Origin of the sequence: Polyangium jinanense (genome assembly GCF_028435265.1) — a bacterium.
Classification (GTDB): domain Bacteria; phylum Myxococcota_A; class Polyangia; order Polyangiales; family Polyangiaceae; genus Polyangium; species Polyangium jinanense.
The window spans coordinates 1-57,671 of sequence record NZ_JAGTJK010000033.1 but is presented as its reverse complement, the minus strand read 5'-3'; the positions used below and the strand labels follow the sequence as shown (position 1 = coordinate 57,671).

The 57,671-nt window shown below is 69.1% G+C and carries 39 protein-coding genes (1 of these 39 running past the window's edge); 25 read left to right on the top strand and 14 right to left on the bottom strand.

Annotation, left to right across the window (positions count from 1 at the left end):
• The 6 genes from KEG38_RS55780 to KEG38_RS37905 all read right to left on the bottom strand — a co-directional run.
• A protein-coding gene (locus KEG38_RS55780) for an ATP-binding protein (protein WP_272425318.1) crosses the window boundary here: on the bottom strand, positions 1 to 1,763 show its 5' portion. The gene continues 376 nt to the left of window position 1, outside the view; only the first 1,763 of its 2,139 coding nucleotides appear in the window; it begins with the start codon at positions 1,761 to 1,763; its stop codon lies off the left edge, out of view.
• A 223-nt stretch (positions 1,764 to 1,986) separates the two neighbouring features.
• Entirely contained in the window at positions 1,987 to 2,340 is a 354-nt protein-coding gene (locus KEG38_RS37925) for a hypothetical protein (RefSeq protein WP_272425317.1), read from the bottom strand.
• Positions 2,337 to 5,906, bottom strand: a complete 3,570-nt coding sequence (locus KEG38_RS55775; RefSeq protein ID WP_272425316.1) for a sigma 54-interacting transcriptional regulator — start codon at positions 5,904 to 5,906, stop codon at positions 2,337 to 2,339. Before KEG38_RS55775 ends, KEG38_RS37925 begins: the two co-directional genes overlap by 4 nt.
• A gap of 180 nt (positions 5,907 to 6,086) precedes the next feature.
• Positions 6,087 to 6,926: a DUF2520 domain-containing protein gene (locus KEG38_RS37915; RefSeq protein WP_272425315.1), complete on the bottom strand. Its 840-nt coding sequence runs from the start codon at positions 6,924 to 6,926 to the stop codon at positions 6,087 to 6,089.
• A complete protein-coding gene (gene nadD / locus KEG38_RS37910; protein WP_272425314.1) occupies positions 6,926 to 7,528 on the bottom strand; it encodes a nicotinate (nicotinamide) nucleotide adenylyltransferase in 603 nt (200 codons plus the stop codon). The genes KEG38_RS37915 and nadD overlap by 1 nt, the downstream gene beginning before the upstream one ends.
• Positions 7,509 to 8,147, bottom strand: coding sequence for a hypothetical protein (locus tag KEG38_RS37905; protein ID WP_272425313.1), 639 nt, complete (start codon positions 8,145 to 8,147; stop codon positions 7,509 to 7,511). Before KEG38_RS37905 ends, nadD begins: the two co-directional genes overlap by 20 nt.
• A gap of 91 nt (positions 8,148 to 8,238) precedes the next feature.
• Here KEG38_RS37905 and KEG38_RS37900 point away from each other — a divergent pair, with 91 nt between their 5' ends.
• On the top strand, positions 8,239 to 9,480 hold the full coding sequence (locus tag KEG38_RS37900) for a 2Fe-2S iron-sulfur cluster-binding protein (protein WP_272425312.1): 1,242 nt from the start codon (positions 8,239 to 8,241) through the stop codon (positions 9,478 to 9,480).
• On the opposite strand, the gene KEG38_RS37895 is transcribed toward KEG38_RS37900, so the two are convergent.
• On the bottom strand, positions 9,467 to 10,147 hold the full coding sequence (locus KEG38_RS37895; RefSeq protein ID WP_272425311.1) for a heme exporter protein CcmB: 681 nt from the start codon (positions 10,145 to 10,147) through the stop codon (positions 9,467 to 9,469). The genes KEG38_RS37900 and KEG38_RS37895 overlap by 14 nt on opposite strands.
• Positions 10,148 to 10,242: 95 nt before the next feature.
• Here KEG38_RS37895 and gltX point away from each other — a divergent pair, with 95 nt between their 5' ends.
• The 4 genes from gltX (at position 10,243) to KEG38_RS37875 (ending at position 15,055) form a co-directional block, all read left to right on the top strand.
• Entirely contained in the window at positions 10,243 to 11,703 is a 1,461-nt protein-coding gene (gene gltX / locus KEG38_RS37890) for a glutamate--tRNA ligase (RefSeq protein ID WP_272425310.1), read from the top strand.
• Between the two features lie 6 nt (positions 11,704 to 11,709).
• On the top strand, positions 11,710 to 12,666 hold the full coding sequence (locus tag KEG38_RS37885; RefSeq protein WP_272425309.1) for a CPBP family glutamic-type intramembrane protease: 957 nt from the start codon (positions 11,710 to 11,712) through the stop codon (positions 12,664 to 12,666).
• A 93-nt stretch (positions 12,667 to 12,759) separates the two neighbouring features.
• Positions 12,760 to 13,446 (top strand): lytic transglycosylase domain-containing protein, encoded by a 687-nt coding sequence (locus KEG38_RS37880; protein ID WP_272425308.1) that lies wholly within the window; start codon positions 12,760 to 12,762, stop codon positions 13,444 to 13,446.
• Between the two features lie 226 nt (positions 13,447 to 13,672).
• Positions 13,673 to 15,055: a KamA family radical SAM protein gene (locus tag KEG38_RS37875; RefSeq protein WP_272425307.1), complete on the top strand. Its 1,383-nt coding sequence runs from the start codon at positions 13,673 to 13,675 to the stop codon at positions 15,053 to 15,055.
• A 325-nt stretch (positions 15,056 to 15,380) separates the two neighbouring features.
• On the opposite strand, the gene KEG38_RS37870 is transcribed toward KEG38_RS37875, so the two are convergent.
• The gene (locus KEG38_RS37870) at positions 15,381 to 16,595 is read right to left on the bottom strand and encodes a helix-turn-helix transcriptional regulator (RefSeq protein ID WP_272425306.1); all 1,215 of its coding nucleotides are present in this window, start codon (positions 16,593 to 16,595) and stop codon (positions 15,381 to 15,383) included.
• Positions 16,596 to 16,940: 345 nt separating this feature from the next.
• Here KEG38_RS37870 and KEG38_RS37865 point away from each other — a divergent pair, with 345 nt between their 5' ends.
• The 3 genes from KEG38_RS37865 (at position 16,941) to KEG38_RS37855 (ending at position 28,186) form a co-directional block, all read left to right on the top strand.
• A complete protein-coding gene (locus KEG38_RS37865; protein WP_272425305.1) occupies positions 16,941 to 20,876 on the top strand; it encodes a MopE-related protein in 3,936 nt (1,311 codons plus the stop codon).
• A gap of 528 nt (positions 20,877 to 21,404) precedes the next feature.
• Positions 21,405 to 25,400, top strand: a complete 3,996-nt coding sequence (locus KEG38_RS37860) for a MopE-related protein (RefSeq protein ID WP_272425304.1) — start codon at positions 21,405 to 21,407, stop codon at positions 25,398 to 25,400.
• On the top strand, positions 25,400 to 28,186 hold the full coding sequence (locus tag KEG38_RS37855; protein WP_272425303.1) for a MopE-related protein: 2,787 nt from the start codon (positions 25,400 to 25,402) through the stop codon (positions 28,184 to 28,186). The genes KEG38_RS37860 and KEG38_RS37855 overlap by 1 nt, the downstream gene beginning before the upstream one ends.
• Positions 28,187 to 28,279: 93 nt before the next feature.
• On the opposite strand, the gene KEG38_RS37850 is transcribed toward KEG38_RS37855, so the two are convergent.
• Positions 28,280 to 28,882 carry a hypothetical protein gene (locus KEG38_RS37850; protein WP_272425302.1) on the bottom strand — a complete coding sequence of 201 codons (603 nt, stop codon included), beginning with the start codon at positions 28,880 to 28,882 and terminating at the stop codon, positions 28,280 to 28,282.
• Between the two features lie 353 nt (positions 28,883 to 29,235).
• Here KEG38_RS37850 and KEG38_RS37845 point away from each other — a divergent pair, with 353 nt between their 5' ends.
• Positions 29,236 to 30,873 (top strand): hypothetical protein, encoded by a 1,638-nt coding sequence (locus KEG38_RS37845; protein WP_272425301.1) that lies wholly within the window; start codon positions 29,236 to 29,238, stop codon positions 30,871 to 30,873.
• Here the strand turns inward: KEG38_RS37845 and KEG38_RS37840 are convergent.
• Complete coding sequence (locus KEG38_RS37840; RefSeq protein WP_272425300.1) at positions 30,841 to 32,148, bottom strand: thymidine phosphorylase; 1,308 nt, start codon at positions 32,146 to 32,148, stop codon at positions 30,841 to 30,843. The two genes, KEG38_RS37845 and KEG38_RS37840, sit on opposite strands and share 33 nt — an antisense overlap.
• 91 nt (positions 32,149 to 32,239) lie before the next feature.
• Between KEG38_RS37840 and KEG38_RS37835 the strand changes: the two genes are divergently transcribed.
• Entirely contained in the window at positions 32,240 to 33,199 is a 960-nt protein-coding gene (locus tag KEG38_RS37835; RefSeq protein WP_272425299.1) for a sensor histidine kinase, read from the top strand.
• 47 nt (positions 33,200 to 33,246) lie between these two features.
• Complete coding sequence (locus tag KEG38_RS37830) at positions 33,247 to 33,957, top strand: response regulator transcription factor (RefSeq protein ID WP_272425298.1); 711 nt, start codon at positions 33,247 to 33,249, stop codon at positions 33,955 to 33,957.
• A gap of 51 nt (positions 33,958 to 34,008) precedes the next feature.
• On the opposite strand, the gene KEG38_RS37825 is transcribed toward KEG38_RS37830, so the two are convergent.
• Entirely contained in the window at positions 34,009 to 34,449 is a 441-nt protein-coding gene (locus tag KEG38_RS37825) for a hypothetical protein (protein ID WP_272425297.1), read from the bottom strand.
• Between the two features lie 71 nt (positions 34,450 to 34,520).
• Positions 34,521 to 34,991: a DUF3293 domain-containing protein gene (locus KEG38_RS37820; RefSeq protein ID WP_272425296.1), complete on the bottom strand. Its 471-nt coding sequence runs from the start codon at positions 34,989 to 34,991 to the stop codon at positions 34,521 to 34,523.
• Between the two features lie 139 nt (positions 34,992 to 35,130).
• Here KEG38_RS37820 and KEG38_RS37815 point away from each other — a divergent pair, with 139 nt between their 5' ends.
• The 14 genes from KEG38_RS37815 (at position 35,131) to KEG38_RS37750 (ending at position 51,464) form a co-directional block, all read left to right on the top strand.
• Positions 35,131 to 36,102: an ABC transporter ATP-binding protein gene (locus tag KEG38_RS37815; protein ID WP_272425295.1), complete on the top strand. Its 972-nt coding sequence runs from the start codon at positions 35,131 to 35,133 to the stop codon at positions 36,100 to 36,102.
• The gene (locus KEG38_RS37810) at positions 36,099 to 36,848 is read left to right on the top strand and encodes an ABC transporter permease (protein WP_272425294.1); all 750 of its coding nucleotides are present in this window, start codon (positions 36,099 to 36,101) and stop codon (positions 36,846 to 36,848) included. The genes KEG38_RS37815 and KEG38_RS37810 overlap by 4 nt, the downstream gene beginning before the upstream one ends.
• Positions 36,845 to 38,518 carry a GldG family protein gene (locus KEG38_RS37805; RefSeq protein WP_272425293.1) on the top strand — a complete coding sequence of 558 codons (1,674 nt, stop codon included), beginning with the start codon at positions 36,845 to 36,847 and terminating at the stop codon, positions 38,516 to 38,518. Before KEG38_RS37810 ends, KEG38_RS37805 begins: the two co-directional genes overlap by 4 nt.
• Entirely contained in the window at positions 38,515 to 40,782 is a 2,268-nt protein-coding gene (locus tag KEG38_RS37800) for a DUF4340 domain-containing protein (protein ID WP_272425292.1), read from the top strand. Before KEG38_RS37805 ends, KEG38_RS37800 begins: the two co-directional genes overlap by 4 nt.
• 212 nt (positions 40,783 to 40,994) lie before the next feature.
• A complete protein-coding gene (locus tag KEG38_RS37795) occupies positions 40,995 to 41,873 on the top strand; it encodes a S8 family serine peptidase (protein WP_272425291.1) in 879 nt (292 codons plus the stop codon).
• 170 nt (positions 41,874 to 42,043) lie between these two features.
• Positions 42,044 to 43,384, top strand: a complete 1,341-nt coding sequence (locus tag KEG38_RS37790; RefSeq protein ID WP_272425290.1) for a dihydroorotase — start codon at positions 42,044 to 42,046, stop codon at positions 43,382 to 43,384.
• On the top strand, positions 43,381 to 44,508 hold the full coding sequence (gene carA, locus KEG38_RS37785) for a glutamine-hydrolyzing carbamoyl-phosphate synthase small subunit (RefSeq protein ID WP_272425289.1): 1,128 nt from the start codon (positions 43,381 to 43,383) through the stop codon (positions 44,506 to 44,508). The genes KEG38_RS37790 and carA overlap by 4 nt, the downstream gene beginning before the upstream one ends.
• Positions 44,509 to 44,773: 265 nt before the next feature.
• A complete protein-coding gene (rimO, locus tag KEG38_RS37780) occupies positions 44,774 to 46,207 on the top strand; it encodes a 30S ribosomal protein S12 methylthiotransferase RimO (protein WP_272425288.1) in 1,434 nt (477 codons plus the stop codon).
• Positions 46,208 to 46,278: 71 nt separating this feature from the next.
• The gene (locus KEG38_RS37775) at positions 46,279 to 46,686 is read left to right on the top strand and encodes a hypothetical protein (RefSeq protein ID WP_272425287.1); all 408 of its coding nucleotides are present in this window, start codon (positions 46,279 to 46,281) and stop codon (positions 46,684 to 46,686) included.
• Between the two features lie 144 nt (positions 46,687 to 46,830).
• Positions 46,831 to 48,333, top strand: a complete 1,503-nt coding sequence (locus KEG38_RS37770) for a sigma-54-dependent transcriptional regulator (RefSeq protein WP_276074226.1) — start codon at positions 46,831 to 46,833, stop codon at positions 48,331 to 48,333.
• Between the two features lie 60 nt (positions 48,334 to 48,393).
• Positions 48,394 to 49,083: a type IV pilin protein gene (locus KEG38_RS37765; protein WP_272425285.1), complete on the top strand. Its 690-nt coding sequence runs from the start codon at positions 48,394 to 48,396 to the stop codon at positions 49,081 to 49,083.
• A gap of 150 nt (positions 49,084 to 49,233) precedes the next feature.
• On the top strand, positions 49,234 to 49,860 hold the full coding sequence (locus KEG38_RS37760; protein WP_272425284.1) for a type IV pilin protein: 627 nt from the start codon (positions 49,234 to 49,236) through the stop codon (positions 49,858 to 49,860).
• Between the two features lie 183 nt (positions 49,861 to 50,043).
• Positions 50,044 to 50,538: a hypothetical protein gene (locus tag KEG38_RS37755; protein ID WP_272425283.1), complete on the top strand. Its 495-nt coding sequence runs from the start codon at positions 50,044 to 50,046 to the stop codon at positions 50,536 to 50,538.
• A complete protein-coding gene (locus KEG38_RS37750) occupies positions 50,538 to 51,464 on the top strand; it encodes a hypothetical protein (protein WP_272425282.1) in 927 nt (308 codons plus the stop codon). Before KEG38_RS37755 ends, KEG38_RS37750 begins: the two co-directional genes overlap by 1 nt.
• Before the next feature lie 472 nt (positions 51,465 to 51,936).
• Here KEG38_RS37750 and KEG38_RS37745 read toward each other — a convergent pair whose 3' ends face one another.
• Complete coding sequence (locus KEG38_RS37745; protein ID WP_272425281.1) at positions 51,937 to 54,087, bottom strand: PEGA domain-containing protein; 2,151 nt, start codon at positions 54,085 to 54,087, stop codon at positions 51,937 to 51,939.
• A gap of 316 nt (positions 54,088 to 54,403) precedes the next feature.
• Positions 54,404 to 57,082 carry a hypothetical protein gene (locus KEG38_RS37740; protein WP_272425280.1) on the bottom strand — a complete coding sequence of 893 codons (2,679 nt, stop codon included), beginning with the start codon at positions 57,080 to 57,082 and terminating at the stop codon, positions 54,404 to 54,406.
• Between the last annotated feature and the right edge of the window lie 589 nt (positions 57,083 to 57,671).

Below are 57,671 nucleotides of genomic sequence, written 5' to 3'. Positions count from 1 at the left end.
TAGAGGTTCATGAGCACCTGCCGGAGCTTCTCCGGATCGATCGCGACGCGCGGCAGGCTCGAACCGAGGTTCATCTCCACCGTCAGATCTTGGTTCGCGCGTTCGGTCGAGAGCACCTGCAACGTGCGGCGCACGACGGCGTTCACGTCTGTCGGCACCACCGCGCCTTGGTTCGCGCGCGCGAGATCGAGGACCGAACCGACGACCCGATCGAGCCGCTCGACCTCTTCGAGGATGATGCCGATGAACTCACGCGACTGCGGATCCGGATCGCGGCCATCGGGCCCGGGCTCCGCGAGGAGCTGCGCCGAGCCCTTGATCGCGCCGAGCGGGTTTCGAATTTCGTGCGCGAGCCCCGCCGCCATCTGCCCGAGCACGGCGAGCCGATCCCGCTCCTTCATCTGCTGGTAGACGCGCGAGTTCTCGATGACCACGCCGACCTGCGTCGCGATCGCGTCGAGCAGCGTGATCTCCTCGGGCGAGAACGCGTCTCGCACGCGCTCGTCGACCACCACGAGCAGCCCCACGATCTCGTCGCCCTCGGCCCGGATCCGCAGGACGACCGCGCCGTCCCGCATGCTCCCGAGCACCGCCGCCGCGCTGAGCACCGCCTCCGACGCGTCCGTCCGCGCGCCCCGCGCCTTGCGCTCGCGCACCTCGCGCTTGAGCTCTTCGAGCGAGAGCGGCCCCACCTCGAGCCGGTCGAGCAGCGCGCGCGCCGTCGCCGCCTCGATCCGCGGCGGCGCGCCCTGGCCGAGCGAAGCGAGCTTGTCGAACCCCGTGCCGTCCGCGTCGCGCAGGTAAATCGCCGTCTTCGTCACGCGCCGCGACTGCTCGAGCGCCGTCATCACGATCGACCCGAGATCGTCGAGCTCGAGCACGTGCACGAGCCGCCGCCGCGCGTCGGCCACGGATTGTTCGAGGTCGAAACGATCCCGGAAGAAGAGCTTCTGGATCTGCTCGGCGACGCGCTCGCGCAGCGGATCGAAGAGGACGAGGATCACGATCGCCGCGAGCACGGCGTTCAGGTACATCGTGTTGAAGCCGCCGATGAACGTGATGAGGACGTAGAAGATCCCCGCGATCAGGAACGCGACGGCCGTGGCGACGAGCAGGCGCGCGAGCATCTCGTAGACGTCGAGCAGCCGCTCGTGGCGGAGCGCTTGCGCCAGGATGAACAGGAACACCACGCTGAGCGCCGCGCCGACGGGCGCGGGGTTCACGCCGAGAAACCACGCGAAATCGGCGACGCTCGCGAGGCCGGCGAGGGCGCCGATGACCACGAGGAAACGGACGCGCCGCTGCGTCGCGCGCGAGCCGCTCCGCGCGCCGCGTTGCCCGAGCTCCCAGAGCCCCGCCGTGAGGAACGCGAAGACGTAGAAGAACACCGCGCCGCGCACGAGCCAAAAGCCCTGCTTTGGGCTCAAGACGAGCAGCACCATGGGGATCGCGAGCACGCCCGCGAGGCGCGGGAGTCGGCTCGGCCGATCCCCCTCGTGCGGGATCATCGCCTCGAAGAGGTGGAGGGCGAACTGCGGCAGGAGCACCGCGAGGATCGCGGTGAAGCGCTCCCAGATCGTCTGCTGGAAGAAGCCGAAGAGTGACTGCGACAGGTACCAGAGGCCGATGTCGCCCGCGAACGCCGCGAAGAGCAGGTGCACGGTGCGCACGCGCCCGCGGAGCAGGATCGAAACGGCGATGACGAGCGCGAGCGCGCCGCAGACGAGCGTGGTCCGGGTCCGGAGATCGATCCCTATCGGCACGACGAGAGCGTAACGCGCCGCCCCGGGGACGTCCCTGATCGATCGTCCGCCCGTTATGCGCCTAGAACATCGATCGGTTTGACAACCGATCGATGTTCTAGGCTTCTCTCGTCCCGAGGGGGACGCCTCGCGTCCCCCTCTCGGCCAGGCGGAGCCCGGCCGATTCACCCCCCGAGGCGAAAACCGCTTCGCGATCTCGCAGAGCGCCGAACCGTTCGGCGCTCTAGTCTTGCTTCGTCCCGGTGCCCGGCGAGCTCTGCGTGCCGGCGCCGGGGACCCACGGCAGCGGATCCGGGCCGCTGCGCGTCTCGGGATCACACCCGCCGGGCTTCACCGTGACGATCTCGTTCCACGGCAGCGGATCCGGCATGTCGTCGGTCTGCGGAGGCGGCTCGTCGGGCACGCTGGGGGTGCCGCGATCCGACTGATCTTCCGCGTCGGAAGAGCTCGCCGCGAGCTCCTCGGTGGCCTCGTCGATCGCGGCGCTCTCGTCAGGCGCAACCAGGCACCCCGTGAGCACCGTCGCGACGAGTGCGAAGAGACCTCCGAGCCCGAGCGATTGTCTCCCAACGTTCATGATCCGTCCTCCGACGCACTGCCCAGTCCGTACTGCTTCACGAGCTGCGAGAGCCGTGGCCGCTTCATCCCCAGAAGCACCGCGGCGCGGGTGATGTTCCCGCCGCTCTCCTCGAGCGCGCGCGCGATGCACTCACGCTCGATCTTCCGCTTCATGTCGCTCAGGCTGACGCCCGAGCGGACGTGCGCGTACGTCACCTCGACCGGCGTCGCGTCGCCCTCCCCCTGCGACCTTCGCTCGGCGAGCTGAGAGCCCCCACGCGTGTCCTGCGGCTCCGCGGACGAGGGCGGCGACGAGCCCCTCGTGATCTCGGCAGCCACGCCGCGCATGTACTCGACGTTCGTCGTGAAATCCTCGAGCTCGATGACGTCGCCCTCCGCGAAGAGCGACGCCGCGCGCAGCGCGTTTTCGAGCTCGCGCACGTTGCCGTGCCACGCGTGGCGCATGAGCGCTTCGATCGCTCGATCGGAGAGCCGCTTTTGCGGCTCGCCGCGCTCTTGCGCGATGCGCGCGAGCAAGGCCGACGTGATGAGCGGCATGTCCGCGATGCGCTGGCGCAGCGCGGGCACCTCGAGCACGACCTGCCGTAGCCGGTAGTAGAGGTCCTCGCGGAACTCACCGCGCGCCACCATCGCGCGGAGATCGCGGTGCGTGGCGCAGAGGATTCTCACGTTCGCGCGGATCGGCTGGGCGCCGCCGACGCGTTCGAAGCTCTTGTCCTCGAGCACGCGGAGGAGCGCGACCTGCGTGCGCTGCGAGATGTCGCCGATCTCGTCGAGGAAGATCGTGCCGCCCTCGGCGAGCTCGAAGCGGCCGCGGCGCCGCGCCTGCGCGCCGGTGAACGCGCCCTTCTCGTGGCCGAAGAGCTCGGAGAGCAGGAGCGTCTCGACGAGCGCCGAGCAGTTCACCTTGACGAGCGGGCCCGCGCGGCGCGGGCTCATCTCGTGGATCGCATCGGCGACGAGCTCCTTGCCGGAGCCGCTCTCGCCGTGGATCAGCACCGTCGTGTCGGCCTTCGCGACCTTCTTGATGGCCGTGAGCAGCGCGAGCATGCTCGCGTCGCGCCCGACGATCCGCTCGATCGCCGTCACCGACGAGCGCGACGGCGACGAAGCGCGCAAGGACGGCGGAGGAGCGTTCAACGACGGCGAGGAGCAGCCGGGGCACGACGCCTCGCCGCATCGCTCGCAAGGCCTGAGCCCCGACTCGCTCGCACGCGGCGCGCGCGCTTCGAGCGCCGCGAGCCCACGAAGCTCGGGACGCGCGAGGAAACGCTCGCGGATCCCCTCGGGCAGAGACGACGCCATGCGATCACGCGAGGCGAGGGCCGCTTGCAGGTGCACCTCGGCCTCACGCGCATCGCCCCGCGCAAGCTCCGCGTGGCAGAGCAGCACGCGGGCCTCGCGTTCGAGCTCCGGCGCGTCCGCTTCCCGCGCGAGATCGAGCGCCTCCTCGGCGGCGCCGTCCCACGGATCACCGGCGGCGCGCGCCCGCGTCGCTTCGAGGAGCGCGACTTCCGCGCGCGCCAGCGTCGAGCTCGCGTGCGCCCGCGCGCGCTCGATCGCCTGCGCGGCGCGCGTCACGTTGCCATCGTCGAGCGCGATACGCGCCGCGAGGCAGTGGCACTCGCAGAGCTTCGCGCCGTTGCTCGAGCCGCTCGCACCTGCGATGGCCGATGCGAGCTCGGCCCGCGCTTCGAGCGTCCTGCCACGCGCGAGGTGGATCCGCGCCGCGACGAGCGCGAAGTGCGGCGCGCGTGTCCCCGGGATCGCCGGCCCGCACGCCTGCCGTCCGAACGCGAGCGTCTGCTCCGCCTCGGCCACGAGCCCGAGATCGAGCCGGAGCTCCGCGAGGTTCGGGATCACGGTGGCGAGGAAGAGCCGCTCGCGGATGCGGCGGAAGACCTCGATCGCGCGCTCCGAGAGGTGGAAGGCCTCCGGATAATCGCGCTTCAGGATGGCGATCGTCGCGAGGTTCGTCAGGGCGAACCCGACGGCACGATGCTCGCCGCGCGCCGTACCGTCGTCGAGCACGGAGGCGAGCATCGGCCGCGCCTCGTCGAGCCTGCCGGCCGAGAGCACGGCGATCGCGCGGTTGAGCCGCGCGCGAAGCTCCGTGATCCCCTCGCCGCCGCACGCAGCTTCCCACGCGTCGGCCGCGAAATGCGCCTCCGCCTCGCTCCACGACGCCGCCGCGAGCAGGAGCTTGCCGAGCACGTTGCGCGCCCCGAGCCGCGTCGCGAGATCCGCCGCGCTGCCCTGCGCTTCCTGGGCAAACCTTCGCGCCGCTTCGAGATCACCGGCCGTGTACCGGACCTCGGCGAGCTCCACGGCCGCACGCGCGCGCGCGCCGGAGGCATCCGCGCGGCTCATCGCGCGTTCGAGCACGATCGTCGCCGTCGTGAGATCTCCCTCGGCGCTGAGCGCTTTGCCGAGCGTGATCATCACCTCGGGGGCGTTTCCATCCCGCGCCGCCGCGGCCCGCGCGAACCCCGTCGCTCGCTCCGCATCACCGACACGAAGCGCGAGCTCTGCCGAACGCAGGAGCGCCTTCGTCGTCGACGCATCCGAGAAGAGCGCGAGAGCCGCCTCCCAGCGCCGCCAGAAATCCACCCGCGCCGACGGCTCTGCCACGCCGGCGAGCGCGCGTGTCGCGAGCATCTCCGCCCGTTCCGCGTCGCCCGCGCGCGCCCAGAGCTCGGCCGCGCGGAGCATCGCCCAGGGATCGAGCGGGAAGACCGCTTCGAGCGCGCTCGCCACCGCGACTGCATCGTCGCGATCGGCTTCGAGCTCGATCGGCGCAGCCCCCGTGAGCTTCATCGATCCCGCCGCGTCGATCGTCGCCGCGCCCCGCGCGACGAGCGCCTCCACGTCCGCGCTCGCGCCGAGCCGACTGACCTCCGCGGCAGGCAAGCTCCGCTGCGCCAGCGCGAGCCGCGCGCAGAGACGCCTCTGCGCCGGTTCGAGCGCGATCGGCTCAGTGCGCCCGTCGAGCGGTGCGCGTCGCGCCGCCGACCACCAGCGCTCCAGCGCTTCGAGCCTTCCCTCTTCCGCGCCGAGGCGAAGCTCGGCCGCCTGCGCGATCGCCTCCCAGAAGCGACGTAGATCCTCCGGCGATGCGATCGGATCGATCTGCACGAGGCGCGCGCCCGCCGGCGCCGAGGCCACCTCGCGCAGCACGAGCACGAGCGGCGCTCCTCCTGCGCGGGGAGGGGTGCTCACGAGGCGCGCCATCTCCTCCACGACCGCCTGTCCCCAGTGCGTCGGCGTGCCTTCGGACACGACGATCATCGCGCCGTTCGCCGCAGAGGCGATCCGCGCCGCCACGAGGCGTGGCTCCACCACGTCGACGATCCCCATCTGCGCGGCGATCTCGCGCCAGGGTTCGTCCCACGCGACCTCGGCGACCCGCAGGCACGCGCGCCCGATCACCTGCGCTCGCCGCGCCGCGTGCGCGCCCACGGCCTCCAGCGTCGCGCGCGGCCCGTGCAGCACCACGAGCCCGCTCGCGCCCTTCGCGCAGAGCAGATCGTCGACCGCCGCGAGCCCGCGAAGCGTCACGCGCACCGAAGGCGCTGCTATCACCGCCCCGGAAGGCAGCCCGCCCGCCTCCCCGGAGAAGACACCTTCGGTGCGAACACCCGAAGCTTCTTGAGGTGAAGACCGATCGAGCGGAGAAGTGCGAGGTTCGGCGTCCGCCACGGCTTCACCAGCGTACGGTCGGCGGCTCGCCTACCGCAACGTTTTTCAGGTGCCGCTCGGCGCCTTTTCCAGCACCGTGACGATGGCGTCGAAGCTTTCCGCCGACGCATCACCCAGGGCGCGCGCGAGCGGCACCTGCAGCTTGGAAGCCGCCACGTAGAGCGGCACGAGGTGCGGCGCCGCGCGCGAGAGCATCTCGAGATGCCGGCCCACGCCCGCCGCGTCCCCGCGCCGCACCGGCCCCGTGAGCGCCGCCGGCAAACCCATCGTTTCCACGTTGTCCGCGACGCTTCGAAGGAGCGGGCCCAGCATCGCCGCCGCCGTGTCCGCCGGCACGCCTGCGCGTCCGAGCAGATCCACCCCGCCCGCGGCGAGCGCCGCGGCCCCGTTTGCCACGAGCCCGGCCGCCGCGTGGTAGAGCACGCGATCGAGCCCGGGGATGGTCCGCGGCGTCATCCCGAGCTTCCGCCCGATCGCCGATGCGGCCCGCACGGCGCGCGCGTCTCCGTCCACGTGGAGCTGCCCGCGCGTGAGCGACGGCGTCACCTCCGGCGACGCGAACGAGATCATCGGGTGCATCTGCGCGACCGCGACGTTCTCGCTCCGAAGCGGCGCGAGCGGCTCCGGGCCGAGCGCGCCCGCGCAGTGCACCACCACCGTCTTTTTGTGCCCCAACAATCCCGCGTCCCGGATCCTCTCCGCGAGCGGCTGGAGCTCCCGATCCCGCACCGCGAGGATCACGAACGGCGCGTCGATGCGCCGCGAAGGCAGCCCTCTCCGTTGCGGGCGCAGCGTCACCACGTAGCCCGCGCTGCGCAGCGCCCGCGCGAGGCCCGCGCCGACCTTGCCCGCGCCCAGGATGAACACGTGGTTCTTCTCGGCCATCAGCTCCTCCGGTAGAGCCCGCGCTCGGCCGCGTACGCGAGCACCTCGCGCGGCACGAGTGTCTCCACGCGCTCGATCTCGCCGCAGCCGATCGCGTCGCGCACCTCGGTGCTCGAGATCTTCGGCAGCATCGGCTCCGGCGCGCCTTCCGTCGTCACGCCCGCGCGGCCCACGAAGAGCGGCGGCGCGATCTCCGCGATCCGATCGAAGCGGTGCCACTTCGTGAGGTCCGCGATCACGTCGGCGCCGAGCAAGAGGCGCATCGACCAGTCCGGGTGCTCTGCCGCGAGATGCTCGAGCGTCCGCAACGTGAGGCTCTCGCCGCCGAGCTCGCGCTCCACGGTGGAGACGCGGACGCGCGGGATCCAGGCGAACGCGAGCTCGCACATCGCGAGGCGATCCTCGAACGGCGCGAGCTCCTTGGCGAACGGGTGCCTGTAGACGGGCACCACGAGCACCTCGTCCACGGGCTCCGTCGACAGCACGTACACCGCTGCGAGCACGTGCGCGACGTGCGGCGGGTTGAAGCTCCCTCCGAACACGGCGACCCGATGCCGCGGCGCGGCCGCGGGCGCCTCCGGCTCATCCGCTGCTCTTGCCATCCTGCACCCGCATCTTGATGCCGGGCAGGCTTGGCCCTCCGCCCAGCATGTCCTCTGCGGTGACCGCCCCGCTCGCGTTCCGGATCTCCACGCGCACCCCGCCCGACTCCGCCTCTTCGAGCAGGGCCATGCCTCCGCCCGGCGTCCCGATCGGCCCCGGCGAGAGGAACATTCGCGAGCCGATCCGCTTCATCGTCGGCTCCTGGCTCCGCCCGAACACGAGCAAGCTCGCGGCCGCGATGTCGTCCTGATCGAGGATCGCCTTGTCGTAGACGAACACCGCCACGCGCCCGTCGATGAGCTCGATCGATCGGAGCTGGCGGTTCGGGATGCTCGTCAGCACGCGGAGGCGCGACCGCGCGCGCTCGGCCGCGACGTAGGCGTCGATCGCCTCCGGCGTCGCGCGCGCGCATCGCACGGCGGCGCGGGCGAAGAGGACGTCCTCGCTCGGGTTCGCGTCGACGAGCCGGTACGCCCAGGCCTTCGCCACGAGATCGAGCGCGCCGTCGTCAGACAGGTAGATGATCTTGTCGACCTGGACCTCGTCCAGCAGGAGCTGCGCCGCCCGTGCAAGCGCGGGCAGATCTCTGTTGGCCGGTCCGAGGATGCCTAGGCGCATCGGTTCGAGAGGGTAGATCAGGCGCGCGTTCTCGTGGACGTTTGTTTGCGGGGGCCGCCCCCGAGTTTGCCGTGCTATAGGGCCCTGGCCCATGTTCCGGCGTACGCGGGCCTTCCGAGATCCGATCACGATCCACCTCGACGGCTCGCCGGTGCGGGCCGAGCGGGGCGAGCCGCTCGCTGCCTCGCTCCTCGCCGAGGACAAGTTCATCCTGGCGCGGAGCCCCAAGCTCCACCGCCCGCGCAGCGCGAGCTGCTTCCGGGGCGGGTGCGACGGCTGCCTCATGCGCGTCGACGGCACGCCGAACGTGATGACGTGCCTTCACGCGACTCGGGGAGAAGAAGAGGTCGAGGCCCAGAACGTCATCGGCTCACGCCAGGCCGACCTTCTGCGCGTGACGGACTGGTTCTTCCCGAAGGGCATCGACCATCACCACTTCATGGCCGGCGTCCCTGCGCTCGGAACCATCATGCAGACGATGGCCCGCAAGATCGCGGGCCTCGGACGGATGCCCTCGGAGATCGAGGCGCCGCGTCCCGCGCGCGTGCTCGAAGCCGACGTCGTGGTCGTCGGCGCGGGCCTCGCGGGCCTCGTCGTCGCGCAAAAGCTCGGCGCCGCGGGCGCGCGGGTCGTGGTCGTCGACGATGGCCTCTCGCTCGGCGGCTCGCTCCTCGCCCTCCCTGATCACGCGCCGCTGCTCGAATCGATCCGCGCGACCGGCGAGCTCGTCTTTTCGCGGGCCACGGCGGCCGGCGTCTACCTTGGGGATCTCCTCGTCGCTGCGGAAGAAGGCGCCGTCGTGGTGCGCGCGCCTGCCAAGGTCTTCGCGACGGGCGTGCACGACGGCGTATCGGCGTTCCCGGGCAACGATCTTCCGGGGGTCTTCTCGGCGCGCGCGCTCTGCCTCCTTCATGCGTACGGCATCGAGCCCGACGGCCCCGTCGTCGTCGCGGGCGAAGGATTCTGGGCAGACGAGCTCGCGCGGCGGCTCGGCGATCGTGCGGTGCGCGCGGCGGCTTCGGCGATCGCGGGGGTCGAGGGCACGGGGCAGGTGAAGCGTGTTCTCTTGCGTGAGCGCGCCGAAGAGGAGCGCCGCATCGATGCGGAAATCCTCGCCCTTGCGCTGCCTGGCGCACCTGCGTTCGAGCTCGCGGCGCAGGCGGGAGCCGAGGTTCGTTTCGATCCGGCGCGCGGCTACGCGGTCGCGTGTGAGGAAGACGGCACGGCGGGCGAAGGCATCTGGGCCGTCGGCGAGTGCACTGGCATCGACTTCGATCCCGACGTGATCACGGCTGCCGCCGAGCGCTGCGCCGCCGCGATCACCCGTCGATGATCGTATCGAACAGCCCCACGCCGCCGGCGGTGAACACCGTTCCGAACACGCCCATCAGCGCCAAGTAATCGAAGAGCTCGCTCGTCTCCGCGCCGCCGAAGAGCTCACGTGTGCCGGCCACGGCGGCGAGCAACGTCGGCGCGAGCAACGGAAAAAACACGCTCGCGAGCACGAGATCCCTCGCCCGCGTGCGCACCGTCATCGCGCCGAACAGCGTCCCCACCGCGGCGATCCCCGGCGTCGCGAACAGCGCGATCAAGACGAGCCCCGGCGCCATCCGGATCAGATCGACGGAGAAGAGCAGCGCGCTCACGGGGACCACGATCGCCTCCACGAGCCCCACGAAGATCGCCACGCTCACGGCCTTCCCCGCGAAGATCGCGCCACGCGACACGGGCAACACGAGCAAACCCGCGAGCGCGTTCTCCTCGCGCTCGCGTTGCCACGTCCGCCCGACGGCGAGCACCGACGCGAACGCGACGGAGACCCAGATCACCCCGGGTGCCACGCCTTCCGTTGCTTCCTGTCCTGCGAAGAACGCGAGGGACGCGATGACGGCGACGAGCACGGCGAAGAACCCGCTCGTGGTCACGATCTCGCCCGTGGACAGCTCGATGGCGAGGTCCTTGCCGGCGATGAGCGCTGCTTGCTTCAGGAATCGTTTCACGTGCGAGCTCAGAGGCCGACGGTATACACGCGCTCGCCGAGCGTGAGCACGCCGAGGCCGACAATCGAACCGAAAAATGCTACAGCGCGGGCGCCATGGCACAAGGCAAGCCTCGCGTTCGATTCGCTCCCTCTCCGACGGGCTACCTCCACATCGGCGGGGTCCGGACCGCGCTCTTCAACTGGCTCTGGGCGCGCAAGACCGGCGGCACGTTCGTCCTGCGCATCGAGGACACCGACCAGGAGCGGAGCACACCGGAGAACGAAGCGATCATCCTGCGCGAGCTGCGCTGGCTCGGCCTCGGCTGGGACGAGGGCCCCGAAGTAGGCGGCGAGCACGGCCCGTACCGGCAGATGGAGCGGCTCCCGATCTACCAGGAGTTCGTGGAGAAGCTCATCAAGGCGGGCGCGGCCTATCGTTGTTATTGCACGAAGGAAGAGCTCGACGCCCAGCGCGAGGCGCTTCGAGCCCGCGATCCGAAGGCCCAGTTCCGCTACCCCGGCACCTGCCGCGACCGCACGGGCCCGGCACCCGATCGCCCGTTCGTCATTCGATTCCGCGCGCCGAGCTCGGGCTCCGTCACCTACCGAGATCTCGTCTTCGGCGAGGTCGTCACGCCGAACAACACGCAGCAAGACGCCGTGCTCATGCGTTCGGACGGCGTCCCGCTCTACAACCTCGGCGCGGTCGTCGACGACATCACCATGGGCATCACGCTCGTGGCGCGCGGCCGTGATCACATGATCAATACGCCGCCGCAGATCTTGCTCTATCAGGCGTTCGGCGCGGAGACACCGCAGTTCGCGCACCTGCCGATGATGCTCGCGCCCGACGGCCAGAAGCTCTCGAAGCGGCACGGCGCGGTCTCCGTCGGCGAGTACCGCGAGCGCGGCATCCCCGCGGTCGGCCTGCTCAACTACCTCGTCCGTTTCGGCTGGTCCTTCGGCGACGAGGAGATCTTCACGATGCAGGACCTCGCCCAGAAGTTCAGCTGGGAGAACTGCAGCAAGGCCGACGGCAAGTTCGACGCGAAGAAGCTCGCGGCGATCGCGTTCGAGCACCTCAAGTCCCCCACGCTCACGCCCGACGACGCGTACCTCGACGCCACGCTTCCGTTCCTCGAAAAACGCGGTCTTTCGGGCTTTGATCGCGAAGCCGTCCGCGCGGTCCTCCCGCTCATCCGCGAGCGCGCGCAGACGTACGCCGACGCGGCCGACGCGCTCGACTACTTCTTCCGCGATCTGCCCGTCTACGACGAGAAGGCCGTGAAGAAATTCCTCGTCGCGGACAAGGCGCCGCACCTTCGGGCCGTGCGGGATCTCTTCACGTCGATCGACGATTTCTCCGCGAAGAACCTGGAGGCGCGGTTCGGCGAGCTCCTCGCCGAGAAGAAGCTCGAGATCAAGGACGTGGCGCAGCCCGTTCGTGTCGCGGTCAGCGGCCGGACGGCGACGCCGGGGCTCTTCGACGTCCTCGCGCTCATCGGCAAGCCGCGCGTCCTCGCGCGCCTCGATCACGCGCTCTCCTTGATCGCTGCATCGTCCGGGGCGAGCTGAGCCGCGATGTTCGATCTCGCCTCGACGCTCCTCGCCGCGGCGGCGGGCCCGACGGGCGCGCGCGCCGCGCCGACGCTCTTCGAGACGGCGACCAAGGCCCTCTTCCCCGTCGCCGCGTACCTCGCGCTCGCGCCCGTCCTCTGGTTCTTCTTCCGCGGCACCTGGCGCGAGCTCGACGTCGCGGCGCACGAGCACCAGCGAAAAACCCTCGCTTCGGGCTCGTACGATTATCGCCCCGCGGTGCTCTTCGTGACCACCGCGCTCGTGCTCACGCTCCAGGAATACTATGGCGGCCGTGATTTCTATGAAAATCACCTGAAGCCATTCCTGCGCGAGCTCGAAAAGCAGGGCGGATTCGGCGTCGATCTCCGCAAGTGGAACGAGCTCTACGGCTACGGCTGGTGGGCTTTTACTCGCGTGTTTGGTTACGTCGCGGTCCCGATGATCATCTGGAAGATCTGCTTCCGGAAGGACAGCCTGCTCGACATGGGCTTACGGGTCCGCGGCTTCTTGAAGCACGCGTGGATCTACGGGCTTTGCCTTGCGGTCGTGGTCCCGGCGGTCGTGATCGTCTCGCGGGCCCCCGATTTCGGCACGTATTACCCGTTCTACAAGCAATGCTCCCGCTCGTGGTTCGACCTCGCGATGTGGGAGATGATGTATTTCGCGCAGTTCTTCGCGCTCGAGGTCTTCTTCCGGGGCTTCTGGCTCTCGGGCCTGCGCACGACGCTCGGCTCCGGGGCGATCTTCGCGATGTGCGTGCCATATTGCATGATCCATTATGGCAAGCCTTACCTCGAAGCGGCCGGCGCCGTGGTCGCGGGCATTGCGCTCGGCTCGCTGGCGATGCGCACGAAGAGCATCTACTCGGGCTTCCTCGTGCACGTGACGGTGGCGCTGCTCATGGATTTGCTGGCGCTCTCCCACCGAAACGCGCTGCCCACGTCGCTCTGGGGGCCCTGAGCCCCGGCCCGCACGGTTCGCGGGAAGCTTCTGCCCACCTCGTCGGTTCGGCCCCTGATGCCGCCGCCCGATCGTGTGCTATCCTGGCCTCGCTTGGCCGCTTCTTCGTTCACCTCCGCCCGCTCTGTCCTCGGCCTCCTCGGCCTCGGGGCGGCGCTGCTCGTCGTTCCGGGCCACGCGCGCGCCGATATTTACACCTACACCGACGCGCAAGGAAACGTGCACGTCACGAGTCAGCCCGTCCAAGCTGGAAAATCGGGCGGAAAGATGGATCGGATCTCGAGCGGGGACGGCACGAAATCGCGCAAGAAGGCCGCCCAGCTTTTCACGGTGTCGATGCCGAGCGACCGGTCGCCGGAGCGTTTTGGACGGTACGACTCGTGGATCCGTGAAGGCGCGCGTCTTTATCGCCTCCCCGAGGAGCTGATTCGCGCGGTCATCAAGTGCGAGAGCGACTTCGATCCGCGCGCGGTCTCGCCCACGGGCGCGCAGGGCCTGATGCAGCTCATGCCGGCGACGGCGCTGCGAATGCAGGTGCGTGACGCCTTCGATCCTCGCGAAAACATCCTCGGCGGCTCGCGTTATCTGCGCGTGCTCGCGAACATGTTCAACGGCGATCTCGAGCTTACGGTGGCGGGATACAATGCGGGCGAAAATGCCGTGATGAAGTACCAGGGCATCCCGCCGTACGAAGAGACGCAAGGGTACGTCGGGTGCGTGGTCGGCCATTACCGCAGCTTCAAGGCCCTCAACGGTGAGGGGCTCCGGTCGGCCCGCTAGGCGGGCCTTCCTCTGCCCCCCACACCCCCCGCCTGTTCAAGCGGGGAGCGGATGCAACGCAGCGCAGCAATCGGGAGGCATCACCCGTCCCTGGAGACCCCGGGGCCGCCCCTGTGCTAAGATCGGCCCTTCCTGCGGGTTGCACGGACGCCCGATTGTTCTATATGGCGCTCGTCAGCCGGGCGAGCCCGAGGGCCGCCGTCAATCACCCGCTTGGGGGCGAACCATGACTGCCCAAAGCCTCGTCGAGCTCAGCAAACGCACCTACGAAATCGTCCCGCTCAAGCCCCCCGTCGATCCGGCGAGGCTCGAGTACAAGAACTTCAAGGAAGCGCCGGACTGGCGGAGGATTCCCGCCTATGCCGACGTCACCGAGGAGCAATTCCTCGATCACCGCTGGCAGTCGAAGAAATCGATCACCCGGCCCGACAAGCTGCTCGAAGCCCTGCGTGATCTCGTCTCCGAGGACTTCATCAAGGACGCGACCGAGGGCTTTGCCCGCGCGCCGATGAGCGTGCGCGTCTCGCCGTACCTGCTTTCACTCATCGACTGGAACGACCCCTATCGGGATCCGCTGCGCACCCAGTTCATCCCGCTGAAATCGCGCTTTTTGCCGGATCACCCGAAGCTCGGGCTCGACTCGCTGCACGAGCGCGCGGACGCGCCGGTCCCAGGGCTCACGCACCGCTACGCCGACAAGGCCCTCTTCCTCCCGCTCGATACCTGCCCGGTCTACTGCCGCTTCTGCACGCGCAGTTATGCGGTCGGCATCGACACCGAGGAGGTCGAGAAGACCCACTTCAAGGTCGACGAGGATCGCTGGCGGGCCGCGTACACGTACATCTCCTCGCGGCCCGAGCTCGAAGACATCGTGGTCTCGGGCGGCGACGCGTACAACCTGCGCCCCGAGCAGATTCGCTCGATTGGCGAGACGCTGCTCGGCATGTCGAACATCCGGCGCATCCGTCTCGCCACGAAGGGCCCAGCCGTGATGCCGCAGAAGATCCTGACGGACAACGAGTGGATCGACGCGGTCACGTACATCGCCGACCTCGGCCGGAAGCTGCACAAGGAGGTCGCGGTCCACACGCACTTCAACAACCCGAACGAGATCACGGGCATCACGCGCGACGCGATGCAGAAGCTCTTCGAGCGTGGGATCCGTGTGCGCAACCAGAGCGTGCTCATCCGCGGCGTGAACGACGATCCGGAGACGATGAAGCTCCTCGTCAAGCGCCTCGGCCACCTCAACGTGCAGCCCTATTACGTGTACGTGCACGACCTCGTGAAGGGCGCCGAGGACCTGCGCACGACCGTGGCCACAGGCGAGCTCATCGAGAAGCACGTGCGTGGATCGACCGCAGGCTTCAACACGCCGACCGTCGTCGTCGACGCCCCCGGCGGCGGCGGCAAGCGGGACGTGCACTCGTACGAGTTCTACGATCGCACCACAGGCATCAGCATCTTCGAGGCCCCGAGCGTCAAGCCCGGCCAGAAGTACCTCTACTTCGATCCGATCGATCGCCTCCCGGACGAGGGCCGCGCCCGCTGGGCCGACCCTCGCGAGCATCAGGCGATGATCGACGAGGCGATGCGCGCGATTTCCTGAAGCCGCGTCGCTGGGGCTTCGCCCCAGGCCCGACCAGGGGCTGTCCGCCCCTGGACCCGGACCAGCCAGGGGCTGGACCCAGGGTCGATGAACTGCGCGATGCGCAGTTCATCGAACAGGTCGAGGCAAGACCAGCGACGACCCTGAAAGCCAAGACAGCCGCGCTGCCATTTCGACTGGCAACGCTGTTCCTGATCTTGCCACCGGCTCGTGGAAGAAACGCGCATCGCGCGGTTCTTCCAACTCGAGTCCAGGGCTTGCCCTGGTTCGGGGCGAGGGGCGAACAGCCCCCGCGGGGCCCGGGGCCGCGCCCCGGCTCCACGCTTCACGACGAGCGGCTCTTCTTCACCTTTGGTCGATCCTCGGGATCGGCCTCGTAGTTCGCCACTGCTTGCTCGAGCTCTCGCTTCACGCGCGTCACGAGATCGGCTGGCTCGAGCACGCGTGCTGTCTCGCCGAAGCCGAGGACCCACGACGTCAGCTCCGTCATGTCGCCGATGTCGAGCGAGAGCCGCACGCCCCCGCCTTGCAGCTCCTCGATCACCTGCGACGGGTGCACCTTTCGGGTCCGTACGAAGTCGGCGACCTTTGCGCTGAAGTCGATCACCACGTGCGTCGACGCGCCGCCCGACCAGATGCCGAACGTGCCCTGGAAGTAGTCTTCGACCCGGAAATCTGCGGGCAAATCGAAGCGCTCCGTCGTCGCGCACTCGGTGTCGCGCATGCGGTCGAGCAAGAACGTGCGGATCTCGCCGCGCCCGGCGTGCAGACCGACGCAGTAGATCGCGTCCTTGTAGAGCACCATCGCGTACGGGTGGATGACGACCTTGTCTTCGCGCCCGTCCTTCGCGCGGCGATACCGGCACGAGAGCGGCCGCAGATCGGCGACTGCCTGGAAGAGATCGTCGAGCGCCTCCGTGTGTGCTGCGTAGTCCTTCGGCGCGAACGGCAGGTAGAGGAAGCGCTCTTCGAGACGCGCGTCGGCCACGCCTGCGTTTGGACCGCGGCCGGGGCGGCGCGCGACGCCGAGGAGCTGCTGCGCTGCGAGGTCGATCTCTTCGTAGAGCGTCGAGCCGCGCATCGGCTCGAACAGGCGCCGCGCGGCGAGCAGCGCGTAGGCCTGCGTCCGGCGGACCTCGACGCGCCGGGGCGCTTCGCCGGGGGCGAGACGCCAGAGACGCGTCCCGCCGGGCTTGCTCGTGGTCGAGACGAGGTCGAGATCGCGCCGCACCTCCGCGAGGTAGCGGCGCATCGATCGCGGCGTCACGTCGAGCTCGCGGGCGAGCTCGTAGATCGTCAGGCCCTTTGGGTGCCGCTGCAAAAGCGCGCGCAGCGTGTCGAGGCGCCGGTGCTGCGTGAAGGGCCCCTTGGGCCGGCCGCGCGGGCGCGTGGATGACGCGGACGATGCGCCTTGCGGGCTCGCTTGCGGCGCTCTTGCTTCGGACGCTGCGGCGCGGCCTGCGCTGGCGAGCGAGGCGGGCGCGGCGCGGCGCGCGGAGGAGAGGGCATCGCGTCCAGTGCTCGAAGTGCTGGATCCCACGGTATGAATCTTCGTGTATCGCAACGCGCGCCTGCGGGAAAGCGCGTTCGTGGCCGCGCCTGACGGGCTTCGCCTGCTCGGGCGTCTTTGGGCGCTCCTCCGGGTTCGTCCTGGTGCGCGGCTCGGGGATCGGGCCCGGGGGCGCGCGTGTCCACGTCGAATGCTTGACTGCCTGCGCGACCGTGCGCGGCGGCCTTCTTCTGAAATTGGGAACATCGCGCCTTGCTGGATCGCGCGCATGCGTGCGACCATGGAGCGTTGGCGCGCGTGCGTGCTCTGCAGCTCCTCCGCGACCCCGGGGGAGATGCGGGACCCGCCTGACCGGGCCAGCGGGGACAGGACACGATGTTCACCAGGGTTCGTACACTTCTTGGGCAGCGCTCGGTACAGGGGAAGGTCGGGGCGATCGTCGGCCTCGCCGCCACGCTCGCCGCCGTGCGCCCGGCGCTCGCGGAGCCGGCGGCGTGTTTGTCCTTCGATCCTGCGGCGTGGCCGGCGCCGTCGAAGCCCTACTTCATGGTGATGTTCGACACCTCGGGTTCGATGACGGACCCGGTCGGGTCGAACAATTCGTGCGGCTACGTGAATGATCGCCTCGGTCATGGTCGCTGCGCGATAAAAAATACCTTCCAGGCGTTCGCGGGGCAGGCGAATTTCGGGCTCGCGACCTTCGCCAAGGTCCAAAAGGGCTGCGACGCCGCGTGTACGCCTGCGCTCTGCCTTCACAGCGACTTCCCCGGCAACGCGGACAAAGCGGGCTGCGGCCCGGAGCCCGGGACGTGCGGCAGCCCGCCCGTGGCCCAGCCGAACTCCGGCTGCCGCGACGGCGCGAACATCGTCGTCCCGCTGCTCATCGACAACTATTACAGCCCGCCGCCGAACCCCTCGAACATCGGCGAGCTCCTCAAGTGGGTCGACAACGACTGCTCGGATCAGAAGGAGCTCTTTGCGCAGGGCAACACGCCGCTGAACGGCATGCTGCGCAGCGCCTACCGGTACTTCTCCGAGGGCTGGGCGAGCCCCGTGGTCGCGGGCCTCGTGCACCCCTCGCCGCTCGGGACTCTCGCGCAGGGTGAGCGGCCCTGTCGCTCGGTCAACGTCATCCTCGTGACCGACGGCGGCGAGAACTGCGACACCGTCGACGACGCGAAGGACGCCGCGGCGGATCTGCTCACAGGCTTCACGAAGAGCGGCATTACCTGGAGCATCAAGACGCACGTCATCGACTTCGGCCAGGTCGGCTCGCAAGCCGACCAGATCGCGGCCTCCGGCGGCACGGGCGCGGCGCAGGACGCGGCGAACGAGGCCTCGCTCAGCCTGGCCTTCGCGAACATCATCGCCGGCGCGATCAAGCCCGAGAGCTGCAACAACGCCGACGACAACTGCAACGGCTGCACCGACGAGGGCTTCGTCCACTACTGCAACAAGGGACAGACGTGCTGCGCCTGGTCCACGCCGGCCCAGCGCGCGACCTGCCTCACGAACTACAAGGCCACGATCTCCACGGCCGATCCCGACGGCGATCTCACGCTGCTCCCCTGTACGACGGCGGCCCAGCAGCAGGATCCGGCGAACTGGCTCTGCTTCAACCCGAAGGAGACCTGCGACAACGTCGACAACAACTGCGATCCCGAGACTACGATCGACGGCGACCCGCAGAACACGGTCGACGAAGGCGTCTTCAAGTGCGGCAACCCCTTGCACTGCCCCACCACCGAGACGTGCAACGGCCAGGACGACGACTGCGACGGCCTCACCGACGAGGGCCTCGGCGCCTCCTGCACGTGCAAGCCCTCGCCCGAGGTCTGCGACGGCTGCGACAACGACTGTGACGGCGTCGCGGACAACGGCATCCCCGCGATCCCCTGCGGCCTCACGACCCCCCTGAACTGCGCGGGCACGCTCTCGTGCAAGCCGCCGCAGAACGTGCCCATCGGGACGTGCGCCCCGAGCGGCGGGTACAACACCTGCCAGAACAACCCGATGACCGAGACGTGCGACGGCGTCGACAACGACTGCGACGGCACGATCGACGACGGCGTCGCGGCGACCGAGTGCGTGCCCGTGGGCACACCGTCGAACCTGAACTACGGCCCGAACAGCCAGTGCAAGAAGGGCACGCAGCCCTGTGGATCGAGCGTCTGCGCGGGCTTCGTGGGGCCGAGCGCCGAGCTCTGCGACGGCATCGACAACGACTGCGACGGAACCGTCGACGAGAGCCCCTTCGGCGTCGGCACGCCGTGCGGCGTGAATCAGCCGCCGTGCACGACGGGCCTGACGGCCTGCGTCAACGGCGCGCTCGTCTGCCAGGGCGGAACGCAGCCCCAGGCCGAGGTCTGCGACGGCGCGGACAACGATTGCGACGGCACGATCGACGAGACGCCGCTCGCGGACGCGCCGGCCGCCGGCATGAACGGATGCTGGACGAACCCCGGCAACTGCTGCACGTTCGGGAACCTGCAATGGTGCCCGCCGCCGGGCGGTTCCTGCAATGGCACGGGCATGCTCACGGCGCCCTGCAACACCGGCAAGCTCGTCTGCCAGGGCCTGCAGAAGTGGGTGTGCGCGACGCCGAAGGCCCCCGAGCCCGAGGCGTGCGACGGCCTCGACAACGATTGCAATGGCGTGGTCGACGACGGGAACATCGCCCAGGTTGGCGATCCCTGCGGGAGCGACACGGGCGAATGCCAGATCGGCGCGCTCGCGTGCAGCGCCGGCGTGCTCGATTGCATGGGTGACATCGGCCCCACGAAGGAGCTCTGCGACGGCAAGGACAACGACTGCGACGGCACGATCGACAACGGTATCGTGGCCGGCGAAGTGTGCACCGTCATGTACGACAAGACGCTTTACCCCGGCGATCGCAGCGCGGCGCCGTGCCAGCCGGGCGTCTTGCAATGCGACGGGCAGGGCGGCGGGAGCTGCGCGGGCGGCATCGGCCCCTCGCCCGAGGTCTGCGACGGCCTCGACAACGATTGCGACGGCAAGGTCGACGAGAGCGGCCCCGCGCCGGATGGCATCGACGGCTCGGCGAACCCCGCCCCGCCGCCGGCCGTGAACATCGGCGATCCTTGCGGCCTCAACGTCGGCGTCTGCGCCGAGGGCACGTATGGCTGCGTCAATGGCCAGCTCACGTGCATCGGCGGCATGGAGGCCACGAACGAGGCCTGCGATTGCCTCGACAACGACTGCGACGGCACGACCGACGAGCAGGATCCGGGCAAGCCGAAGGTCTGCAGCACGGGCAAGGAGTGCGTGAAGAGCGGCAATTCGTGCGCGTGCGCCTCGCCTTGCAAGGGCGGCGAGTTCCCCTGCCCGCCCGGCCAGAAGTGCGAGAACGTCACAAAGAGCGAGACCGGCGAGTCGCTCGATTTCTATTGCGTCCCCGACAACTGCGGCGATTGCTCGGTGAAGACGGTCAAGGACGCGGCCGGCAACGTGATCTGCGCGCCTGCCGACACGCCGGCCGACGCGAATTGCAACAAGCCGCCCGTGTGCGTCTGCAAAGGCCAGGCGGGCTGCAAGGATCCTTGCGATGGCGTGAGCTGCCCGAGTGGCCAGGTCTGCGCGAATTTCGGGGCGAACCTCGGCAAGTGCGTGGTGGACACCTGCTACAACGTGCCTTGCCTCGGCTGCAACAAGGCGTGCAACCTCGGCTCCTGCGTGGACAACCCCTGCGTGCCCGGCGCTTGCCAGCCCGACGAGGTTTGCAAGCCGAGCGCCGATTTCACCTCGTTCTCGTGCGTCCCGACCTGCGCGGACGTCGATTGCGCGGCGGGCACGACCTGCAAAGACGGCGCGTGCGTCCCGACCTGCGATCCGGCGTGCGACGGGGGCGAGACCTGCGACATGGGCCAAACCCCGCCGGTCTGCGTGCAAAACAAGTGCGCCGGGGCCTGCTCGAACGGCGGCTGCTGCGACCCGCTCACGGGCGCGTGCGGCAACTGCCCGTGCGAGGGCGTCCTTTGCCCGAGCGGGCAGGTTTGTCACGGCGGCGAGTGCGTCGATCCCATGGGCGGCACGGGCTCGGGCTCGGGCTCGGGCGCGGGCGGCGCGGGCGGCGGGGGCGGCGCGGGCGGCATGGCTGGCGCGGGTCCCGGCGCGGGCGGCTCTGCGGGTGCGCCCGACAAGGGCGTCTGGGGCCTCGCGACGGGCGGCGGCGGATGCGCTTGCTCCGCGGCCGGCGATACGCGCTCCTCGACTGGCTGGCTCGCGCTCCTCGGCTTGCCCCTGGCCTTCCTTCGCCGGCGTCGTTCGGGACGCGACGCGAAGGCTGCGTAATTCCCCAATCGAATCACTCACGGCCGCGGCGGGGCTCGGTCTCGCCGCGGATCGCCATTGTGTCAGCCCGCGGGCGTAGACGAGCCGAGGGGCCGTAGCTCACGGCGCCGACGAAGACCCCACGCCGGTTCGGCGCAGAGAACGAGCTTACTTCCTGCATCGTCGAGCCGAACCGCCAGCCCTTCGACACCCGCTTCCCCCGGGGCTGCGCCTCCGCCCCACACGGAGCCCGCCTCGGGGCATCACGCGGCCTATCCTGCCGAAATCACGACGGAAAACGCCCTCTATTCCGTCCCGATCAAGAGAGTTTACGCCTCGCACGAACTCTTGTAGGGTGAACGAGCATCATCTTCCCGGCTCTCGGGATCAGACGGAGCATCGTCCGATCGCCCGGTGCCGGGCGTGATGGAAACCCGTACGTCGAGGCAAACTCCTTTTGCAAAATTCGCGTTCGTCCCGTTCCTACTTTCCTTCGGCTGACACGCGTCGCTGCATGACGTGGTCGGGCCGGGGCTGGATCACGAGAACATGAACAGGACCCTCTTCTCCCGTGGCATTGGCCGTCGCAAGCTTGGTATCGCGCCGGTCCTCACTGGTGCGGCCCTCGTGGCCGCCGCGTCGCTCACGGCGCCGCTCGCCTCCGCAGAGGAGCCTGCGTGCCTGAGCGCGGATCCGAAGGACTGGCCTTCGTCCGCGAAGCCGTACTTCATGATCCTCTTCGACACCTCCGGGTCGATGACGGGAGGCGCTCCGAGCAGCGCGAATCCGTTGCCCGACTCGTGCGGCTTCGGGTCGACCCGCATCAGCCACGCGAAGTGCGCCCTGCGGAAGATGTTTTTCGCGTTCGGCGGGCAGGTGAACTTCGGGCTCGCCGGGTTCTCGCGCGGCTTTGTCACCAGCGGTTGCACCGCAGCTTGCGGGGCGACCGGCACCGGCGGGTGCATCTGGCAGAGTTACACCGGCGGAGGCAACCCCTCCGGCGGCTGCGGCCTCGAGCCGACCTCGCAGGCGAACTCCGAGGATCGACGCGGCGCCGAGATCCTCGTCCCGATGCAGCGCGACAACTTCTACGCGCCGCCGCTCGAGCCTTCGAATGTCCCGGAGCTGCTCAAGTGGGTCGACAACGACTGTTCGCTGCACCCGACGTGGCCGATCAGCTACGAGCTCTGGCCGTCAGGTGAGACGCCGCTGAACGGCATCCTGCGCGACGCCTACCGGTACCTCTCGACTTCCTGGGCCAGGCCCATCAGCGGCGACCCGAGTTTCGACTCACCGATCGCCCAGTCCGGCGAGCGCGGCTGCCGCACGATCAACACGATCCTCATCACGGACGGCCTCGAGACGTGTGACAACCCGGCCGACGCGGTCGACGCGGCTGGCGATCTGCTCGCGGGCTTCGATCGTGGCGGGATCCACTGGTCGGTCAAGACACACGTCATCGACTTCGGTACCTCGTCTGCGGCAAACGCCGCGCTCGCGGCGGCCGGCGGCACGGGGACGTCGACGCCAGCGACGAACGAGACGCAGCTCTCGCAGGCGCTCTCGAACATCATCGCCGCTGCCGTCAAGCCCGAGACCTGCGACAACGCCGATAACAACTGCAACGGCTGCACGGACGAGGGCTTCGCCCATTACTGCAACCAGGGGCAGACGTGCTGCTCGTGGTCGACGGCCGCCCAGCGCGCGACGTGCATGTCGACGTACCAGAGCACGATCACCCCGGCGAACCCGGGCGGCGACCTGACGAAGCTACCCTGCACGACGCCCACGCAGGCGACCCAGCCGACCACCTGGCTCTGCTACAACCCCAAGGAGAGCTGCGACAACGTCGACAACAACTGCGATCCCGGGCCCGCGTTCGACGGCGATGCGGCGAACACCATCGACGAGAACGTGACGAAGTGCGGCAACCCGGCGCATTGCCCGAAGCCGGAGACCTGCAACAGCCAGGACGACGACTGCGACGGGCAAACCGACGAGGGCGGCATCTGCGTCGTGCCGTGTGTTCCCTCGCCGGAGATCTGCGACGGCTGCGACAACGACTGCGACGGCATCGCGGACAACGGCGCGCCGAACGCCTCGTGTGGCCTCCCGAGCCCGAATAACTGCGTCGGCACGCTGACGTGCAAGGCGGCGCAGAACGTGCCACAGCCGGGCGCTTGCGTGGCGAACGGCGGGTTCAACGCCTGCACGAACAACCCGCAGATCGAGACCTGCGACGGCCAGGACAACGATTGCGACGGCACGGTCGACGACGGCGTGCCGCCCGCGCAGTGCGTGCCCGTCGGCACGCCGTCGAACCTGAACTACGGCGCGAACAGCCAATGCAAGCGGGGCACGCAGCCCTGCAATGGCACGTGCCAGGGCTTCATCGGGCCGAGCGCGGAGATCTGCGACGGCATCGACAACGATTGCGACGGCGTGGTCGACGAGAGCCCGTTCGGCGTCGGCACGCCTTGCGGCGCCAACCAGCCGCCGTGCACGACCGGCCTCACGGCCTGCGTCAACGGCGCGCTCGTCTGCCAGGGCGGCGTGCAGCCCGGACCCGAGGTCTGCGACGGCACGGACAACGATTGCGACGGCTCGATCGACGAGACGCCGCTCGCGGACGCGCCGACCGGCGCCAACAATGGCTGCTGGACCGAGCCGGGCCAGTGCTGCACGTTCGGCAACCTGAAATGGTGCCCGCCGGCCGGCGCGACCTGCACGGGAACGGGCACGCTCACGGCGCCGTGCAACACCGGCAAGCTCGTCTGTCAGGGCGCGCAGAAGTGGGTCTGCTCGAATCCGAAGGCCCCGAGCCCGGAGGTCTGCGACGGCCTCGACAACAACTGCAATGGCATGCTCGACGACGGCAACCTGCCGCAGGTCGGCACGACGTGCGGCACCGATCAGGGCGAATGCGCGACGGGTACGCTCGCCTGCAATGCCGGCGTGCTCGATTGCGCGAACGACGTCGGCCCGGTGTCCGAGATCTGCGACGGCAAGGACAACGATTGCGACGGCGTGAACGACAACGGCATCCCCTCGGGCGGCCCGTGCGTTCCGACGTACGACACGGCGCTTTATCCGGGCGATCGCAGCGCCTCGCCGTGCACCCCGGGTGAGTTCCTCTGCAATGGCGCGGCCGGCGTGGAGTGCCTCGGCGGCGTCTCGCCACAGCCCGAGCTCTGCGACGGCATCGACAACGACTGCGACGGCACGGTGGACGAGAGCGGCCCCGGGCCGGACGGCGTCGACGGCTCGATGAACCCGCAGCCCACGCCGGTCGGCAGCATCGGCCAGGCGTGCGGCGTGGAGACGGGCGAGTGCAAGCAGGGCACGTTCGCCTGCGTGAACGGCGGGTTCGTCTGCACGGGCGAGATCACGCCGGTCCTCGAGGTCTGCGATTGCAACGACAACGACTGCGACGGACAGAGCGACAACCCCAACAACGGCATCCCGCTGTGCAGCACCGGCAAGGAGTGCGTGAAGGGGAGCGCGGGCGTGTGCCAGTGCGCGAGCGCGTGCAACCCCGGCAAAGAGTATCCGTGCCCGCCCGGCCAGCAATGCCAGCAGGTGACGGAGAGCTCGACGGGCGAGAATCTCGGCTTCTTCTGCGTGTCGGAGCCCTGCGTCGATTGCGAGCTGAAGACGGTCAAGGACGCGAACGGTAACGTGCTCTGCGCGCCCGCCGATACGCCGGCCGACGCGAATTGCGCCAAGCCGCCCGTGTGCGTCTGCAAGGGCCAGGCGGGCTGCAAGGATCCGTGCGACGGCGTGAGCTGCGGCGCGGGTGAGGTCTGCACGGCGTACGGGCCGAAGGCTGGCCAGTGCGTGGTGGACAACTGCTACAACGTGCCTTGCAACGGCTGCAACAAGGTCTGCAACCTCGGCTCGTGCATCGACAACCCGTGCCAGCCGGAGAGCTGCCCGGCCGATCAGATCTGCAAGCCGAGCGCCGATTACACCACGTTCACGTGCGTCTCGACCTGCGCGAACGTGGATTGCCCGTCGGGCCAGGTCTGCCAGGGCGGCACGTGCGTGGCCGCCTGCAGCCCGAATTGCGGACCCGATCAATACTGCGACATCACGCAGACCCCGCCCGCCTGCGTCCAGAACCAGTGCGCCGGCCCCTGCGCGAGCGGCGGCTGCTGCAATCCGGTGACGGGCGCCTGCGGCAATTGCCCCTGCGAGGGCGTCGTTTGCCCCGAAGGGCAGGTTTGTCAGAACGATTGCCCGCCGGGCGTCGCTTGCAGCCGCGGTGAATGCGTCGAGCCCATGGGCGGCCCGGGTTCCACCTCGAGCTCGAGCGGCTCGGGCGGCGCGGGTGGTGACGGCGGCGCGGCCGGCGCTGGCCCCGGCACGGGCGGTTCGGCCGGCGCTGGCGACAGTGGCGTGTGGGGCCTCGCGACGGGCGGCGGCGGTTGCGCTTGCTCCGCGGCCGGCGACACGCGCTCTTCGGCCGGGTGGCTCGCGCTCCTCGGTTTGCCCTTGGCCTTCCTCCGCCGGCGTCGGTCGGCGCGCAACGTGGAGGTTGCGTGATGAGCTTCTCTTCCAAACTCGGATGGCTCGCGGCCGCGGCGGGGCTCGCCCTCGCCGCGGGCTCCGCGGGATGCACCACGCAGGCATTCTGCTTCGACGATTGCGATAGCGGCTCGTCCACCGGCACCTCCAGTTCCTCCGGCACCGGCGGTACGGGCGGTGAAGGTGGATGCCTCTTCGGCTGCGGCGGCACGGGCGGCACGGCCGGCGAGGGCGGCGCGGGCGGCAGCGGCGGCTGCGTGCCGTCCGACAGCGGCGTCGAGGAGTGCAACGGCAAGGACGACGACTGCAATGGCAAGGTCGACGACCTTCCGGACTGGAGCACGCCCGAGGCCTGCGGCACCTGCGCCAACAATTGCTATCAGGTCCTGCTCAACACGGACCCCGACACGATCGCCTGCACCCCGAGCGCGGATCCGGGCAATACCGACGGTACCTGCACCGGCAATTGCGCGGTCGATTACTACGATCTCGATCCGAGCGCGCCGGGCTGCGAGTATTACTGCGTCTCCGGCGGCGCCGACGACTCGCTCTGCAACAACAAGGACGACGACTGCGACGGCATCAAGGACGAGGACGTCGACCTCTGCACCAGCACCACCGATTGCGGCAAGTGCGGGCGCACCTGCGTCGTCCTCCACGGCACGCCGGCCTGCACCAGCAGCGCCGAGCCCGGGCAGGCTTGCAACGACGGCAACACGCAATGCGTGATCCAGTCGTGTGAGCCTGGGTTCTATGATCTCGACGGCTCGTATGCCACGGGCTGCGAGTACCAGTGCAACATCACGAACGGCGGCGTCGAGATCTGCGGAGACAGCCTCGACAACGATTGCGACGGCAAGATCGACGACGCCGACGATCTCTCGGGTGACATGCAGCTCGGCCAGGATTGCTATGGCGATCCCAACGGCGAATGCGCGACGCCCGCGCACCTCGGCAAGACCATCTGCCAGGGCCACAAGGTCGTCTGCGCCGGGCCCAACGTCCTCGTCGAGAACCAGAACCCCGAGCTCTGCAACAGCCTCGACGACGATTGCGACGGCATCGTCGACGACAGCCCCACCGACGCCGGCAAGGCCTGCGGCGTCAGCAACATCTTCCCCTGCGCCTTCGGCACCCAGCAATGCCAGAACGGCGCGCTCGTCTGCGTCGGCAACATCGATCCCAAGCCGGAGATGTGCGACGGCGAGGACAACGATTGCGACGGCACGATCGACAAGACCAACGGCAGCCCGCCCCCGGACGCCGTCGGCGCTTGTGACGTCCCGCCGAACCCGCCCGCGGGCGCGACCACGCCTTGCAAGGCCGGCACGAAGGCCTGCGTCGGCGGCGCCATCGTGTGCCAGAACTCCGTCAAGCCGGCCGCAGGCGTGCAGGACGGCTGCAACATCGACGCGAACTGCGACGGCGCGCTGACGAACCAGCCCGACAAGCAGACCGACGTCAACAACTGCGGCATGTGTGGCAAGAGCTGCTACACGGGCGCGGTCCACTCCACGTGGTCCTGCGCCGCCGGCGCTTGCCAGTTCAAGGGCTGCGAGCCGGGGTATTACGATCTCAACAACGATCAGAAGTGCGAGTACGACTGCGACTTCATCTCGGCGCAGGAGACTTGCAACGGCCTCGACGACGATTGCGACGGCCAGATCGACGAGAACGTCATCGCCCCCTTGCCCACCCAGGTCTGCGGCGTCAGCCCCTCCGCCACCAAGGCCGAGTGCACCACCGGAGTCAACGTCGCCTGCGTGATGGGCGCCTGGAAGTGCACCTTCCCCGCCACCGTCTGCACCGGGGCCGCCCCGAACTACTGCACCGGCACCCCCGAGCTCTGCGACAACTACGACAACGATTGCGACGGCGTCCAGAACGAGAACGTCGCCAACTGGAACAAGCCCTGCAACTCCGACGACGCTCTGCCCCCGCCCGGACACGGCGCCTGCCGCACGCAGGGGAAGTACGAGTGCGACGGCACCACGGCCGTCAAATGCAGCGCCACGCCGGCGAACTGCGCCAGTTTGCCCGGCGGTTGCGAAGAGAAGTGCGACGGCCTCGACAACGATTGCGACGGCGCTGCCGACGAGCCCTACAGCAAGAAGGGCAGCAATGCCGCGTATTACGTCAAGCCGGCGGTCACGAAGCTCGGAGCGCAGAACAAGTGGATCATGACGTTCGAGGCCAGCCGCCCGAACGCCACCGCCGTCGTCCCCGGCACCGGCAATGGCTTCTGGACCAGCGCTCCCACGGGATCCACGCTCGACAAGACCCCGGCTTGCTCGGTCCAGGGGAAGATCCCCTGGTTCAACGTCACCCCGCGTGAGGTCGAGGACGTCTGCGCCGCGGCCGGCGGCACCGTCTGCAGCACGGCCGATTGGCAGGCCGCCGCGCGTACCCCCGCGCCGGATGCTTGCCTCTGGGGCTACGCGCCGCTCTCCGCGTGCAAGACCGGGTTCGTGGCGAACGTGAAGTACTGCAACCTCGGCTTCTCGTACGACTTCTCCCCGGATGTCGGCACGCAAAACGGTCTGCTCGTCACCGGCGACACGGTCAACCTGAAGAACTGCTGGGTCGATTGGACCGGACAAACCAATCCCCAGGTCTACGACATGACCGGTAACCTCCGCGAGATCACGAAGTCCGCGACGAACACGTATCCGCTGCTCGGCGGCGCCTTCAACACCCAGGCCGAGTCCGGCGCCCAGTCGGACTTCACCTTCTACACCGTCGATCAGAACTTCCAGTTCTTCGACACCGGCTTCCGCTGCTGCTTCGCTGCGAACCCGGGCTGAAGGACCCTCCAACGAAAAAGCCCACGCTCCCGAAACCCGGGACGCGTGGGCTTTTTCATTCGAGGCCACGACGACGTGGCCCCCGCGCGGCGATCACCAGGGGCGATCGCGCATCGTCTGCTTGTACTTTTCCTTGTAAAGATCGTGGCACTTCTTGCAGGAAGCCTTTGCGCCGTCGAGGTCGCCGGCCTTCGCCTTGGCCACACCCTCATTCGAGATGGCGACCCAGCTCCCCATGCCGGGCGGCGGCTTGCCCGCGGTGTAGGCCAGGGCATTGGCGATCTTCGTCAGATCACCACTCGACGTCGCCGAGGCCATGACCGTCTTCATCCAGCCCTGCATCGGGCAGGGCTTCTGCCCCTTGGCGCCGCAATCGAACGTCTTCGGGCCGGCCGCCGCGCTGGCCGCGGGCGCCGCAGAGCCGGCGGCGGGGGCCGCGGACGCCGCAGCCACGGCGGCGGATCCCGCGGGCTCCACGGGGGCGGAAGCAGCGCTGTTCTCGGGCTTCGGGGCCTCGGCGCTCGGCGCGGGGGCCGCTGACGCGACCGGGGCCGCGGAGGCCGCAGGCTGCGTGTCCGCCGCGGCTGCGCTGGGCTTCGCTTCGGGCGAGGCGCCTTCGTTTTTCGCCTCACCGCCGCCGCAGCCGACGGCACCCGCGAGCGCCACGATCGCCGCGAACCGCACTCCCTGTCTCATCCTGCTCTCCTTACATGGTGGCGAAGATCGACCTTTCTCGGCGATCCTCGCATTCCTACTCGCCCGGCTCATGATCCGGCCGCGCGGGGCAAGTTGCCCCGGCATTCGACTTTGATCCGTATCCACGGCCTGATGGCAAGACAAAAAAAGTGCCGATGTCTGCTCCCTCGCCGGTCCGTCCCTCCCCCCTCCGCCCTGCGTCCGCTCCTCCCGACGCTCCCAAGCTGCTTTTCACGCGCGGAGGCCGATATCCGCAGGCGATCGCGTGGTTCGGGGCGCGATCGTTCTGGGGGCATCTCTGGCACCTCGTGGCGAGCGTCATCGCGACGGAAGACATCGACAGTCGCGCATGGATGCGACCGAGCACAGCCGACACACTGACGCGCAAGGCCGCGGCCGTGCTGGGCGGCAGCGAAGGCAAAGAGACGCTCACCGAGGCGCTCGGTCGCGACGTCTGGATCGATTTCCTCGCCGACACGGGCGATTGCGTGTCCGTGAGCCAGGAGGTCGCGCGTCTCGTGTTCGAGACGTACGAGGTCGAAGTTCCGGACAAACCCGGCGAGACGCTCGTGCTCCCGCGCGGGGACATCCTCCTGTTCGGCGGGGACACGGCGTATCCGGTGGCGACGGAGCTCGAGATCCACAACCGGGTGATCGTGCCGTTCTCGCGGGTGCTGGAGGAGGTCCGAGACGGCAAACCCCGGGTGCTCCTGGGAGTCCCGGGAAATCACGATTGGTACGCGGGGCTCGACGGCTTCGGGCGCATGTTCCGGGAGCGGCGCGGGACCGTGGATCTCGTGGGGAGATCGACGCCGAACGAGGTCGTGCGGTTCGCGCAGATCGGACACTTCATCCAGTGGGTGGAGGCGTTTCGCATCGGACGTTATGTGAGCAAACGATCGACGTTGCCGCTCGACGGATACGTGCCGGTGCAGGACGCGAGTTACTTCGCGCTCAGGCTCGCGCCGGGGCTCGATCTGTGGGGCGCGGATCGGCAGCTCCGCGCGGTGGACTTCGAGCAACGCGCGTTCTTCGCGTCGCTCCGGACCGAGAACCGCGGGCTGCTCTTGACCCTGGCGGATCCGGCGTACGCGTTCCTGGAGCCGAACCCTGCGGGGCAACACATCGTCGACGCGCTGGATCTACGGCTCGAAGACGACGCCGTGCTCGTGCTGACGGGCGATACACATCACTACTGCCGCGAGCAGATCGGCAAGACGTGCCACGTGATCGCCGGCGGAGGCGGGGCGTTCTTGCATCCGGCGCGGATCATGCGGAAGGGCCTGCCCGAGCCGGCCGCGGAGTTCCCGGGGCCGAAGGCGTCGCTCGCGCTGGCGCTGCAAATCCCGTGGCAGATCGTGCACGGACGGAGCGGCTTTCTGGTGCACCTCGCGGCCGCGCTGCTCTACCTGCCGGCGTTTTCCGCGGTGCGATGGGGCGGCGCGCCGCCGATGGTGGGATCGCTCGTGACGGCGGCGATCGCGGGCTTCGTGTGCCGGCTGCTCGGCGGATTCCGGAACCGATCGATCGCGGTGTACCTGCTCGCGACGATCGCGGGGCTCACCGTGGGGTTCGTGCCGATGCTCGCGCGGATGACGTTCGCGGCGGCGGGCGGCCTCTTCGACGCGGCGGATCTCTACGGCGCGAGGCCGTGGCTCGTGTTCCTGGTCTCGGTCTACGTCGCGACGCTGGTCTTCGGCGCGTACCTGATGGCGCTGACGATCTTCGGGATCGAGCAACACCAGGCGTTCGCGGCGCTGGCGCACCCCGGATACAAGCACTTCGTGCGGGTGCGCGTGCGCCGCGACGGGAGCGGCGCCGACGCGTGGGTGCTCGGGAAGGTGGATCCTCTGTCCGCCTCGGATCCGGTCGTCCTGGTGGACCAGTTTTCCTGGACGAACGACGGCCTCTCGGCCGGCGCGCGCTCGGCGTTGCCGGCGTCCCTGATCACGCCGCCATCAAGCGATGCGGCCCAGCAGAAGAGGCGGTGAGGCCTCGGGCGCGGAACTGACGCGGAAGGCGCTCTGGACACGATCCGCGACGGCCTCGGCCGCGGCCGCCGAGCGCACGTGGAGGCACGCGAGGGGCTCGCCGCGACGCACGCCGGCGCCACGCGGCGCGAGGATCTCGATGCCGACGGCGTGATCGACCTTCTGATCGGCGCGCGTGCGGCCCGCGCCCATGGCGACGGCGGCGAGGCCGATCTCGAGGGGATCGATCGCCGCGACGAAGCCGTCGGCGTCGGAGGGAACGAGGACGGTTTCAGGGGCACGCGGCAGGCAACGCGGATCTTCGACGACCGCGGGATCGCCGCCCTGGGCCTCGATCATGCGCTCGAACACGCGCGCGCCGCGCCCGCTCGAGATCGCGTCGCGGAGTTTTTCGCGCGCCTCTTCCACGGAGGAAGCGGCGTCGCCGAGCACGAGCATCTCGGCGCCGAGGGCGAGTGTGCACTCGACGAGATCGTCCGGTCCGCCGCCGTGGAGGACCTCGATCGCTTCGCGCGTCTCGATGGCGTTGCCGACGGTGCGGCCGAGGACGGTGCTCATGTCGGTCAGGAGCGCGACCACACGCTTGCCGGCGGCCTTGCCGACACGCACGAGGGCCTCGGCGAGGGCGCGCGCGTCGCGCTCGGTCTTCATGAACGCGCCGCGGCCGACCTTCACGTCGAGCACGAGCGCGTCGATGCCCTCGGCGAGTTTTTTCGAGAGGATGCTCGCGACGATGAGGGGGATCGACTCGACCGTGGCCGTGACGTCGCGCAGCGCGTAGATACGTTTGTCCGCGGGGGCGATGCGTCCGGTCTGTCCGATCATGCAAGCGCCGATGTCGCGGACGATGCGCGCGAAGGCATCCGTGTCGAGCGAGACGTTGAAGCCGGGGATGGCTTCGAGCTTGTCGAGGGTGCCGCCCGTATGGCCGAGGCCGCGGCCGCTGACCATGGGCACGGGCACGCCGCAGGCCGCGACGAGGGGCGCGAGGCACAAGGAGACCTTGTCGCCGACGCCTCCGGTCGAGTGTTTGTCGACCTTGATTCCGGGGACGGAGGAGAGGTCGAGGACGTCGCCGGAGTGGAGCATCGCGCGGGTGAGGGCCACGGTCTCCGCGTCGTCCATGCCGCGGAAGAAGATGGCCATGCAGAGCGCGCTCATCTGGTAATCGGCGAGCTCGCCCGTTCCGAGGGCGCGGATGAGGCGCGCGATCTGGTCGTCCGAAAGGCGGCCGCCGTCGCGCTTCTTGGCGATGAGCTCAACCAGGGTCTCCACGGTGCGGAGCATACATCAAAGCGGCCTCGCGGCGCGGGCCGCGTGCGTGGCGTCTCCCCAGGGCGAGCGGCGCGCGCTACCTTTCGGCCGCATGAGCAGGGCACGTGACTTCACGACGCTCGGCTACCGGCGCATCGTCAAGCTGCTGGTCTCGCTCGTCATCGTCCCGTCGGTGCTGCTGTCGGCGGTCGGCGCGTCGCTCGTGGTGATGGGCGAGGCGCGGTACAACATCCTCATCGGGATCCTCGTGCTCACGTTCTCGAGCACGCTCGTGACAGGGGTGATCCTGGTGTGGGTGTTCTTGCGGCGGGAGCGAGATCTCTCGGAGCTGCAAGCCGACTTCGTGTCGAAGGTCTCGCACGAGCTCCGGACGCCGCTGACGTCGATCCGGATGTTCACCGAGACGCTGGTGCTGCGGCGCGGGGACAAAGAGAGCGAGGATCGATGCATCCTGGCGCTCAACAAGGAGAGCGCGCGGCTGCAACAGCTCATCGATCGGCTGCTCGACTGGGGGCGGATGGAGAGCGGGCGGCGGGTCTACGAGCTCGCCGAGCAGGACGTGGTGAAGGTCGTGGAGGAGGCGATCGCCGCGTTCGAGCCGACGCGCGAGCAGCGGCACGTGGAGCTCTCGGTGCAGTTCGAGCCGGACCTGCCGCGCGTGTGGTGCGACCACGGGGCGATCGTGATCTCGCTCGTGAACCTGCTCTCGAACGCCTACAAGTACGGGGGGCAGCCGCGGAAGATCGAGCTCGCGGTCGCGCGGAAGCTCGGCGAGGTGCTGATCACGGTGCGCGACAACGGCAAGGGGATCGCGCGGCGCGAGCACAAGCGCATCTTCGAGAAATTTTACCGGGTCGATGATCTCCTTGCACGACAGCAAGAGGGGTCGGGGCTCGGGCTTGCGATCGTGCAACATGTGATGCGCGCGCATCGAGGTCGCGTGACCGTGGACAGCGAGCCGGGTCGAGGGAGCGCGTTCACGCTGGTGCTTCCGATCCAGGCGAAGGTGCGGGTGTCGGAGCCGATGTCGAGCACGGGAGGGACGGCGTAAGGGTGGGAGCGGCAAGCGGCGCGGAACGTGATAGAGAGCCTGGATCGATGAACCGGGTCGGACAGGGCGGCGCGCGGCGCACGGTCCTCGTCGTGGAAGACGACGACAGCATCGCGATGGGCCTCGAGATGAACCTGTCGGCGGAGGGGTATCGCGTGCTCCTCGCGACCGACGGGGAGAGTGGTCTCGCGCTCGCGCGCGGAGGCGGGATCGACCTCTTGATCCTGGACGTGATGCTGCCGAAGCTGAACGGCTTCGAGCTTCTGCGGATGCTGCGCGCCGAGCGGTACACGATGCCGGTGATCATGCTGAGCGCGCGCGGCGCGGAGATGGACAAGGTGATGGGGCTCGAGCTCGGCGCCGAGGACTACATCACGAAGCCGTTCGGGCTGGCGGAGCTTTTGGCGCGGGTGAAGGCGGTGCTCCGGCGCGACGCGATCGCGCGCGGGGACGACGCGAGCGCGATCCGAGCGGCGGACCTCGAGATCCATCCGTCGACGCGGGAGGTGCGGCGCGACGGGAAGCTCGTGGAGCTCACGGCGACGGAGTTCGACATCCTGTTTTGCCTGGTCAGCGCGGGCGGCCGCGTGCTGTCGCGGGAGCAGCTCCAGGCGAAGGTGTGGGGGCCGAGCCATCACGGCACGCCGCGCACCGTGGACAACTTCATCCTGCAGCTACGAACGAAGCTCGAGGACAATCCGGCGAACCCCAGGCACCTCGTGACGGTGCGAGGCGTGGGGTATCGGTTCGTGGTTTGACGAGACGAACGAGACACCCCCGCTCCCATCCGGAAGCGGGGGCCGCCGAACTCAAGGCGCCTGACAGAATTTGTTGATGCTGTCGACGAGCGGGTCTTCCTGCTTGACCGCCTTGTCGAGCGCGGCCTGGGCCGAGTTGATCTTCGCGAGATCCTTCGCCTCGGCGGCGGCAGCCATGTCGCGGGCGGCCTTGGCGACGTCCTTCGCCATCGTCTGGTACTCGGTCGAGTACTTCTTCAGGTCGGGGATCGTGAGCTCCACCTTGGCGGCGTCGGCGGCGACCTTGTCCATCGCGTCGGCCATGCTCTTGAGCTCGTTCGCTCCCGTCGGGTCGGCGCCGCCCTTCGGCGTCTTGTTCAGGCTCTCGACGCCCTTGTTGATCACCTCGATGAGCTGGTTGCACTCGGTGATCTTTTTCTGGCCGCAGGCCGTGGCTCCCACGAGCAGAGCGGCGCCCACGATCGCGGCCGAGAACAGGGATTGATGACGCATCTTCGACTGTCTCCTGTGGAGGGATTGGCGTTCGGTGGCCGCTTTCTTCGAAGAGGCCAGAAACTTCGCAGTCACGAGCGTACCCGCCAGTTGCCGTGGAAGGTACGTCCCACGTCGTCGGCCGTCGGGTCGGTCACGATGATCTCGGGGCGACCGTTCTCCGCGTAGACGATGGTATTTTGTCGGAAGACGCGGCCGAACGCGATGGCCTCGTCGCGCTCCATGCCGTAGACGAGCCACGCGGGCTCGCGCCAGACACCTTCAGGCTCCGCCTCGGAGCCGACGCAGGGCTCGACGCGGTAGCAGCCGAGGATGAGCAGGTCGCGGAGCACGTGGTGGCGCTGCTCGTTCACCTTGCGGGGCAGGAGCATCGAACGCGGGTTGTAGGCCGTGAGCACGGCGAAACGCCGGTTCAGGAGCTCGGGCAACGCCGAGTGATCCTGGACGATCTCGCCGTCGAGCGAGGCGCGTAGCGGCGCGCCGTGCGGGCCGGGGAACTCGTAGATCGTCGCGAGGTACGAACGGAGGAGCGCTTGGTCCATCGATAGGTCTGACCGCTCCTACCAGAGTGGCGGCCCGCACGCTACCAGGCCCTTCGCGTTGCGAGGGCGCCCGGCCTTCCCGTGAGCCCGCCCGCGCGTCTTTCCCTTCCTGGATGCTTGCGCTAAGCCCTGCCCCGGGATGATCGAAGTGGAGCGCCTCTCCAAGTCGTACGGCGCCTTTCGCGCCGTGTCGGATGTGTCGTTTCACGTCGAGCGCGGCGAGGTCGTGGGATTCCTCGGGCCGAACGGCGCGGGGAAGAGCACGACGCTCCGCATGCTGGCCGGCTTCCTCGGGCCAAGCGCCGGGCGGATCCGCATCGGCGGGCACGACATCGCCGAGGAGCCGCTGCTCGCGCGGGAAAAGCTCGGGTACATGCCCGAGACCTCGCCGCTGTATCCGGAGATGCGGGTGCGTGAGTACCTCACCTTTCGCGCCGAGGTGAAGCGCGTGCCCCGGAGCGCGCGGGCCAAGGCGGTCGAGCGGGCCGCCGAGGAGGCGCGGGTCGACGACGTCGCGGATGTGCTCGTGCAGCATCTGTCGAAGGGGTACCGGCAGCGCGTCGGGCTCGCGGATGCGCTGCTCGGGGATCCGCCGGTGCTGATCCTCGACGAGCCCACGGCGGGGCTCGATCCGAACCAGATCCGCGAGGTGCGCGAGCTCGTGAAGCGGCGCGGCAAGGACCACGCGATCCTGATCTCGACGCACATCCTCTCGGAGGTCGAGGCGACGTGCTCGCGCGCGCTCGTGGTCGCGCGGGGCAAGCTCGTGGCGTCGGGGACCATCGAGGAGCTGCGCGAGATGCGAAGGGCTTCGGGGCTCCGCATCGTCGTGCGCGGGGATGCGACGCGGGCGCTCGGGATCGTTCGTGCGCTTCCGGAGGTCGCGGGGGCTGATATCGACGCGGGGCAGGCGCCGGCGGCGGATGCGGCGGCGTTGCTCGTCACGTACCGGCGCGCCGAAGGCGGGGCCGAGGCGGCCGAGCGGGTCGTCGCGGCGCTCGTCGGCGCGGGGCTCGGCGTGCGGGAGGTCGTGCCGCGGGCCGCGACGCTCGAGCAGGTCTTCTCCGAGCTCACGCGGGGGGACGAGACCGCGGCCGAGGTGCAGGCGTGAGGGGATTCTGGCCGATCTTCAAGCGGGAGCTCTTCTCGCTCTTCGTCACGCCGCTCGCCTGGGTGGTGATCACGTCGTTCCTGCTCCTCCAGGGCCTGCACTTCTTCTTGATCGTCGTGAACTTCGCGGCGGCGCCGGCGGAATCGCTCGGCGACAGTGGGCCGGTCCAGGCCTTCTTCGGCCAGACGATGCTGCTCTACGTGCCGCTCTTGCTCGTCTGCCCGCTGCTCACGATGCGGCTCTTCGCCGAGGAGCGGCGCAGCGGCACGATCGAGACGTTGCTCACGGCGCCCGTGGGCACCGTGGGCGTGGTGCTCGCGAAGTACGCGGCCGCGGTGGCGACGTACGTCGTGATGTGGGCGCCGACGGCGCTCTACATCGTGATCCTCGCGCGGACGGGGGACGTCGACTGGCGGGTCGTGGGGACGAGTTACCTTTCGGTCTTCGCGATCGGCGCGGGCTACCTCGCGCTCGGCGTCATGACGAGCGCGCTCACGCAGAGCCAGCTCACGGCCGCGGTGCTCTCGGCGCTGGCGATCTCGGGCCTCTTCTTCTTCGGCTTCGCGGAGTTCATCGTGCCCGATGGGCCGGCGCACGATCTCGCGACACATGTCTCCGTTTGGACTCAAATGAATGACGCGTCGCGGGGGCTGCTCGATTCGCGGCGGCTCGTCTTCGACGCGACCGTCGTACTCCTGCCGCTCTTCGTCACGGTGCGCGCCGTCGAGGCGTGGAGGTGGGGATGAGCGAGGAGCGCAAGCCGAAGAAAGGCAAGAAGGCGCCTCGGCCCGAAGGTACGAAGCCGAAGGACGTGAAGCCCGCGGCCACGAAGGCGCCCGCGCCTCCGCGTGATCCCGCGCCCGAAGCGCCGGCCGGGACGAGCGCGGGGACGAAGCTCGGCGCGCTCGTCGGGCTCGTGGCGGCGATGGTGCTCGCGGTGCTCGTGAACGTGGTCGCGGCGCGGCACTACAAGCGCTTCGATTTCACGAAGGGCGGGCTCTATACGCTGAGCCCCGCGACGGTGCAGACGCTCCACGCGCTCGGCGAGCCGATCCGCGTCGACGTGCTCTTGCCCGCGGGTGATCCGCTCGCGCTATCGATCCAGCACCTGCTCGAGGCCTACCGCAGCGAGACGTCGCGCCTCGAAGTGCACTTCACCGATCCTGATCGCCACGCGGCCGAGTTCGTCGCGATCCAACGCAAGTACGACGAACGCGTCGTCGACGGTCGGGTGGTGACGGACGCGGCGATCGTCGTCGCGCGAGGCGACCGCGTGCAGTTCATCACGCCGCGGGATCTCGTCGAGGTCGAGGACGAGAACGACGTACGCGCGCGGCCTCGACTGGAGCAGGCCCTCACCGCGGCGATCCGCGCGGTCGTGTCCACGGATCGGCCGAAGATCTGCTTCACGACGGGGCACGACGAGAAGTCGATCGAGACGGGCGGAAGTGGCCTCGCGCCGCTGCGCGAGCGGCTCGAGAAAAACGGACACGAGGTCGTGACCGTCGACCCTCGCGAGAAGGCCGACGACAAGGACAAGGCGCGCGCGCCGTTTGCCGGTTGCCGTGTCGTCGTGGTCGCGGGGCCGTCGCTGCGTTTTTCCGAGGCCGAAACGAAAAAGCTCGAAGGGTTCGTCGAGCAGGGCGGCAACGTCCTCGTCGCGGCCTCACCCGTGCCGGACGAGGGGGACCAGAAGTACCTCGATCTCGGCCTCGATCCGCTGCTCGATCGCTTCGGCATCGCGCTCGCGCGCGACTTCGTGTTCGAGACCGATACGCGCCTGCGCGCCGTGCGCGGGTACGGCGAGACGTTCCTCCCGATCGCCAAGCCGCATCCCATCACCGAGGGCCTGATCCGCGCCGAGCAGTCGGGCCTCGGCGCGGTCATGACCGTGGCGAGCTCGCTCCAGAAGACGGGCAAAGGCGCGGCGGCGGTGTCGCCCTTGCTGGAGACGAGCGAGGACGCCTTCGGCATGATCGACTTCTTCACATGGGCGAAAAACCCCTCGGATCCCGCGCCGAACGACGCGGATCACAAGGGACCGCTCACGGTCTCCTTCGCCGCCGAGATGCCCAAGCGTCCGGGTGCCGAGCGTGGCGCGCGACTCGTGGCCATCGGATCCGCGAGCCCGATGATGGGCGAGAACTGGCAAAGCGACGAGCTGCGCGGCACGGCGATCTTCGTCGAGAGCGCGATCGCCTGGCTCGCCTCTGCGCCCGTGCCGCTCGACATCCCGAACAAGCCCGCCTTCACCGCGGGCCTGCGCATGAGCGAGGACTCGCTCGCCTCGATCTTCCGCTACGTCGTGGTGTTCATCCCGCTCGCGTCCGTGCTCACCGGGCTCGCCGTGCACCTGCGAAGGCGCGCGACCGAGCGGCGCGGGACCCGCAAGGAGAAGGAGCAAGCGCCCGAATGAGCTTCGCGAAGTTCGCGAAGAAGCACGCGACGACGCTCGTCCTCTGCGTTCTTTCGATCAGCGCGGGCGCCTACGTGTTCGTCGTGGATCGCGGCTCGGTGACGACCGAGGAAGCCGAGCAACGAAAGAAAAACGTGGTCCTCGCGTGGAGGCCCGACGAGATCACCGAGCTCGTGGTCGAGCAGGGCGCGTCGTCCGCGAAGCTCACGCGCACGCCGCCCGATGCGCTCGGACAGCGCTTCTGGGAGGTGACGATCGGGGGCGAGCGGTTCCCCGCGGAGGCGCAGATCGTCGATCAGCTCCTCGGCACGCTGGAGTTCGCCACGCGCGAGCGGGTGCTCGCGCCGGACAGCGTGGATCGCGCGGCAAGCGGCCTCGATGCGCCCCGCGCGCGGATCGTGGTGACCACGCCGGGACGAACCACGACGCTCGCGATCGGAGGCCCCGCGCCGACGCCGGCAGGCGCTGCGATCATCGAGGTTCACGAAGGGGATCGGACCTCGTTCCAGGTGATCACGAAGGAACTCGTCACGGCCCTCGCGATCGATCCGAGCTCGCTTCGATCGCGGGATCTCCTCCCCTACCCTGCAAGCGACGTCGCGCGGTTCGAGATCGAAGGTCCGAACGGCAAGTACGCGCTCGCGCGACCCACGGATGGCGGTGACGCGCTCAAGCTCGACGGCCCTGCGAAGGAAGCAGGTCGCCGTGCCTCCCGCACAGCCACGGACGAGCTGTTCGATACGCTCTCACGCGTGCGGGCCGACGCCTTCCTCTCGGACGAAGCCGCGCGCCGCGCGTCCACGCCCACGGCGACGCTCACGATGAGCCCCACGGACGCGACGAAGCCCAAGGGAACCCTCGTCCTCGGCGGAGCCTGTCCCGACAAACCCGACCTCGTCGTCGCGCTGCAGACGGCGCCCACGCGTGCCGCGGCCTGCGTGTCTACGACCTTCCTCGACGCGCTCTCGAAGCCCGAAAGCGCGTTCGTGGATCGCAACGCGTTCTTCGCGACGATCGACGAGATCCACGAGGTCACGCTCACCGCTGGTGATCGCCGCATCGAGCTCGCGCGCAAGGGCACGGGCTTCCACGAGCGCGCTCCCGAGGATCGCGACATCGAGGGCGCCACCGGCCGCCTCTTCCTCGAATCCCTCCTCGCTCTCCGTGCGAAGGATTTTCTCCCCGCGGACGATCGCGCCTCGCTCGGCCTCGATCCGCCGCAAGGCAAGGTCCGCATCGTCTCGGTCTTGCCCTCGCGGAGTCCCGACGGCGGCGACGACGATCGGATCGAAGAGCTCCTCGTCGGCAAACCGCAGGGCGACGTCGTCCCCGTGCTGCGCACCTCCGACGGCGCTGTCCTCGCGATCCCCGCCGATCGAGCGCGCGCGCTCTTCCCGAGCAAGATCACGCTGCGCAGCCCCACCGTGATCGACGCCCCGGAGACGAGCCTGCGCGCGCTGCGCATCACCGAGGGCGATCGCGTGCAGCACCTCGAACGCACGCCCGAAGGAGGCTTCGCGCTCGAGGAGCCACGTGGGAAAAACCTCGCGGCCGACCTCGGCTTCGGCACGGAGCTCGCCACGTCGCTCCTGCCCTTGCGTGTCGAGCGGTTCGTCGCCGAACGCGACGATGGATCCTTCGGCCTCGCGAACCCGCGCATCGTCATCGAAGCGGATCTCGCCGCGGGCAAAGACGCGGGCGCGCGCACCGTGCGCTTGCTGCTCGGCGCGCCCACGACGGGCGGCTCCTTCGCGCGCATCGACGGCGACGACGCCGTCTTCGTGATCGATCCGAAGATTGAGTCCGCAGCCGGAAAATGGCTGCTCGACCGATCGATCTTCACCCTCGACGTGGCCGAGATCCAGAAGGTCACCATCACCCCTTCGGACAAACGCAAGCCGCCCCTCGTCCTCGATCGCGCGGGAGACGCGCTGCGCATCCGGGGCGACGAAGCCGCGACCGCGAAGGCCGCCGCGATCCGCGATGCGCTCGCCGACCTCGTCCCCGAAGGCGCCGTTAGCGTCGGACCGCCTCGCAAAGAAGAAGGACTCGACTCGCCCGCCGTCGTGATCACCATCGAGCGCAGAGGCCTCGATCCCGACGCGCCCGCGACCGTCGATCCCCAGCGCACCCTGCGCATCTCCCTCGGCGCCGGCGACGCGTTTCGCGGGACGAACATCACCTACGCCCGCCGCGACGGAGTCGACGCCACCTACGCCATCGCGCAAGCCAAGACGCGCGTCTTCCTTGATCTCGCTCGCTGACGCCTCCCGCGAGAGCGCGATCTTCCGAAGAAGACGGAAATCCATCGAGGTGCGTCGCAGCCGACGACGAGAGTCCAGAGCACTGTTCGGACGCCTGCCCGGCCGCGGCGCGCGAAAAAATCGCGGCCTTCCCGCGCGAGCCTGGATCCCCGCGAACAAGGAAGCGCAAGGGTGGACCCCTGCGAAGAAAAGAAGGTAGACTCCGTCAGCCCATGTCCACCGACCCGCGATCCAACCTGGCCGGCCTCGCCGCGCTTCAGGCTGAAACCCTCGGAAGCCCCGACGTCTGCGTCGCCGTCCTCGATGGCCCGGTCGATCTCGCGCACCCGGCCTTCCGCGGCGCGAACGTCACGGCCCTCGAGATGCCGGTGTCCAGCGACGAGGCGGCCGACCGCACGCACGGAACCCACGTCACGAGCCTCGTGTTCGGTCAGCCGAGCGGCCCCGCGCCGGGGATCGCTCCGAAGGCGAAGGGCATCGTCGTGCCCGTGCACAACTTCCGCCCCGAGACGACCGCGCCCGCGGGCAATCCGCCCGATCTCGCGAAGGGCATCCGCGACGCGATCGCCGCCGGCGCTCACGTCATCACGATGCACGGCGGCGCGCTCTCGCCGGACGCGGGCATGCTCGACGCGCTCGCGAAGGCGCTCGCCCGCGCCGCCGAGCGTAACGTGCTCGTCGTCGTCGCCGCCGAGGGCGATGGCAACGAGCACTTCCACGTGCCCACGGCCGCCTCCACGGTGCTCGCCGTCGCGGCCGAGGACGCGGAAGGCAAGCTGCTCGACTTCGGCATGTGGGGCCCGACCTACCGCGACAGCGGCATCGTCGCGCCGGGCGAAGGCCTCATCGGCGCGGCTCCCGGCGGGGGAACCGTCGCGCAGAGCGGCGCGACCTTCGCCGCCGCGATGGTCGCCGGCGTCGCCGCGCTCCTCCTCAGCGTGCAGATCGCCCGTGGAAAGCAGGTGGATGCACGCGCCGTCCGCACCGCACTGCTCCAGAGCGCGACGCCCCTCTCGATGGCCCAGAGCGAGCGCGGCAAGGGCGTCCTCCGCGGCCGCATCGACGTCGCCGCCGCTCTCAAGCTCATTTGACCTCAAAGTAACGGCGTGCCGGCGGGGTTCGTCCTCGCCACGCTTTCCGATTTCCCCGACGGACAAGCCGGCGCCGCCTTTCCCCGGACAGCGACGCGATCGCGCAAGCCTCGTGGGCAGGCTCGCTGCTTTGCGAGCCCCCTCCGCGCAAAAATGCTAGAGGGCGGGCGATGCTCGGTCTCCAGAGAAAGGACGGCCTGCTCGTCATCACCGCCGTGCGCGCGGTGGATCCAGGCGCGAACCTCGACGCGATCGTGGACATCGTCGTCGAGGGCGGAACCATCACGCGCATCGGCGCGGGCGCCGCGACGAAGGAGATCCTCGCTTCCGAGCGAGCGCGCGTGCTCTCCGGCGAAGGGCTCCTGCTCGTCCCGGCCTTCGTGGATCTGCACGCCCACCTGCGCGAGCCGGGCCAGGAGTACAAGGAAGACATCGCGTCCGGCCTCGCCGCCGCGGCCGCGGGCGGCTTCGCGCATGTCTGCGCCATGCCGAACACGCGTCCCGTCAACGACACGCGCAGCATCACGGAGGCGATGGTCGCGAAGGCGCGCGCGATCGAGGGCCCCGCGCTGCACCCGATCGGCGCGATCACCCTCGGCCAGAAGGGCGCCGAGCTCGTCGAGATGGCCGACCTCAAGGACGCGGGCGCCGTCGCCGTCTCCGACGACGGCCGCTGCGTCACGTCGAGCGCCGTCATGCGCCGCGCCCTCGAGTACGCCGCGAACTTCGACCTCCCCGTCATCCAGCACGCCGAGGATCACGCGCTCACCGAGGGCGCGCTCATGCACGAGGGCGCCGTCTCCACGCGGCTCGGCCTGCGCGGCTGGCCCCGCGTCGCCGAGGACATCATCGTCGCCCGGGACGTCCTGCTCGCCGAAGTTACGGGCGCGAAATATCACGTCGCCCACATCTCCTCCCGCGGCGCCGTTCGCATCCTTCGCGAGGCCAAAGCGCGCGGCATCCGCGTCACCGCCGAGGTCACGCCGCACCACCTCACGCTCACGGACGCCTCGGTGATCGGCTACGACACGGCTTGCAAAGTGAACCCGCCGCTGCGCGAGCCGGAGGACGTCGCCGCGCTCTGCGAGGCCCTCGCCGACGGCACGATCGACTGCGTGGCGACCGACCACGCGCCGCACTCCTCGCTGGAGAAGGACTGCGAGTTCGCCGAGGCCTCGCCCGGCATGATCGGCCTCGAGCTCGTGGTCCCGCTGCTCCTCGCCCGCGTGCGCGAGGGCGCGCTCCCGCTCGCGCGCCTGATCGATTCGCTCACGGCCGCGCCCTCGCGCATCGTGGGCCTTTCGGCGCCGACGCTGCGCGAGGGCGCGCTCGCCGAGCTTTGCCTCGTGAACCCCGAGAAGCGCTGGACCGTGGATCCGGCGCGCCTCCGGTCGAAGAGCAAGAACACTCCTTTCCTCGGCAAGTCCGTCACGGGCTCGGTCGAGCTCACCATGGCTGCGGGCCGCGTCGTGCACGACGTACTGGCCCAGGGAGAAGCACAAGCACGATGAGCGGCGAGCGCGCATATCTCTGCCTCGCGGACGGCACCACGTTCGAGGGCGTCGCCTGGGGCGCGCCTGGCATCGCCACGGGCGAGGTCGTCTTCACGACGGGCATGACCGGCTACCAGGAGGTCCTCACGGATCCCTCGTACTGCGGGCAGATCGTCACGATGACGGCCCCGCAGATCGGCAACACGGGCATCAACCGCGAGGACGACGAGAGCATCACCGGCGCGCCGCACGTCGCGGGTTTCCTCGTGCGCGACCTCTCCCCCGTCGCCGCGAACTTCCGCGCGAACGAGACGCTCGACGCCTACCTCGCGCGGCACGGCATCGTGGCCCTCGCGGGCATCGACACGCGCCTGCTCACGCGCACGCTCCGCGATCGTGGATCGCAGAACGGCGCGATCGGCAAGGCCTCGCCGGAAGAGCTCATCCGCCGCGCCCGCGAGGCGCCGTCGATGGAAGGCCTCGACCTCGCCCAGCGCGTCACGCCGAAAGAGCCCTACGTCTGGACCGAGGGCTCGGGCGCCTTCGGCACGAAGGTCCCTGGTGCGCACGCGACGAACAAGCACGTCGTCTGCGTCGACCTCGGCATCAAGCGCAACATCCTGCGCTCGCTCGTCGATGTCGGCTGCCGCGTCACGGTCTTGCCTGCGAAGACGACCGCTGCCGAGATCCTCGACCTCGCGCCCGACGGCGTCTTCGTCTCGAACGGCCCTGGCGATCCCGCAGCCGTCTCCTACGCGATCGACACCGTGCGCGGGCTCGTCGGGAAAAAGCCGCTCTTCGGGATCTGCCTCGGCCACCAGATCCTCGCGCTCGCCATGGGCGGCCGCACGTACAAGCTCAAGTTCGGCCACCGCGGCATCAACCAGCCGGTGAAGGACCTCGACACCGGCCGCATCGAGATCACCACGCAGAACCACGGCTTTGCGGTTGATCTTGCCTCCCTCGAGGGCAAGGCGCGCACGACGCACGTGCACCTCAACGACGGCACGAGCGAGGGCCTCGACCTCCCCGGCCTCTCGGCGTTCTCGGTCCAGTACCACCCCGAGGCTGCCGCCGGCCCGCACGACGCGCTCTACCTCTTCCAGCGCTTCGTCGCCCGCATGGAGGAAGCCAAGCCCTAACCGAGACCTCCCCCCATCCGGCAGCAAGAAGCGCCGCGAACGCCTCGAAGCTAGGGAGGGCGACGCAGGAATACAGGCAGTATTCCGAGGAGCCCGACCGACGATTCGAGGCGTGCAGCAAGCTTCTCCGAGCCAGCAGAGAGCGTCGGGCTGTTGGGGTGGGAGGAGGGAGGGTGCTGGCACCCCGTGCCCGTTGGAAAAACACGGGCCCCGACGCTCTCTGCGGCTCTGCCGTGTCAAGCTCCGACCTCCCAGGATTGTTCCCATGTCCGGCAAGAAGATTCATTTCGTCTCCCTCGGCTGCCCGAAGAACCGCGTCGACTCCGAGGTCATGCTCGGCGTGGCGCGACGCGCTGGTTACGACCACGTCCCCGCCCCCGAGGACGCGGAGGTGATCGTGGTCAACACCTGCGGCTTCATCGGCGAGGCCAAGAAGGAGTCGATCGACGCGATCTTCGAGATGGCGAAGCTCAAGGAGGACGGGCACCTCCAGAAGCTCGTCGTCGCCGGCTGCCTCTCGCAGCGCCACCCCACCGAGATCGCCGACGAGATGCCCGAGGTCGATCACATCCTCGGCTCGAGCGACATGCTCAAGCTCGAGCAGGTTCTCACGGGCAAGGCCGATCGCATGCTCGTCGGCAACCCCGCCGACTGGGTCGTCCGCGCCTCGGATCCCCGCACGATCTCCACGCCCGGCGGCAGCGCCTACGTGAAGATCGCCGAAGGCTGCAATCGTACCTGCTCCTTCTGCGTCATCCCGCAGCTCCGCGGAGGCCAGCGATCGCGCCCCGTCGAGGACGTCGTCGCCGAGGTCGAACAGCTCGTCGCCGCGGGTGTGCGCGAGGTGAACCTCGTCTCGCAAGACACCATCGCCTATGGCCGCGATCTGCCTGCCGGCGCGCGCCCCACGCTCGCCGAGCTCGTGCGTCGCGTCGCGGACGTCCCGGGCCTTCACTGGGCGCGCCTCTTCTACCTCTACCCCGAGACGATCACCGACGAGCTCGTCGAGCTCATCGCGCAGCACCCGCGCGTCGTCCCGTACATCGACATGCCGCTCCAGCACGCGGCCGACGGCATGCTGCGCCGCATGCGCCGCGGCCACGGCGGCGAACGCCTCCGCAAGCTCGTCACGCGCCTGCGCAAGGACATCCCCGACCTCACCTTCCGCACCGCCTTCATCATCGGCCACCCCGGCGAGACCGACGAGGAGTTCAAGGACCTCGTCGACTTCGTCACGTGGGCCGAGTTCGATCGGGTCGGCGTCTTCCGTTACTCCGACGAAGAGTCGTCGCGCAGCGCCGAGATGCCCGACAAGGTGCCGGCGCGCGTCGCCTCGAACCGCTACCGCAAGCTCATGTCGCTGCAGCGGCGCATCGCCCACAAGAAGAACACCGCGCTCATCGGCCGCGAGCTCGAGGTCCTCGTCGAGGGCACGAGCGACGAGCACGAGTTCGTCCAGATGGGCCGCCATCGCGGCCAGGCGCCCGACATCGACGGCCAGGTCTACCTCTCGGGCGGCGAGGCGCGTCCGGGCGAGATCCGCCGCGTGCGCATCACGCAGGCGAGCGACTACGACCTCGTTGGCGAGTTGCTCGACGAAGGCGAAGCGGACCACGCGCCGACGCTCACCGTCGATCTCCCGAAAAAACGCATCAGCCTGCGCGTGTTGCAAACCGACGGGCGCACCATGGCAACGTAGTTGTCTCGGCCTCCCGCGAGGCCGCGTTCATCGCCACGTTTTTCCAGAAGATCCGTTAGGTTTCGCGGGGCATGCGTCGTGCACCGGGCGCCCGCGTGATGGGTCGCCGCTCCTTGCTCCGGTGTTTCGCAGCCGCCTTCCTCGTGGCGCTCCCGGGTTGCCTGAGCCCGACCCTCCCCCTCCCTCCGCCCGAGCCGCCCGACTTCATCTCTCCGCAGGCGGCGGCGCCGGGCCTGTGGACCATCTCCGGCGCATGCCTCGAAGGCGCCATCGTCATCGTCTTCAACGAGCGAACGGGCGAGGGCGCGGTCGTCGAGGATCGCGACCGCGACGGCCGATACGAGGTCCAGATCGCGGCCGATCTCTGCGACCTCGCCTGGGTCGCGCAGGACCTCGGCGAGGACGAGAGCGCACGCACCACCTTCGTCGTCCAGGATCTCACCCCGTCCGGCCCGGCGGATCCGTCCGCCTGCAAATGAAGTGACAGTGCCCTGACCTGGCGCGGCGCGTCTGCTCACGACGCGCGCGCGCCGGAGGCTGGGCCACGCGTTTCTCGGCGGAGAACGCCTGCGAGATTCTGCGCGCCCGACGAGCGGCATGATAATTTCTGCAGGATGGCCTCCATGCCGCTCAGTGTTCCGCCGACCCCGACGAAGATCCTCGTCATCGATGATGAGCCTGCGCTGCGGCAGGTCCTGGAGATCGCCTTTCGGCGGCACGGGATCGAGGTTGTCGCCGCGCCGGGCGTGCGCGCTGCGATGGAGGCCTTGCAGCAGAACCCGCAGCCCTTCCCGCTCGTGATCACCGACCTCGTGATGCCGGACGGATCGGGCATCGAGGTTCTCACGGCCGCGAAGCAACGATCGGCCGCGACGGAGGTCATCGTGATGACCGCGCATTCGAGCGTGGAGAACGCGCTCGATGCGATGAAGAAGGGCGCGTACGACTTCGTGGGCAAACCTTTCTCGCCGGCGGAGGTCATCGCGCTCGCGCAGAAGGCCCTCGAAAAGAGCAGCATCCTCCTCGAGAACCAGCGCCTCCGCGCGCAGATCTCGCGCCTCGAGCCCGCCGAGAACGACATCTTCGCGAGCCCCGCGATGGGACGTGTCGCCGAGATCGTCGGAAAGATCGCGCCCACGCGCACCACGGTGCTCATCACGGGCGAGAGCGGCACGGGCAAGGAGCGCGTCGCGCGGGCGCTGCACGATCGCAGCGATCGCTCGGGAAAACCTTTCCTCGTGGTCAATTGCGGCGCGCTACCCGAGGCGCTCATGGAGAGCGAGCTCTTCGGCCACGAGAAAGGCGCGTTCACGGGCGCGGGCGCGCGCGCGCTTGGCCTCTTCCGCGAGGCGGAGGGCGGCACGGTCCTGCTCGACGAGGTCGGCGAGCTGCCCGCCTCGCTCCAGGTCAAACTCCTCCGCGTACTCCAGGAGCGCAAGGTGCGGCCCGTGGGCGCCGCGGCCGAAATTCCGGTCGACGTGCGTGTCCTCGCGGCGACGAATCGCGACGTCGAGGCCGACGTTCGGCAGAACAAATTCCGGCAGGACCTCTATTATCGACTCAACGTCATTCGAATCGAGCTACCGCCGTTGCGGGATCGCCCGGGGGACGTGGCGCGGCTCGCCGAGCGATTCGTGCGTCGATTCGCGAACGAGCTCGGCAAGGACGTCCGGGGATTGACGACGGACGCATTACGCGCGCTCGACGCTTACAAGTTTCCCGGCAACGTGCGCGAGCTCGAGAACATGATGGAGCGCGCGGTGGCGCTCGCGTCGGGGCCTGCGATCGGACTCGGCGATTTGCCTGCGCAGGTGAGCGGCCTCTCGGCGAGCCCGGCGCCTCTTCTTTCGGAGCTCCCGCCGGAGGGGTGCGTGCTCGAGGACGTGCTCGGCGAGGTCGAACGGCGCCTCATTCTGCAGGCCCTCGAGCGAAGCGGCGGCGTGCGCAAAGCCGCGGCGAAATTGCTCGGCGTCACGTTCCGCTCGCTGCGCTACCGCCTCGCGAAGCACGGGCTCGACACGGACGCGGCCGACGACGACGACGAGACGGAGGGCTCGATCGTGCCTGCCCAGCCGGCGCCGGCGGGGGGGCGACGAGAATCGTCACCACGCGAAGCCCGCCGGTGACAATTTTGGTCACCGTGCGACGCGAAAGGTACATTCCCCGAGCGTCAAGGATCCACCACGATGAACGAAAATGCCGGAGAAAGCCGCTGGATCGAGGTGGATCGTTCGTTTCTCCGGGTGCGCCTCGGGGCGCGGATCGCGGGTGGCACGAGCCGTGCTTTAACGAAGAACACGATGCAGTTCGGTGAACGACCCAGGAGCTACGCAAAGCGCCGTGGGTTCACGCTCTCCGAGCTGATGATCGTGGTGGCGATGATTGGCGTGCTCGCGGCGATCGCGATGGTCGGGTATCGCCGCTACATCCGAGGCGCTGCGGCGTCGGAGGTGAAGGCCGTCGTCTCCGGGATTCGTGTCGCGGAGGAAGCCTACAGAGCCGAGACGTTTCAGTATCTCGGGTGTACGAAATCGTTCACGCCTTGGTATCCGGCCACGCCGAACGACAAGAAGCGGAATTGGGACAATGGTCAGACGGGCAATGCACTCCACGATTGCTGGATGCAGCTCAATGTGACGACCGACGGCCCGGTGCGCTTCGGTTATGCGGTGGTCGCGGGAATCGCCCCTTCTGAGGGGGTCGCCAACGTGCCGTTTTGCCAAAACTGGGCTACGGCGCACGCGACCGTGAATGGTCCGTGGTTCGTGGTGCAGGCTGCGGGAGACCAGGACGCCGACAACGAATTCTCGCTCTTCGCATCGTCCTCGCTCACGGGCGAGCTCTGCGTCGATCCGAAAAACGGCGACGACGAGTGACGAAGCATCGATTGGGACGTCGGCGATTCGATTTCGTATGAGATCCCAGGATCCGACGAGCATTTTTTGACTCGTCGAGGGGGGATCGACAGATTCGCGGCGAGGTTTGCCGCTCCGAAACATTTCGTCTGCCAGAGGAGGAGGTCCGTCATGCGTGCATTCAAGCGTTACGACAAGCGTGGTTTTACCCTCGTCGAGCTCATGATCGTCGTCGCCATCATCGGCGTCCTCGCGGCGCTCGCGATCTTCGGCGTGAACCGGTACCTGAAGAGCGCCAAGACGAGCGAGGCGAAGAACTCGGTCGGCCGCATCGCCCGCGCCGCCGCCGAGTCGTACGAGCGCGAGAACACGACCTCGCAGCTCCTGCAGCTCGGCCAGGAGTCGAACGTCCCGACGCACTCGCTCTGCGGCACGGCGACGAACTCCGTCCCCCAGGCCGGCGTCCCGGCGGCGAAGAAGTACCAGCCGAACAACAGCGGTGCGGTCGACTTCGCCGGTGGCGACTCGACGAACGGCTGGAAGTGCCTCCGCTTCGAGATCAGCGACCCGATTTACTACCAGTACTCGTACACGAAGGGCAGCGCGCCCGTCGGTCAGCTCGCCACGCCGGCCGGTCCGTCGGTCAGCGGCGCCGAGAGCTTCGAGGCGGCGGCGAAGGGTGATCTCGACGGCGACAGCAGCGAGTACGGCATCTTCACGCTGACCGGCCAGGTCGACAGCACCACGAAGCAGCTCGTTCGCTCGACCCAGGTCTTCATCTCGAACGAGTACGAGTGATCCAAACCTGAAGCGCGCCTCGGGCGCGCCGAACGGACCTCGCCTCCGGGACCCGGGCCGCGCATTGCGGTCCGGGTTTCGTTTTTTATCGAGCATCCTCGCGGAAGCGGCGTGTTTTCCTGGGCCCCGGGGCCGCGCGCTTCTCGGGTGGAAACCGACGCAGCGGCGCGCTAGAAGGGGGGCATGTCGCGATGGAGCGCGCTCGAGCTCAGCGTGGCCTTTGCGATCGGAGGCAGCGTCCTCGCGGTGGCGGTGCCCGCGTTCATCCGCAACCTGCACGCCTCCAAGCTGAGCGAGCCGCTCGACAACCTCGATCGGCTGGTCACACACGCCGTCGCGTACGCAGAGAGCAAGCCGCAGGACATCAGCTTCCCACCGGCCGCGCCGCTCACACCGGCCGAGGTCCCGCGCGGCGTGCGCGTCACGGATCCTCCCGAGATCTGGGAGCACCTCACGTGGCGATCGCTCGACTTCCGCATCGAGGAGCCGCACGCGTTCTCGTTCAAGTTCGAGAGCGAGCTCGATCCGGTAACACGCGTGATGCGGTTCGTCGCGACCGCACACGGTGATCTCGACGGCGACGGCAAGCTGTCGACGTTCCAGGTGCGCGGCGAGCGCGTGCCGGGACAACCTCCGCGCGTCTTGCCCGGCATGTTCGTGGATCGCGAGGTGGAGTGATGCCCGCGCTCTCCGACTACGTCCGGACCGCGATCGTGGTGGGCGTGTCGGCGCTGTGCATCGGATCGGTTCGCGCGCGCGTCGCGGAACAACATGCGCGCGTGAAGGAGACGAGCGACGTGCATCTCTTGCCGCCGCCGAAGGAGGTCGTGACGCTCTCGTTCGGCTACCGCGCAGCGCTCGCGGACGTGCTGTGGGCACACGTGCTCGTCTCGCAGGGGCTGCACACGTTCGAACGTCGGCGCTTCGAGAACGTCGCGGACCTCATCGACACGATCAACGAGCTCGATCCGGAGTTCCGAGATCCATACTTGCTCTCGGACGCGCTCATCACGCTCCAGATCGCGGAGGCCGATCGCGCGGACATCGATCGGACGCGGGCAATCCTCGAACGCGGGACGCGAAATCGGCCGCTCGATCCCGAGGTGTGGAGGACAGCGGGTCAGTTCATCGCGTTCATCGCGCCCGGTACGTACCTGACGGATCCGGAGGAGCGCGCGGCATGGAAGGCCGACGGCGCGCGCATGCTCGCGCGCGCGGCGGAGCTCGGCGGGGATGCGGGTGCCATGGGATGGGCCGCCGTCGCAGGCGCGGGGATCCTGAATCGGCAAGGCGAGCGTGATGCAGCGATCCGTTTGATTCAGCGCACGCTCGCGGTGACGGACGACGAGGAGCTGCGCGAGCGGCTCCAGCAGCAGCTCGCATCCCTCGTCGGCGAGGCGAAGCTCGAAGCGTATCGTCGACGGCAGTCGGAGATGCTCGAGCTCACGCTGCGGGACGTACCGTTCGTCAGCAAGTCGACGCTGTTCGTGCTCGGTCCGCCGTTCGATCCGGCGTACTGCGCGGGCGGCGCGCACGCGAACGATCGGCGCTGCGCGCTCACGTGGCAGGCGTGGGCGAAGGCGAGTTCGGAAGAGCAGCGCTGAGGGGAGTTCCCTCACCCCCATCCCCTCTCCGTGCGAGGGCTGAGCATTGGTCTCATCGCGAGGCGTCGCGCCGGGGCGCTGCCCCGGGCCCCGCGGGGGCTGTTCGCCCCTCGACCCGAACCAGGGCAAGCCCTGGACCGTTCGTGGAAGAACTGCGCATCGCGCAGTTCTTCCAACAGGCCGGTGGCAAGACCAGGAAGGTGCGTTGCACGCTGGCGACGGGCACGTTGCCTGTTGAATCGTCAGCGCCGCGGTCTTGATGGGCAGGGTCGTCGTTGGTCTTGACCTGGCCTGTTCGATGAACTGCGCGTTGCGCAGTTCATCGACCCCGGGTCCAGCGCTTGCGCTGGTCCAGGTCCAGGGGCGGATAGCCCCGGTGGGGCCTGGGGCAAAGCCCCAGCGCAGCGCCTCCCAGATGAGATTAATGCTCAGCTGCGAGGGAGAGGGGAGGAGAGCGAGGTGAGGGGCAGGTTCACTTGAACTTGACGGCGGCCGTCTTCGTCTCGCCGGCCTTCACGGTCACGCTCACCGTCTGCTTGCCCTTGTCGGGGTGGATGAACGTCACCGTGTGCGTACCGGCCGGCACGCTCACGCCGACCTTGGGCGTGCTGCCGAGCGGACGACCGTCGAGGACGACCTTCGAGACCGGGATCGAGTTGATGTTGAGCGTCCCGTTGCCCGTGGCCGGCGCCTTGTCGCCGCCCGACGCTGTCGACGCGGTCGCGGACGTGCCGCTCGACGTCGAGCCGCTCGACGTCGAGCCCGTCGCCGAGCCCGTGTCGGTCGCGGAGCCGCTCGCGGAGCCGCTCGCCGAGCCGCTCGCCGAGCCGCTCGCCACGGCGTCGTTCGTCGGCGCCTTGCCCGGCTCGTAGAGCGCGATGCGGATCGGCTTCTCGGCGAGGCCGTCGTCGAAGGTGAGATCTTGCGAGAAGTCGTCGAGGCCCTTCTTCGTGGCGACGAGCTTCCAGCCGGCCGTGGGATCGAGGTCGATCTTGACGGGCTGGTTCTTCCACTCCTTCTCGGGGATCTTCTTCTCTTCCTTCTTCGCGTTGACCAGCTTGACGGCCGCGCCTTCGGTCGCGAGCTCGAGCACGATCTGCCCGCGCAGCACCTTGAGCTTGATCGGGCCGATCTCCTTCAGCTTGCCGGCCTCGATGTCGACCGTCTGCTCGAGCCTGTCGTAGCGGTCGCCGGCCTCGAACTTGAGCTTGTGCGAGCCGGCCGTGATGTCCTTCAACTCGACCGGGAGCACGCCCTTATCCGTGCCGTCGATCCACACCTTCGTGTTCGGCGTCGCGGCGAGGATCTTCAGGCCCGTCACGTTCGCGCTCGCCGTTGCCGGCGCGGACGACGTCCCGGGCGCAGCGCCGCTGGTCTCGAGCGTGACCATGACGGGCGTCTCTTTGCCGGCCTCGACGACGGCCGAAACCTTCTCGTCCTTGCCGAGGTCCGTGACGATGACACGCACCGTTTTCTCGCCGGGGCCGAGCTCGGCGACCACGCAGGGCGTGGTGTCGCACTTCTTCTGGCCGTCGACGAAGATCTCCGCCTTGCTGATCGACGCGCCCTTCGACTGGATGTCGATCTTCAGCGAGCCCTTCTTCGGCAGGAACATGAAGACCCCGAGGCCGATGACCGCGACGAGCGCGACGGCGCCGAGGATGATGGCGATCTTGCTGCCGCCGGACGACGGCGCGGGCTGCACGCCGGGGATGCCGACCAGATCGGGGCGCGGGCGGATCGCCGTCGCCTCGGAGCGCGCCGTCATCGGCGCTTGCGAGGGCGGCATCGCGGGGACGGGCACCACGCCCGCGGAGGCGAGCGTCGTGGACACGCCGGGCGCCTGAGGCGGCGGCATCGCGGCGCCGGGCGGCAACGTGCCGAGCGTCGGAACCGCGACGGGCGGGGGCAGCGGCGCGGGGCGCGCGGAGCCACCCGAGCCGGAGAGCAGGGCCGCGGCCGCGCTGCTCATGGGAGGCATGCCGGCGGCGGGGCGCGGGCCGGTCGGGTGCGGGTCGCCTTTGCTCGCGTCGAAGACGTGGGTCGACTCTTCCTCGTCGTCCCAGTCCATGTCGACGGCCTTGCCGCCGGGGCCCACCTTCGCGGCGGGGGCTTCACCGGTCGGCGCGCCGGGGGGCGGCGGCAGCGGTACCGGCGCGGCGGCTCCGGGCGGCGGCGGCAGCGGCAGCGAGGAGTTGCCTGCGCCTGGCGGCGGCGGGAGCGGCACCGATGTGGCGGCTCCGGGCGGCGGCGGCAGCGGCACCGACGTGGCGGCTCCGGGCGGCGGCGCGGGGGGCATGGGAAGAGGCACCGACGTGGCGGCTCCCGGCGGCGGCGGCAGCGGGATCGAAGACGCGCCTGCGCCGGGCGGCGGCGGCAGGGGCGTCGCGATCCGCTGCGAGGGTGCCCCTGGCGGAGGGGGCAACGCGCTCGGGGGCGGGGGCAAGGGTCCGCCGCTTCCAGGCGGGGGCGGAAGGGGAACGGGTGCGACCCCGCCGAGCAGCGTGCTCTTGCGGGCAGCTCCCGAAGGGGGCGGCGGCATGAGTCCTGGCGTGGTGCTGCGAGGAGCCTTCTTCGCTAGCCCCTCGAAGACGTCCAGATCGCTGCCCTTATCATCGGCCATGTTCAGCCACTCCTCGACAGAATGCGACGTTACGCCGCGGACGACAGGAAACCCTTTCGCACATCTCGCGCGACGCGAGTAGAGGGTCGATGGGTCTCCGTGTTCGCACCGCGCCCAGGCGGGAAAACCGAGACACGCCTAGCCTAGCCGCGCTTGGCGTGCTTCGCGAATTTCTTCACATGATTCCGCGGAGTTCGTCCCTCGGTCCCAAGGGGGACGCCTCGCGTCCCCCTCTCGTCCGGGCGAAGCCGGGACGATTCACCCCCTAGAGGGAAGCTCGCGAAGCGAGCTTCCACGCACCGAACGGTGCGATCCGTCAGTTCGACGCCCCCTCAGCGGGGTCCTTCTGGGGCTTCTTGAAGTAGCGGATCCGCTTCTGTTGCAGCGGATACCACTTGTCGAAAGGCACGATGGGCGTGTCCTCCAGGAAGCGGCGGCCGCCGGGGGCCTCGGCGCGGGCGAGGCGCACGGCCGTCGGGCCCTGGGGCGGATGCACGGCCGCGCCGGCGAGATCCGTGTCGCCGCCGAGCGCCACCGCGAGCGGCTTCGCAAGAAGCAGCCGCGTGCTGCATCCCGCGTTCTTCAAGAGCGCGTCGAGCGCCTTTGCGTCGGCCGCGGAAGCATCCGCAGGCGTCAAGAGCTCGACGTAGAGGAGCATGCCGTCCTTGTCGTTCACGCCGACGGCGGCCGCGGCGACCGCGGCGTTCGGCGAGCCCGTTGCGAGGCGAACCGCGCCTTCGACGGGCGACTCCGCGCCGATCGCGAACGCGCCGGCCGAAGCCCAGAGCGACGCCGATCCCGCACCTGCATCGGCCGGGCCCGCATCGAGCACCGCCACGGTCTTGCCCGCGCTTTGCGCCGAGGCCTTCGCGGCCGCCACCGTGCGTGGATCGATCTTCACCACGCGCGCCTTGCGATCGGGCCGCGCCGCGTCGATGCGCAGCTCCGTCGAGGCGAGCGCATACGGAAAACCATGCTGCGGCAAGCCCTTCACGCGCCACTGTCCTTCGCCGTCGACGGGCGGTTGCGCGACGGGCGTGATCCCCGGGCCCGGCAGCACGTGGCGCAGCGTCATGTAGAAGTAGTCGCGTGCCTCGCGCTTGATGTAGCGCGGGAAGTTCATGAGGCCCATGCCGCGGATGAAGCGCCTGCCGCGGAACTTCCATCCGTCGATGCCGGAGACCGTGCCTTCCGACTCCCAGTCGTATTGCAAGGGCCTGCCGAGCGGATCCATCTCGCCTTCTTGCGCGACCTTGTAGAACTCGAGCCCGCTGTGACCCGCGTTCATGTCGAGCGCGATGCCGTACGAGCAGCGCGTCTGGATCATTGCCTGCGCGAGCCCTTCGGGGCCGAGATCCGCGCCGTAGAAGTACGCGACGAACTTCTCCTTCGTCAGGCAAATACCCGTGCGCACGGTGTGCGTCTTGTCCGCCCAACCCGGCGGCGTGCCGCCCCACCACGAGCGGTTGTACGGGTTGAACTTCTCGTCGAGCACCATGACCGTCATGTTCTGTCGGTACGACATCACGTTCGGCGGGATGCTCTGATCCTCGGGCCAGCTCCCGAACGCCGTGGAGCCATCACGCAGCACGGCGACGGTCGCGCCGTACGGCTTCGGCGGCAAGTAGACGACGCCGTCGGCCATCATGCCGAACTCGCCGTGCAGCGCTTGAAAGCCTGCGTTCGACGCAGCGACGACACGCTCGAGCACCGCGGGATCACGCGGGATGAGGCCCGGCCCAGCTTCACCCGTCGCGCCCTTCGGCTCGACCGTGCCGGCCATCATGTGGAGCTCCACCTGACGCGGATCCCATACGACGATGAACACGCGCGTCGTCTTGCGTGAGCGATCAGGGCGGATGTACGTCGTGACGAACGCGGGCGGCAGGCCCTCGATCCTTCGAATGAAGGGATCCTTGTCCTGCGGGTTCCACTGTCCCTCGCCGGGGAGCGCGGGCGTGATCCACGGATCGAGCGGCGCCGGTGGCCAGCCGATCTCGGGGTCCGTGGGCATCGTACGCGTGGGCGCTTCGAGCGTGGTTTGTCCGAGGTCCTCCGCGATCGCCTCGGCCGCGGCCTGCTCGCCGCCCATGCTCTCCTTCTGCCGCATGACGACCTCGAGGCCCGCGAACGCGACGGCCTTGATCGTCTGCATCGCCTCGTCGCCGATGACGTCACGCACGCGATCGACCGACCACGTGACGACGTTGCCCGGCCGCGCAATCTCCCCACTCTCGTGCGAGAGCCAAGCAGGGAGCGTCGCAGGGCCATCGAGCGGCACGCGTGCCTCGCGGGTTCCATCACGCACGACGAGCGTGGCTTCTTCGAGCGCGCATCGCACGTCACGCGCGGGCGCCTCGCCTTCCTTTGGTTCGGCCTCTTGCGCCGCGGCTTCGCCTTCGCCCTCGCCGAGCGTGAACGTGCGCTTGCCGATGCCGCGGAGTTGTCCCGTCTCCTGCGCGTTCGTGAGCGCGTTCTGCAATCGCTCGACGCGGGTCCAGCCCTCGGTCGCGAGTGCTTGTCCCGAGAGATCGAAGACGTGCACGGTGGGATGGCTGCCGGCGATGAGCGGGCTCGAGACGTAGGCCAGTCGTTCGCCACGGACGACGGGGCGCGACTCATCGGCGCCGCTCGTCTCGGTGAGATTGTAGGCCCCGCCGACATCGAGGAGGACGCCTTCGGGCGAGAGCTCGGCGTGCACGAGGTAGAGGTCGTTCGGCTCGCCTTGCGCAGGCGCGGCGCGGACGACGGCGCGGCTCTTCGCACCAAGCGCGCCCCAGACGCCACGCGGCGGATCGATCCAGGCCACGTCGTCGGCAGTGAGAACGAGGCCCTGCGACGCGAGCGCCGAGGCAAGCGCCGTGGACCTGTCCTTCGCGCCCAGGTTCGGGATGCCGCGGGGCAAGAACGTCGCAAGGGCGGCAGCGCCGAGCACGGTGAGCGCGACGTGGCGGCGTCCTTGTCGGACGAAGGTGGAGAGACGGGAGGTGGCCATGCCGCGTGGGGTTTGGGGCGTAGGACGCCGAAGGCGATCCGGAGCCCCAAGTGTCGACAGAACGCTCGAAGCCGATGGGACCTGCCCAACGCCGAGAAGGCGCGGAACGGCGCGGCAATATCATCGGTGCGGCGGAAGGGCCAACGTTTCGTCGGGGGGCGGAGGCGGGGCGGGTTTGGAAGCGGAAGCGGCCATGGAAGCCTCGTTCAATGGTGGACTTCCAGGAGCAAGGCGCAGATTGCCGTCGCATTTCCAGAAATCGAATCGTTCGGCGGGTGGGGGGGATCCACCGCATGGTGAGGTCAACCACACCGAAGGTCGGCGAAGACGCGAAGGACGCCTCGTGTGGTGCCTACACGCGACCACGAGGTAAGTTCACCCGGAATCCCTCGTCGACGAGACCCCGGAGGAGATCGGACCTCGTCGGGTGCCTGGTCGACGAGGCCCCGGAGGAGATCGGACCTCGTCGGGTGCCTGGTCGACGAGGCCCCGACGGAGTCCGATCAGGGCCGGGGTCTCGCGGACGAGGCAGGCGACGGAGTCCGATCAGGGCGGCGGTCTCGCGGACGAGGCAGGCGACGGAGTCCGA

Coding starts and splice junctions, on each gene's coding strand:
- KEG38_RS37925 (WP_272425317.1), bottom strand. CDS start 2,340: ATGAACGTTGGGAGACAATCGCTCGGGCTCGGAGGTCTCTTCGCACTC.
- KEG38_RS37915 (WP_272425315.1), bottom strand. CDS start 6,926: ATGGCCGAGAAGAACCACGTGTTCATCCTGGGCGCGGGCAAGGTCGGC.
- nadD (WP_272425314.1), bottom strand. CDS start 7,528: ATGGCAAGAGCAGCGGATGAGCCGGAGGCGCCCGCGGCCGCGCCGCGG.
- KEG38_RS37905 (WP_272425313.1), bottom strand. CDS start 8,147: ATGCGCCTAGGCATCCTCGGACCGGCCAACAGAGATCTGCCCGCGCTT.
- KEG38_RS37900 (WP_272425312.1), top strand. CDS start 8,239: ATGTTCCGGCGTACGCGGGCCTTCCGAGATCCGATCACGATCCACCTC.
- gltX (WP_272425310.1), top strand. CDS start 10,243: ATGGCACAAGGCAAGCCTCGCGTTCGATTCGCTCCCTCTCCGACGGGC.
- KEG38_RS37885 (WP_272425309.1), top strand. CDS start 11,710: ATGTTCGATCTCGCCTCGACGCTCCTCGCCGCGGCGGCGGGCCCGACG.
- KEG38_RS37875 (WP_272425307.1), top strand. CDS start 13,673: ATGACTGCCCAAAGCCTCGTCGAGCTCAGCAAACGCACCTACGAAATC.
- KEG38_RS37865 (WP_272425305.1), top strand. CDS start 16,941: ATGTTCACCAGGGTTCGTACACTTCTTGGGCAGCGCTCGGTACAGGGG.
- KEG38_RS37860 (WP_272425304.1), top strand. CDS start 21,405: ATGAACAGGACCCTCTTCTCCCGTGGCATTGGCCGTCGCAAGCTTGGT.
- KEG38_RS37855 (WP_272425303.1), top strand. CDS start 25,400: ATGAGCTTCTCTTCCAAACTCGGATGGCTCGCGGCCGCGGCGGGGCTC.
- KEG38_RS37850 (WP_272425302.1), bottom strand. CDS start 28,882: ATGAGACAGGGAGTGCGGTTCGCGGCGATCGTGGCGCTCGCGGGTGCC.
- KEG38_RS37845 (WP_272425301.1), top strand. CDS start 29,236: ATGCGACCGAGCACAGCCGACACACTGACGCGCAAGGCCGCGGCCGTG.
- KEG38_RS37835 (WP_272425299.1), top strand. CDS start 32,240: ATGAGCAGGGCACGTGACTTCACGACGCTCGGCTACCGGCGCATCGTC.
- KEG38_RS37830 (WP_272425298.1), top strand. CDS start 33,247: ATGAACCGGGTCGGACAGGGCGGCGCGCGGCGCACGGTCCTCGTCGTG.
- KEG38_RS37825 (WP_272425297.1), bottom strand. CDS start 34,449: ATGCGTCATCAATCCCTGTTCTCGGCCGCGATCGTGGGCGCCGCTCTG.
- KEG38_RS37820 (WP_272425296.1), bottom strand. CDS start 34,991: ATGGACCAAGCGCTCCTCCGTTCGTACCTCGCGACGATCTACGAGTTC.
- KEG38_RS37815 (WP_272425295.1), top strand. CDS start 35,131: ATGATCGAAGTGGAGCGCCTCTCCAAGTCGTACGGCGCCTTTCGCGCC.
- KEG38_RS37805 (WP_272425293.1), top strand. CDS start 36,845: ATGAGCGAGGAGCGCAAGCCGAAGAAAGGCAAGAAGGCGCCTCGGCCC.
- KEG38_RS37800 (WP_272425292.1), top strand. CDS start 38,515: ATGAGCTTCGCGAAGTTCGCGAAGAAGCACGCGACGACGCTCGTCCTC.
- KEG38_RS37795 (WP_272425291.1), top strand. CDS start 40,995: ATGTCCACCGACCCGCGATCCAACCTGGCCGGCCTCGCCGCGCTTCAG.
- KEG38_RS37790 (WP_272425290.1), top strand. CDS start 42,044: ATGCTCGGTCTCCAGAGAAAGGACGGCCTGCTCGTCATCACCGCCGTG.
- carA (WP_272425289.1), top strand. CDS start 43,381: ATGAGCGGCGAGCGCGCATATCTCTGCCTCGCGGACGGCACCACGTTC.
- rimO (WP_272425288.1), top strand. CDS start 44,774: ATGTCCGGCAAGAAGATTCATTTCGTCTCCCTCGGCTGCCCGAAGAAC.
- KEG38_RS37775 (WP_272425287.1), top strand. CDS start 46,279: ATGCGTCGTGCACCGGGCGCCCGCGTGATGGGTCGCCGCTCCTTGCTC.
- KEG38_RS37770 (WP_276074226.1), top strand. CDS start 46,831: ATGCCGCTCAGTGTTCCGCCGACCCCGACGAAGATCCTCGTCATCGAT.
- KEG38_RS37765 (WP_272425285.1), top strand. CDS start 48,394: ATGAACGAAAATGCCGGAGAAAGCCGCTGGATCGAGGTGGATCGTTCG.
- KEG38_RS37760 (WP_272425284.1), top strand. CDS start 49,234: ATGCGTGCATTCAAGCGTTACGACAAGCGTGGTTTTACCCTCGTCGAG.
- KEG38_RS37755 (WP_272425283.1), top strand. CDS start 50,044: ATGTCGCGATGGAGCGCGCTCGAGCTCAGCGTGGCCTTTGCGATCGGA.
- KEG38_RS37750 (WP_272425282.1), top strand. CDS start 50,538: ATGCCCGCGCTCTCCGACTACGTCCGGACCGCGATCGTGGTGGGCGTG.
- KEG38_RS37745 (WP_272425281.1), bottom strand. CDS start 54,087: ATGGCCGATGATAAGGGCAGCGATCTGGACGTCTTCGAGGGGCTAGCG.
- KEG38_RS37740 (WP_272425280.1), bottom strand. CDS start 57,082: ATGGCCACCTCCCGTCTCTCCACCTTCGTCCGACAAGGACGCCGCCAC.